This is a genomic window from Streptomyces sp. NPDC014889, assembly GCF_043081205.1.
Classification (GTDB): Bacteria; Actinomycetota; Actinomycetes; order Streptomycetales; family Streptomycetaceae; genus Streptomyces.
In genome coordinates this window covers 8,424-64,325 of record NZ_JBIBWH010000009.1, presented here as the reverse complement: position 1 = coordinate 64,325, position 55,902 = coordinate 8,424, and the positions used below count along the sequence as shown (strand labels likewise).

Genomic DNA, 55,902 nt, shown 5'->3' with positions numbered 1-55,902 from the left:
CACGGTGGTGTCCATCGCCTCTCCCACGTCAGTCACGGTTCGCCCTCTGCCTCGTCGGCCTGCGTACTTCTGCTCCGGCGCTCCGGCACCGGGCGGCTGTGCGACCCCCGGGTACCCGGGGCGCCGGGATGTATGCCCGCCGCCGTACCCGGGGGTCGCGGTCCGCTCCCTGCCTGCCGCGCCGTTGGAGCTGCGGATACCCGCAGTGACCGTGGCCATGCCCTTCGTGTGCCGGGGCGGCGTGAATTCGCCGGTACGCGGAGCGAAGAGCCGGCGGCGAGGGAGGGAACCCGGCTGCGACTTCACCCAGGGCGCAACCGCCCTCCCTTCCGCCCGGATCCGTAACTCCTAGGCTGAGGTGATGAGTGAACGAGCGCCGAACCGAGTCCCCGTCATCCCTCTGCGCCCGCCGGCCGCGCGCCCGGCGCCGTCCCGCCCGGCACCCGGACGTCCCGCCCAGGGCCGCACCCCGGCGGCGGCGCCGAAAGAACCCCTTTGGCGCGATCTCGTCGGCGACGTCCTGCGCCGTGAGCGGCTGGCGCAGGAGCGCACGCTCCAGGACGTCGCCGACGCGGCGCGGATCTCGATGCCGTATCTGTCGGAGGTCGAACGCGGCCGCAAGGAGGCCTCCTCGGAGATCCTCGCGGCCACGGCGCAGGCGCTCGGCATCGGCCTCGGCGACCTGCTCTCCCTCGTCCAGGACGAACTGGCGCGCACCGCGGTGCGCGGCGCCGTCCACGGCCGCGGCCGCGGCACGTCCGTCCCCCGTCACAACGGACTGTGCCTGGCCGCCTGACATCCGCACCCGGGCCGGCGCCCCGGAGCCGCGGGCCGGACCGCGCGAGGGTCCGGCCCGGGTGCGTCAGATCCGCGCGAGGCGCCGGCTCAGCACCTCGTCGGCCAGTCCGTACGCCACCGCCTCCTCGGCGGTGAACACCTTGTCGCGGTCCATGTCCGCGCGCAGGGTCGCCGCGTCGTGGCCGGTGTGCCGGGACAGCACCTCCTCGACCTGGGAGCGGATCCGGCTCATCTCCCTGGCCTGGAGCGCCAGATCGGAGACCGTGCCCTGGCGGCCGCCGCTGGCCGGCTGCCCCAGCAGCACGCGGGCGTGCTCCAGCACGAACCGCCGCCCCGGGTCGCCGCCCGCCAGCAGCACCGCCGCCGTCGAGGCCGCCTGCCCCACGCAGAACGTGGAGATCGGCGCCTGCACGAACGTCATCGTGTCGTAGATGGCCATCAGCGAAGTGAACGATCCACCGGGCGAGTTGAGGTAGATCGCGATCTCCTGGTCCGGGGCCGCCGACTCCAGGTGGAGCAACTGGGCGATGACGACGCCCGCGACCCCGTCGTCGATCTCGGTGCCGAGGAAGACGATGCGTTCGTTCAGCAGCCTGCTGAACACGTCGTAGGACCGCTCACCCTGCGCGGTGCGCTCGACCACGTACGGAACCGTGTACGACCCCATGTCAGAGCCCCATCCGACGGCGCGAGTCGGCCGGGCGGACGTCGGCGAGCGACTCCACCACCCGGTCCACCATTCCGTACTCCCTTGCCTGTTCGGCGGTGAACCAGCGGTCCCGGTCGCCGTCCCGCCGGATCGTCTCCTCGCTCTGCCCGGTGTGCTCGGCGGTGAGCCGCTCGATGGTCCGCTTGGTGTGCTCCAGGTTCTCCGCCTGGATCTCGATGTCCGCGGTGGTGCCGCCGATGCCCGCCGACGGCTGGTGCATCATGATCCTCGCGTTCGGCAGCGCGAACCGCTTGCCGCTCGTGCCCACCGCGAGCAGGAACTGGCCCATGCTGGCGGCGAATCCCATCGCCAGCGTCGACACGTCGTTCGGGACGAGCCGCATCGTGTCGTAGATGGCGAGCCCCGCGGTGACGGATCCGCCGGGGCTGTTGATGTACAGGGCGATGTCGGTGCGCGGGTCCTCGGCCGACAGCAGCAGCAGTTGGGCGCACACCCGGTTGGCCGACACCTCGTCGACCTGGGTGCCCAGGAACACGATCCGCTGGGCGAGCAGCCCGGCCGCGAGATGGTCGTCGAACCGGCTGGGCGGGGTGTCGTGCTCCTCCGCGCGCGGCGCGAGCGCGCCGGCTGGGAGCAGTGCGGTCGGTGGCGTCATCGGGTCTCCTTGTCGTGGCTCTGATGCCGTCGACCCCACTGTCGGCCCGGTGCCGCCGCCGCGTACGGCTTCTCTGCCCGTGGCAGATTCGCCACGGGCGGAGCGGTCCGGTCATCCCTTCTCGCGGAGCTGCCGGAAGAACGCCCGCACGTCCGCGACCAGCAGGTCCGGCTCCTCCATCGCCGCGAAGTGGCCGCCCCGCTCGAACTGGGTCCAGCGCACGATGTTGTCGGTGCGCTCCGCCCTGTGCCGCAGCGGGAGTTGCAGCTCGGCGGGGAAGACGGCGAGCGCGGTCGGGGCGGTCGACGGTTCGGCGGGCGCGGCGGTCCGGCCAAAGGCGTGCGCCCGCTCGTAGTAGATGCGCGCGGACGAACCGGCCGTCCCGGTCAGCCAGTAGAGCATCACGTCGGTGAGCATCCGGTCCCGGTCGACGGCCTCCTCGGGCAGCTCCTCGCAGTCCGTCCACTCGTGGAACTTCTCCACGATCCAGGCGAGTTGACCGACCGGCGAGTCGGTGAGCGCGTACGCCAGCGTCTGCGGGCGGCTGGCGTTCAGCGTCGCGTAGCCCGTGCCCTCCCGCTGCCAGGCGTCCCAGCGCCGCCACGACATGAGCGTCCGCTCCCGCTCCTCGGCGCCGAGCCCGGCCAGCTCCTCCCCGGTCGGCTCGGTGGTCTGCTGCGCGCCCGGCAGCAGATTCAGGTGGACGCCGATCACCCGGCCGGGGTTGGCGCGGCCCAGCTCGCGGGAGATCGCCGCGCCCCAGTCGCCGCCCTGCGCGCCGAACCGCTCGTAGCCGATCCGCCGCATCAGCTCGGCCCACGCGTCGGCGACCCGTCCCGCCTCCCAGCCGCGTTCGGTGGTGGGCCCGGACAGCCCGAAGCCCGGGATGGTCGGCAGGACGAGGTGGAAGGCGTCGGCCGGGTCGCCGCCGTGGGCGGCCGGGTCGGTGAGCGGACCCACGATGTCCAGGAACTCGACGATCGAGCCCGGCCAGCCGTGCGTGACGACCAGCGCGGTGGCGTCCGGCTCGGGGGAGCGGACGTGGGCGAAGTGCACGTTCGCCCCGTCGATCGTGGTCGTGAACTGCGGCCACTGGTTCAGCCGCGCCTCGGCCGCCCGCCAGTCGTAGTCGTGCCGCCAGTACCCCACGAGCTCCCGCAGGTAGTCGACGGGGACGCCGTGGTCCCAGCCCGCGCCGGGCAGCTCGTCCGGCCAGCGGGTTCGGTCGAGGCGGTCGTTCAGGTCGTCGAGATCGCTCTGCGGGACGCTGAGCCGGAAGGGCCGGATGCCGTCGGCGGGCGGTGACGTCGTCATGTCCGCGATGGTAGTTCCGGGCCGCGAGGGTCCCCGGAATTTTCTGGCGGAGGCCCGATGAGTTTCGTGGCCCGGGCCGGTCGATACATATGAGCGCGTCCCACACCCCAGGAGGAACCCGTGGTCACCGAAGGATTCACCACCTGTCTCTGGTTCGACGGCCAGGCCGAGGAGGCCGCCCACTTCTACGTCTCGGTCTTCAAGAACTCCAGCATCGGGCGGATCGGCCGCTCCACCGAGGCCGGGCCCGGCCCGGCCGGATCCGTGCTCACGGTCGACTTCGTGGCGAACGGCCAGAAGTTCGTCGCGCTCAACGGCGGTCCGCAGTTCACGTTCGACGAGGCGGTCTCCTTCCAGATCCACTGCGCGGACCAGGAGGAGGTCGACCACTACTGGACCAAGCTCACCGAGAACGGCGGTGAGCCCGGCCCGTGCGGCTGGCTCAAGGACAGGTACGGCGTCTCCTGGCAGGTGGTCCCGGAGAGGCTCATCGAGATGATCGGCGACCCCGACGCCGAGAAGGCGGCCCGCACCACGCGGGCGATGCTCGCCATGGGCAAGCTCGACATCGACGCCCTGGAAAGGGCGTACGCGGGCGAGTGACGGCGGGCGACGGGGCCGGTCCACCCATCCGGGGGAGTGGACCGGCCCCACCGGGCCGGCGCCGGGGCGAAGGAGCGCGCTCCGGTCAGGGCAGGTCGTTCACCAGCACCGCGGCCCCGTCGAAGCGGCCGGCCTTGAGGTCCTCCAGCGCCTGCGGCGCCCGGGACAGCGGATAGGTGTGCGTGGTGGCGCGCACCCCGTGCCGGGCGGCCAGGGCGAGGAAGTCCCGGCCGTCCTCGCGCGTGTTCGAGGTGACGCTGCGCAGTTCCTTCTCGTAGAACAGCTCGCTCTCGTAGCGCAGCGGCGGTGTGTCGCTGAGATGGATGCCGGCCACGGACAGCACCCCGCCCCGGTCCAGGGCCCGCAGCGCCACGGGGACCAGGTCGCCCACGGGGGCGAACAGGATCGCGCTGTCCAGCGGCTCGGGCGGCGCCGCGTAGGCGTCCTGGGCCGAGGCCGCGCCCAGTTCCAGCGCGAGCGCCCGCGCGGCCTCCCCGCGGGTCATGACGTGCACCCTGGCGCCCTCCGCGAGGGCCACCTGCGCGCACAGGTGGGCGCTGCCGCCGAACCCGTACAGGCCGAGGCGTCCGCCGGGCGGCAGCGCGGCCCGGCGCAGCGCCCGGTGGCCGATGATGCCCGCGCACAGCAGCGGCGCCAGCGCCACGTCGTCGACCTCGCCGGGCAGCCGGTACGCGAAGGCGGCGGGGACGGTCGTGTACTCGGCGTAGCCGCCGTCGGCGTCCCAGCCGGTGTACCGGGAGGCCGGGCACAGGTTCTCCGCGCCGCGCAGGCAGTACGCGCAGGTGCCGTCGGTGCGGCGCAGCCAGGCCACGCCCACCCGGTCGCCGGGCGCGAAGCCGTTCACCGCCCGCCCCCGGCCCGCCACCACGCCCACGACCTCATGGCCGGGCGTGACCCCGGTCCGGTGCACCGGCAGATCGCCCTCGGTGACGTGCAGATCGGTGCGGCACACCCCGCACGCGCGTACGTGCACCAGCAGCTCGTCGTCCGCCGGCACGGGGACCGGCTTCTCCGTCAGCCGCAGCGGCCCCTCCTCCACGGGCCGGGGGCCGGGCCGGGGGCCGGTCACCGTCCACGCCCGCATCGTGCCATCCGTCATCTCGCGTCCCGTCCGCCGTGACCGCCGGGTCCTTCGCCGTCCGTCCCAGTGTGGGACAGGCGGGCCCGCTCGGCGCGCGACCGCACAGGGGAGTCACTAGCGTGAGGACGGAACGAGTCACCGAACCGGAGAGGGCGGCGGCCATGGCGGTACGACCCGAGGGAACCCCCTGCTGGGCGGATGCGATGTTCAGCGACGTCGAGGGGGCCAAGAGCTTCTACGCCGACGTCCTCGGCTGGACCTTCGGCGAGTCCTCGTCGCAGTACGGCAACTACACCCAGGCCTACGCGGACGGAAAGGCGGTGGCCGCCGTCGTGCCGCCCATGCCCGGGCAGGAGGGGCAGTCGCAGTGGTGCCTGTATCTCGCCTCGCCGGACGCCGCCGCCACCGCCGGCAGGATCCGCGAGCACGGCGGTGAGGTGCTGATGGAGCCCATGCAGGTCGGAGACTTCGGCACCATGTGCCTGGCCAGGGAGCCCAGCGGCGCCGTGTTCGGTGTGTGGCAGGGCGGCACCCACGAGGGCTTCGAGGCGATCGCCGTGCCGGGCGCCTACTGCTGGGCGGAGGTCTTCACCCGCGAGCCCGCGAAGGCGGACACCTTCCTGTCCACCGTCTTCGGCTACACCGCCAAGCAGCTCCAGGACGAGGCGATCGACTTCCGCGTGTTCGAGGTGGGCGGCGAGCCGGTCCTCGGCCGGATGAGGATGTCGGAGGACTTCCCGCCCGAGGTGCCGTCGTACATCAATGTCTACTTCACCGTCGCGAACTGCGACGACGCCGTCGCCGCCGCCACCGGGCGGGGCGGTGTGCTGCGGTTCGGCCCGCACGACAGCCCCTTCGGCCGGCTCGCGGCGCTCACCGACCCGCAGGGTGCGAACTTCTCGGTGATCGACGTCACCACCACGCAGGGGGAGAAGCCACAGGCCGCGGACGTGTCCTAGTGCCGTCCGAAGGACCCGTCCGGCCGTGGCATGATCGAGCCCATGCGTGAACGTGTGGTGGCCGCCTGCGACGGGGCGTCGAAGGGAAATCCGGGTCCGGCGGGCTGGGCGTGGGTCGTCTCGGACGACGCCGGCAGCCCGGTCCGCTGGGAGGCGGGAGCGCTCGGCACCGCCACCAACAACGTCGCCGAACTCACCGCGCTGGAGCGGCTGCTGACGGCGACCGAGCCGGATGTGCCGCTCGAGGTGCGGATGGACTCGCAGTACGCGATGAAGGCCGTGACCACCTGGCTGCCCGGCTGGAAGCGCAACGGCTGGAAGACGGCAGCGGGCAAGCCGGTCGCCAACCGGGAACTGGTCGTGCGGATCGACGAGCTGCTCCAGGGCCGCTCGGTCGATTTCCGCTACGTGCCCGCCCACCAGGTCGACGGCGACCCGCTCAACGACTTCGCGGACCGGGCGGCCAGCCAGGCGGCGAGCGCGCAGCTGTCCGCGGGCAGCGCCCTCGGCTCGCCGGAGCCGCCGCCCTCCGCCCCCGTGTCCGCCGCCCCGCGCCGCCGCGCGAACGGGACCAGCACGGCACGGCCGCGCACCGGCGGCTCGTCGACCCGCACGATCAAGGCGAAGTTCCCCGGCCGCTGCGTGTGCGGCCGCCCCTACGCGGCCGGCGAGTCCATCGCCCGCAACGACCAGGGCTGGGGCCACCCGGAGTGCCGCGCGGCGGCCGCCGGATAGCCGCGCCGGCCGCGAACCGGGTGCCGGCCCCGGAGCGGCCCGCCCCGCGCGGGCGGACGGCTGATGACAGACTGTCGCCATGGACGAACGTGAATTCGGCAGGTCGCACCAGCACGCGTCGGTCGTCGGGCTCGGCACCTGGCAACTGGGCGCCGACTGGGGCGACGTGGACGACAAGGAAGCCCTCTCCGTCCTGGAGGCGGCGGCCGAGTCGGGGGTGACCTTCTTCGACACCGCCGACGTCTACGGCGACGGGCGCAGCGAGTGCGCCATCGCCACCTTCCTCGCCGGCCGGCCGGACCACCATGTGCTCATCGCCACCAAGATGGGCCGGCGCGTCGAGCAGATCCCGGAGAACTACGTCCTGGACAACTTCCGCGCCTGGAACGACCGTTCCCGGCGCAACCTGGGCGTCGACCGCATCGACCTGGTGCAGCTGCACTGCCCGCCCACCTCCGTGTACTCCAGCGACGCGGTGTTCGACGCGCTGGACACCCTGGTGGAGGAGGAGCGGATCGCCGCCTACGGCGTCAGCGTGGAGACCTGCGCAGAGGCGCTGACGGCGATCGCCCGGCCGAACGTGGCCAGTGTGCAGATCATCCTCAACCCGTTCCGCATGAAGCCGCTGCGCGAGGTGCTGCCCGCGGCGCGGGAGGCCGGCGTCGGCATCATCGCCCGGGTCCCGCTCGCCTCCGGGCTGCTGTCGGGCAAGTACACCAAGGACACCGTCTTCGCCGCCGACGACCACCGCACCTACAACCGGCACGGCGAGGCCTTCGACCAGGGCGAGACCTTCTCCGGCGTCGACTTCGCCACGGGCGTGGAGGCCGCGGCCGAGTTCGCCGCGCTCGCCCCCGAGGGCTGGACCCCGGCCCAGCTCGCACTGCGCTGGATCATCCAGCAGCCCGGCGTCACCTCGGTCATCCCGGGCGCCCGCTCGCCGGAGCAGGCACGCGCGAACGCGGCCGCCGCGAAGCTGCCCCCGCTGGGCGAGGAGACCCTCGCGGCGATCCGGGACCTCTACGAGCGCCGGATCAAGGACCAGGTGGAGGCCCGCTGGTAGTGGCCGGCCGGGGAATCCGCGGGACCCCGGGGCCGGCCGGCGCGGGCCGGCCCCGTCGCACCGCCCGGTGGGGCGACGGCGGCGGACCCGCTCACCTGCCGGTGAGCACCTCCGCGAGGAAGTCGTCGACCCCGGCGTCCTCCTCGCCCGGCGCCACCATGGCGTAGGTCTCCCGCAGGAAGGCCGCGACGGCGGCCGCCCACACGAACACCCTCGCGTGCTGCCGTCCCCCGTCGGCGTGGACGTCGCCGAAGAACTCCATGCACAGCTCCTCCGACGGGCCGCCGGCGACGGGGCGGAAGCGGACGTCGCCGACGCCGACCGGCTTGCTCAGCCCCTCGCCGAGCATGCCCCGGTCCACCTTCCACCGGGCCAGCACCCGCCCGTCGTGGGAGAAGACGATCGTGACGGCGAACGGGTCGTCGACGTCGTAGTCCAGGTGCGCCAGCACAGGGAAGCGTTCCGTGCCGTGCGCCTGCAACTGCACCACCAGGCTCTTGCGCACCATGGCGTTCACGAATTCGGCCCTCCGAGGACGACTGCGGGACATAGACCCCTCTGGTACCCCTGATCCGCGCGAGATGCCCGGCCGTTCGAAGTAATCTCCCGGTGCCGCGTCGGCCGGACGGTTGGTGCGTGTCAGCGCACTCCGAACCGGTCCGCCCAGGACATGACGTCGGCGACGGCCGCGTTGCCGCCGCACACCACCAGGCCGAGCCGGACGTCCGGGCCCATCCGCTCCCGCACCTGCCGGGCGGCCGGCAGCAGACAGCCCGCGGCGGGCTCGGCCCAGACCTTGGCGTGCTCGGCGAGGTCGAGGCAGCCCCGCACGGCCTCCCGGTCGGGCACCACGAGCACCTCGTGCACGAGCGCACGGACATGGTCGTACGTCAGCTGCGACACCGTCGGGGCGCTCAGCGTCGTCACGATCGAGGAGAGGGCGACCGGGACCGGACCGCCGGACGCCAGCGCCTCGGACATGGCCTGGGCGCCCTCGGTCTCCACGCCCCAGATCCGCACCCCGGGCCGCAGCGCGTGCAGCGCCGCGGCGACGCCCGCGATCAGCCCGCCGCCCCCGATGCTGACGAATACGTCGGTCAGCTCCCCGGCGTCCGCGGCCAGCTCCAGGCCGACGGTGCCCTGCCCGGCGACGACCACCTCGTCGTCGAAGGGGTGGACCAGGGTGAGCCCCTCGTCCCGCAGCCGCGCGGCCGTGGCGAACGCCTCGTCCATGCCGTCGGTCAGGCGCACCGACGCCCCGGCCTCCTCGGCGATCGCCACGGACCGGGCGGGCGCCGAGCGCGGCATGACGACGGTGGCCTTCACATGCAGGGCGGCGGCCATCACCGCGAGCGCGATCCCGTGGTTGCCGCCGCTGACCGCGACCACGCCCGCGGCCCGCTCCGCCTCGTCGAGCGACAGCAGCCTCGCCGTCGCGCCGCGCGCCTTGAAGGAGCCCGTGCGCTGCAGCAGCTCCAGTTTCGCGGTCACCGGGGCGCCGAGCAGCGCGGACAGGCCGGGGCTCGGCACGGTCGGGGTGCGCACGACGTGTCCGGCGATCCGCTCGGCGGCGGTTTCGATCTCCGAGATGCCGATCAAGGCAGTCCACCTTTCCGGCGCGGGTGGTGATCCGCGCCGACCCGACCCTGACCTGCCGGGGGCGCGCAGGTCAACAGGTCCCGCCGGATCCGGCCCGCGAGGAGGGCCGGCTTCCCCTCAGTGCTGCTGGGGCCGGTGCGGTGCCGCCTCGCTCGGCCGGACGACGACGTACCCCTCGCCCTCCAGCATGAGCTGCACCGCCTCGCCGGACCCGCCGCGCAGCATCGAGCCGAACGACTGCGAGCGGTGCAGCGACGTCCTCAGGCGGGCGGTCCAGCCGACGATCGCGTCCGTGTCGACGTACACCGGCTGCTGCGGCGTGACCGGTATGACCAGCGGGCTGCCCTCGCACACCAGCCCCAGGAGGCCCTGCCCGGTGAACACGCTGTTGAACAGTCCGCCGCCCGCGATGCCCGAACCCTTGACCGTCCTGATCTCGTACGACAGGGTCGCGTCGAAGCACAGCACGTTGCGGCCGTTGACGGTGAACTCGTCGCCCGGGTCGACCTCGACGACGAAGCAGTTCAGGGCCTCCTGCGCGAACCAGGCCTCGCCCTGTCCGCGCACGGTCATCAGCGGCAGCCCCTCCCCGGTGACCGCGCGCTTGAGCATGCCGCCGACGCCCTGGCCCCGGCGCTCGAACCGCAGGTCGCCGCGGTAGGCCACCATCGAGCCCTGGCGGGCGAACATCTCGCCGTCCACCGTGTACTTGACGCACTTGGAGTTCTCGACGGACATGCCCGGCGCGATCGCGGGGCCCACCACGTACTCACTGGAAAACAGGTCGCCCTTCATGCGGGCATCCTGGCCCGGACGCACCCCTTCCGCCCAGATCACTGCACGAGGTCGTTCTCCAGCGCCGTGCCGGGCAGGTGGGCGGCGCCGCGCGCCTTCGCCCGCTTGCCGCAGAACGCCGACTCCAGGGTGCGCAGCATCGTCAGCTGCACCGCGCCGTTGTTGGAGGTGTTCGCGAGCGCGGCCAGGCTGCGCCTGCCGTCCTTGCTGGTGAACGCGTAGGTGTAGTAGCCCTGCACGGCGCCGGTGTGCCCGAACACCGACACCCCGCACGACAGGTCGCGCCGGCGCAGCCCGAGCCCGTACGCCTGGCCGGTGCCCGCGGGGATCCACCGCTCCATCTGGTCGAGCTGGGCGGGCGGCAGCAGCCGTCCGCCCAGCAGCGCCGAGAAGAACGTGTTGAGGTCGTGGGTGCTGGAGATGAGCGCGCCCGCGCTCTGCGCCCAGGACATCGTCTGCTCGGTGGCGTCCACCAGCGGCGACGTGGCCTCGTCGGGGGTGAGGTAGCCGCGCGCGTACCGGCCGGGGATCCTCGTGGCGGGGTGGACGTAGAAGGTGTCGCTCAGCTTCAGCGGCTTGATGACGCGGTTCTCGTACGCGGTGCGCACCGGGTGGCCGGTCAGCTTCTCGATGAGCAGCCCGGCGACCACGAAGTTGGTGTTGGAGTAGGCGTAGGCGGCGCCGGGCGCCTGCGTGCGCGGGTGCTTCAGGGACAGCGCGAGCAACTGACGGTAGGTGAAGACCTTGGTGCGCACGGCCTCGAAGCCGGGCACGGTGGCGCCGAACATCTCGTCGGTGTAGTCGTACAGACCGCTGCGGTGGCTGAGCACGTGCCGCACCGTGATCCGGTCGTCGGGCAGCAGCCCCGGCAGGTAGCGGTTCACGGGGTCGTCGAGCTTCACCCTTCCCTCGGCGGCCAGTTGCAGCAGCACGACCGCGGAGAAGGTCTTGGTGACGCTGCCGATGCGGAACCGGTCGGCCGTGCTGATCCAGTCGCTGGTCCCGCGGTCGGCGACGCCCTCCATGGCCTTGTACACCGTGGCGTGGTCGTCGTAGGAGATGCGGTGGTCGTCGATCCGCGCCATCGCGCCCGGCGCGCCCTGCTTCAGCGCCGTGCGCAGGAGGGTGCCGAGTGCCGCCGTGTCCGGGGCGGGCAGCGCGTTGGGCGCCGCCGTGCCGGGCCGGTGGTCCACCGCGTGTGCCGGTCCCGCCAGCAGGGCGAGCAGCAGCGATCCGAGTACCGCGCCGCTGCACACCGTTCGTGAGGCCATCCGATTCCTCTTCCGTCTCCGTCCGCGCGGCGATCCGTGCGAATCCGACCACATCCGGGCAGTGCAACCCTCTCCCATCCGGTCAGATCTCCCAGCCCGACACACAATTGCCCGCACCCCGATCACTGAGTGGGGTGGTTGGGGTCGCTCCTGCCGGGGGCAGCCCGGAAGGCGGGCGGGCACGCCGTGGCAGGCGCCGGCCAGGGGCGCCCCGGAAGTGCCTCCGCCCTCGTCCGCGAGGCGCGGGTCACGGACCCGTGGTCACCGGGAGCGGTGGCGCAGGCCACTGACGGGCCCGTCAGGACACACGGATGCCCCGCCCTTCGGCGGGGCATCCGCACACACGGCGGGCCGCGCGGCTCAGCGCAGAGAATCCGCCCAGTCGGGGGGAACGCGGCCCGCCGGGCCCGGGGTTGGCTGGTCCGCCGGGTGGCTCGTCGGTGGGGCGAGTTCGGGTCCTGAGTCGTAGAGCTCGTTCGTGTCGTAGTTCCAGAACCAGCCCTCGCCCGGCTCGTAACTGCGGATCACCGGGTGCCCGGTGGCCCGGTGGTGGGCGGTGGCGTGCTTGCCGGGGGAGTCGTCGCAGCAGCCGATGTGGCCGCAACGGGCGCAGCGCCGCAGATGGAACCACCAGCCGCCGGCCGCGTCGCACTCGGCGCAGCCGGTGCCGCTGGGCGGCACACGGGGGTCGATACCGGTGTCACGGGTCATGTCGGCTCCTCGGAGGTCGGGCGTTCCCCGGCGGTGGGCGTCGTGCCCGCCGCCGCCTCGTCGCCCTCCGCGGCGTTCAGCGGGAGCAGCACCTGGAACCGGGTGTCGCCGGGCACCGACTCCACGCGGAGGGCGCCGTGGTGCTTGTTGGCGACGATCCGCCAGGAGATGTCCAGGCCGAGGCCGGTGCCCTGGCCGACCGGCTTGGTGGTGAAGAACGGGTCGAAGATGCGGTCCCGGATCTCCGGCGGCACCCCGGGACCGGTGTCCCGGAACTCGACCAGCAGCCAATCGTGGTGGCGCGCGGTCCGCACGGTCAGCGTGCCCTCGCCGCCCGCGCCGTCCATGGCGCACACCGCGTTGTCGATCAGATTGGTCCACACCTGGTTGAGTTCGGCCGGGTAGGCGGGGATCCGCGGCAGCGTGCGGTCGTACTCCTTGACGACCTCGATCCGCGGCCCGATCTTGCCCGACAGCATCAGCAGGGTGCTGTCGAGGAGTTCGTGCACATCGGCGACCTGGTAAGGGGCGCGGTCCAGCTGGGAGTACTGCCTGGCCGCGTCCACGAGCCGGGAGACCCGGGTGGTGGAGTCCGCGATCTCGTCCATCAGCAGCTCCGTCTCCACCGTGTAGTTGAGCCACCCCACGGCGCCCGGCAGGATCTCGTCGTCGACGGCCGCCGCGACCTGCTCCAGCCAGTCGACGTCGAGGCCCGCCTGCACGAAGGTGGGGGCCAACTGCGGGCCCTGGTCGATGCCGTGGTCCTCCAGCCAGTCGGTGAGCGCGTCCTCGCGGTCGGCGGCCTGGAGCGGGCTGAGGTCCGGGGCCTTGGCGACCCGCTCGGCCGTACGCTCCTGGATCTCGACGAGACCGGTCAACTGCTCCCGGGAGAAGGGCCCTTCGGCGATCACGGCGAGCTTGCGCCGCATCTTCGCCACCCGTTCCCGCAGTGTCGCGGTGGCCCGGACGGCCGCCGCCGCGGGGTTGTTGAGCTCATGGGTCAGCCCGGCGGACAGCGAGCCGAGCGCCAGCAGCCGCTCCCGCTGCCCGACGGCCGCCTGCGTGCTCTTCGACCCGAGGAACAGCCCCTCCAGCAGGTGCACCGCCATCGGGAACCATTCCCGCATGATGTCCGCGAACGCGTCGGCGGGCAGCACGAAGAACCGCGTCGGCTCCGTGACCCGCATCGAGTTGATGTAGACCTGCCGCAGCCGGTCCCCGAGGTACGCCTGCATGGCGCCCGAGTACACCCCGCGCTGCGAGCTCCGGCTGACCTCCACGTCGTCGCCGCCGACCCGGCGGGAGAGCACCACCGTGCCCTCGATCATCACGTAGAAGCAGGTGGCCGGCTCACCCTCGGTGTACACCGGCCCGGCCTCGTACCGCTCCACCCGTCCCTCGGCGCACAGCCGGCCCAACTGCTCGGGACGCAGCTTCTCGAACAGGAACAGCGAGCCGATCTCACGGGTGCTGCACGGCATCGGCCGGCCGCTCACGACTGCTCCAGGTAACGGTGGACGAGCAACACGGCCATGGCTCCCTCTCCGACGGCGGACGCGACCCGCTTGGCGGACTCCGCCCGCGCGTCACCGGCCACGAACACGCCGGGCACGTTGGTCTCCAGGTGGTACGGCGGCCGGTCCAGCTCCCACCCCGCGGGCGGCCGCCCGTCGGCGGTGAGGTCGGGCCCGGACAGGATGAACCCGCGCCCGTCCCGCAGCACCGTGCCGTCCAGCCAGTCGGTCCGCGGCGCCGCGCCGATGAACACGAACATCCACTGCGCGTCGACGAGTTCGCTGTCCCCGGTGGCCGTGTCGCGCAGCGCCAGCTTCTCCAGGTGGCCCGAGCCGTGCGCGGCGTCCACGACGGTGCCCGTGCGCACCGTGATGTTGGGGGCCTCGCCGATCTGCTGGATCAGGTAGTACGACATCGACGCCGCCAGCGACGCCCCGCGCACCAGCAGGGTCACCGACTTCGCGCCCCGGGCCAGGTACATCGCCGCCTGCCCCGCGGAGTTGGCGCCGCCGACGATGTAGACGTCCTGCCCCTGGCAGGAGGGCGCCTCGGTCAGTGCCGCACCGTAGAACACCCCGCACCCGGTCAGCTCCTCCACGCCGGCCGCCGGAAGCTGCCGGTAGGACACGCCGGTCGCCAGGATCACGCTGTGCGCGGAGACCGCCGAACCGTCGGAGAACCGCACGCTCCGCCCCGCGCCGCAGACCTCCAGCCCGGTCACCTCGCGCGCGGTCAGGATCTCCGCGCCGAACCGCGTCGCCTGCCGGCGGGCCCGGTCGGTGAGCTGGGCGCCGGAGACGCCGTCCGGGAACCCGAGGTAGTTCTCGATCCGGGAGCTCTGCCCCGCCTGTCCGCCGGTCGCCGAGCGCTCCACGAGCACCGTCCGCAGCCCCTCGGAGGCCCCGTAGACGGCGGCGCCGAGCCCGGCGGGGCCGCCGCCGACCACCACCAGGTCGTAGAACTCGGCCGCCGGTGTCGTCGCGAGCCCCACATGGGCGGCGAGTTCGGCCGGCTCCGGTTCCAGCAGCGGGGTGCCGTCCGGGGTGACCACCAGCGGCAGCCGCCGGCCGTCCTGCCCGGCCGCGGCCAGCAGACGCCCGCCCTCCGGTTCGTCCGACGAGTACCAGCGGTACGGCACCTGGTTGCGGGCCAGGAACTCCCGCACCTGGGAGGACCGCGCCGACCAGCGGTGCCCCACGACCTTCGTGCTCGGCACCGGCCGGTGGTCACCGGCCCGCCAGACCTGGAGCAGATCGTCCACGACCGGGTACAGCTTCTCCTCGGGCGGGTCCCAGGGCTTGAGGAGGTAGTGGTCGAGGTCGACGACGTTGATCGCGTCGATCGCCGCGTCGGTGTCCGCGTACGCGGTCAGCAGCACCCGCCGGGCGCCCGGGTGGATGTCCAGAGCCCGTTCGAGGAACTCGATGCCGTTCATCCTCGGCATGCGGAAGTCGGCCAGGATCACGGCGACGGGATCGCCGCGCAGCTTCAGCTCGCGCAGCGCGTCCAGCGCGGACTCGCCGGACTCCGCGCGCACGATCCGGTAGGCGCCGCCGTAGCGCCGCCTGAGGTCCCGGGCGACGGCGCGGGACACCCCCGGATCGTCGTCCACGGTCATGATGACGGTCCGCGCCTGCTCCACGGCCTGTGCCATGCCGCTGTCACCCCGCGTGCTCGGATCGGCGGCCCGGTGCGCCCCCGTCGCCACCGCGCCGGCTCCTGCCCATCGTATGTGCGCCCGTCCCGTTTCGCCCAGGTACGCGGACCGCCCCTGCCGCCCGCTCCTGTGATCGGCCGGTGGGGGAGACTGGACCGGGAACCGGCTCACCACACAGGGAGGCACACGGCATGACGCGCCCGGTCACGGCAGGGGTGGACGGATCGGAGGAGAGCCTCGCCGCACTGGCGTGGGCGGCACGGGAGGCCGAGCGCCGCGGGCTGCCGCTGCGCGTGGTGCGGGCCTGGCGCCACGAGGTGCACGACGCCTTCGACGCGGGCGACCGGGACACCCAGCACGCGTGGGTGCGCGAGTCGGTCGCCGAGGCCGCCCGCACCGTCACCGGGCGCCACCCGGGCCTGGAAGTGACCGCGGAGGCCGTGGAGGACGACGCCGCGCCGGCTCTGCTCGCCGCCGCGGCCGGGTCGGAGACGCTGGTGCTCGGCTCGCGCGGGCGGGGCGCCCTCGCCGGATTCCTGGTCGGCTCCGTCGGACAGCAGGTGATCGCCGGTGCCGGACGGCCCGTCGTCCTGGTGCGCGCCGGTGACCGGCCGACCGCCGAGGCAGCGGGCCGGGAGGTCGTCGTGGGCCAGCAGGGCGCCCCCGAGGACAGCGCGGCGGCCCTGGAGTTCGCGTTCACGACCGCCGCCGCGCGCGGCGCCGGGGTGCGGGCTGTGCGCGCCTGGACGCTGCCGCCGGTGTTCGCCTACAGCCCCGGCTCGCTCAGGCTGCTCGACGAGGCCGGCGGCCTGGAGCCGTACGAGCGCAAGGCGCTGGCCGCGGCGCTCCAGCCGTGGCGGGAGCGCTTCCCCGCGGTCCCCGTCGTCGAGCACGTGGAGATGGGCAGCGCGGGCCAGGTGCTGCTGGCCGCGGCCGACAACGCCCAGCTCCTGGTCGTGGGACGCCGGGCACGCCGTACGGCGGTGGGCGCGCGGATCGGCTCCGTCGCGAGCGGGATGCTGCACCACGCCGGCTGCCCGGTGGCCGTCGTCCCGCACCCGTGACGCATCAGGACGTCGTGTCCGGGGCCTTGCGCGCCCCGGGCAGGATGTTCCTGACGTAGTCCCGCACGGCGGTGTCGAGGCCGATGTCGTGCTGCGCCCGCTCGGACAGGTACCAGCGGTGCTCCAGCAGTTCGTGGTAGAGCTGGGCCGGGTCCACGGTGCCGCGCAGCTCGGGCGGCACCGCCCGCACGGTGGGGCGGAACACCTCCCGCACCCAGCGGTGCGCCAGCACTTCCGGGCGGGCGGCGTGCGGGCGCCCGGCGCCCGGCGCGTAGTCGTCCTGGGTGGCCATCCAGCTCTCCAGGTCGTTCAGCAGCCGCCGCGCCTGGTTCTCCTCGGTGTCCAGGCCGGTCAGGCGCAGCAACTGCCGCTGGTGGTGGCCGGCGTCGACGACCTTGGGCACGAAGGTGACCGTGTCGCCGTTGGCGGAACTCTCGATCTGCATCTCGGCCACGTCGAAGCCGAGGTCGTTCAGCCGTCTGATCCTGCGCTCGATGTAGTGGTACTTGCCGGCCGGGTAGACCGACGTACGGGTCAGCTCCTGCCACAGGCCGCGGTAGCGGGCGCAGATCTCGGTGCCGAACTCGATCGGGTCCACCGAGGGGTGCAGCGCCCCGGACGCCTCCAGGTCGAGCAGCTCGCCGCTGATGTTGACGCGGGCGAGGTCGAGGTCGTACTCCCGCTGTCCGGGGCTCAGCCGCCGGTGCAGCTCGCCGGTCTCGGCGTCCACCAGATAGGCGGCGTACGCGCCGGCGTCGCGCCGGAACAGCGTGTTGGACAGCGAGCAGTCGCCCCAGGCGAACCCGGCCAGGTGCAGCCGCACCAGCAGGACGGCCAGGGCGTCCATCAGACGGTGCATGGTGGCCGGGCGCAGGGTGGTCTCGAACATCGAGCGGTACGGCATCGAACCGCCCAGGTGCCGGGTGATCAGCACCGGCTCCAGCGGCTCGCCCGCGCCGTCGGTGCGGCCGGTGACCACGCCCAGCGCGTCCACCGCGGGGATGCCGAGCCGGTCCAGGTCGCGCAGCAGTTCGTACTCGCGCAGCGCCGGGCGTTCGGCGAGTTCCTTGACGGCGATCACCTCCTCGCCGGCGCGGGCGTAGCGCACCACGTGCCGGGAGATGCCGCGCGGCAGCGGCACGAGGTACTCCTCCGGCCAGTCCTCCAGCGGTGTACGCCACGGCAGTTCGAGCAGGAGCGCGGGGTGCTCCGGGTTGGTGGCGCTGATCTGCAAGCCCATGGCAGGAACCCTAAAGGGCTTGTTCCCGGGCCCGCAGCGCCGCCTGCCGGACCGGGCCGCGGTGCACGGGGCCGTGCCCGGGCAGCAGCAGGTCCCCGTCCAGGTGTTCGAGCGTGTCCAACGAGTCCAGGGCCTGGGCGCGTTGGTGGTGGAACATGTCGGGCAGCAGTTGCGGGCCGGTCAGACGCGAGGTGGGGTGGCCGCTGACCAGGGCGTCGCCGGAGACCACCACGCCGGTGTCCGGCAGATGGAAGACGGTGTGGCCCCGGGTGTGGCCGGGCGTGTGCACGGGCACCGGCCGCCCCGGCAGGTCCAGCGGTCCCGCGGCCGGGAACGGCTCGGGCGCGGCGACCGGGACGTGCGCGGTGCCGCCGAGGCGCAGCGCGTGCACCGCCCACGGCAGCACGCCGGGCCGCCAGCCGTTGCGCAGCACCTGTCCGACGGTCACCTGGTGCAGGAACTCCCGCCGGGCATGTGGCAGTTCGGCCTCGTGCAGATGGATCGGGGTGCCGTGGGCGAGGCGCAGGTACTCGGCGGAGCCCAGGTGGTCGTTGTGCGCGTGGGTGAGCAGTACGGCCGCCACCGCCTGGGGTGAACTACCCACCGCCGTCAGTGAGTCGAGCAGCTGCTGCCGGTCGGCGGGGTAGCCGGTGTCGATCAGTGTGGCGGCGTCGCCCTCGGTCAGGATCACCCAGTTCGTGCTGCTGCCGTGCACCACATAGGTGCCGTCGGCGACCTGCTGGACGTCCGCGCGCATCGCTCTCCTCGCTCCCGGGCGGCTGTCCGGCGGGGACGGCCCACCGGACGCGTCCCAGGGTAGAGCGAAGGGCGGCGCCCGACCGCGCGGCCCCCGCCGGATCCGCCCGACCGGGCGGGCGTCGGCGCGAACGGGGTGGTGACCTTCCCCCGTACCGGCAGGGCACAGGTCCTGCGGCACGCCGCGATGACTCTTCCTGCGGCTACGACGTGCGCCGTGCCCCGTTCCGGGTACTCGGCAACACCGTCGCAGAGCCGCAGGCACGATCGGTCAGGAGCAGTGATGGCTGACTTCGGATACTTTCTGTCGTCCGAGGAGCACAACCCCGCAGAACTCGTCGAACAGGCCAGGATGGCCGAGCAGGCCGGTTTCACCTCCTTGTGGATCTCGGACCACTACCACCCGTGGAACGACCGCCAGGGACAGAGCCCGTTCGTGTGGTCGGTGGTGGGCGCCCTCTCCCAGGCGGTCTCACTGCCGGTGGAGACCGCGGTGACCTGCCCGCTGGTGCGCACGCATCCCGCCGTGATCGCGCAGGCCGCCGCCACCAGCGCCGTACAGCTCGGCGGCCGGTTCCGGCTGGGGGTCGGCACCGGCGAGGCGCTCAACGAGCACATCCTGGGCGGCCCGTGGCCCGAGACCTCGGTGCGCCTGGAGATGCTGGAGGAGGCGCTCCAGATCATCCGGAAGCTGTTCACCGGGGAGCAGACCAGCCATCGTGGCAAGCACTACACCGTGGAGAACGCCCGCCTGTACACCCTGCCCGAGCAGCCGGTGCCCATCGACGTCTCCGCCTTCGGCCCGCAGGCGGCCGAGGCCGCGGCGCGGATCGGGGACGGGCTGATCACGACGAAGCCCGACACCGCCCTCGTCGAGCGCTTCCGGCGCGGTGGCGGCGGCACCAACCCGGTGTGCGGCGGACTCAAGGTGTGCTGGGGCACCGACCGGCAGGAGGCCGTCCGCACCGCGCACGGCCTGTGGGCCAACGAACAGCTCCCCGGCGAGCTCGCGCAGGTCCTGCCCACCCCGCGTCACTTCGAGCAGGCGTCCGAGCTGGTCACCGAGGACCAGGTGGCGTCGGCCGTCCCGTGCGGCGACGACCCGCAGGCCCATATCGAGGCGCTGAGCGCGTACGTCGAGGCCGGGTTCGACACGGTCTACGTCAGTCAGATCGGCAAGGACCAGCAGGGGTTCTTCGACTTCTACCGCACCAAGGTCCTCCCGCAGGTGCGCGACTGACCGACGGCAGGAGGTGGTGGACGCGGTGCCCGGACCCACGGATCGGGGGAGGCGGCAGGGGGGACGCGCGCTCGTCGTGATCGACATGATCAACACGTACGAGCACGAGGACGCCGAACTGCTCGTCCCCTCCGCCCGCCGGGTGGTCCCCGTCGTGGCGCGCCTGATCGCGCGGGCACGTACCGCGCACGCGCCGGTGATCTACGCCAACGACAACTTCGGGGTGTGGCGCTCCCACCACGGAGAGCTGGTGGAGACCGCCCTCGCCCGGTCGCACGCCGAACTGGTGGAGCCGGTACGGCCCGACGACGACTCGCTGTTCGTGGTCAAGGCCCGCCATTCCGTCTTCTACGAGACGCCGATGTCCTATCTGCTGTGGCAGTTGGAGATCGGGAACGTGGTGCTGTGCGGTCAGGTCACCGAGCAGTGCGTGCTCTACTCCGCCCTGGACGCGCACATCCGCCATCTGTCGGTCACGGTGCCGAGGGACGCCGTCGCGTCCATCCACCCCCATCTGGCGGAGGCCGCCCTGGAGATGATGGAGCGCAACATGGGCGCCAGGATCGTCACGGCCGGCGAAGTGGACTTCACGGCGTCGTGACGCCGCCGCGTCCGGCGTGCGCCAGGGGCTGCACTCAGGACTGGGCGGCGAGCGCGGCGCACAGCACCGCGATACCGAGGGCGAGCCAGGCCAGGTAGTCGCCGAGGCGGCCGGAGTGCAGGTGGCGCAGAGCCCGTACGGCGCGGGTGGCGGGGTGCCGCTCGGACAGGCGCGGCGTGCGCCGGTGGACGGCGGCGACGGCGAGCGTGACCGCGATGCCCGTGGACAGCAGGCCCAGGCCCACCCCGGTGGCGGTCCACCCGGTCTCCGGCAGGGGCCCGGCGGGCGCCGAGCCCCGGTGCGTGAGGACGGCGGCGGCATAGCGCGCCCGGTCGGTGAAGACGGCGGCCCCGGGCGCGAGGGCGGCGGCGAGCGCGGGCACACAGCCCAGCGTCGCGGCGAGCGCGAGGAGGGCGGCCGGCACAAGGGTCATGGGCGGCGGCAGGGTGCGCCGCGGTGACCGGATCTCCGGTTCCTCGCCCTCGCCGGTGGTCTCCTCCTCACCGGGCCGGCTGAGCGGTTCCGGGCCGGCGCCCCAGAAGACCCGCAGGCCCGCGCGGAGCACGGCGGCGCCGGTGACGGCCGAGGCGGCCACGAACACGGCGGGCAGCCACGGCTGCCAGTGGCCCGCGGCGTTCTCGGCGAGCGCCTTGCCCAGGCCGGTGCCGAACGGCGGCAGCCCGGCCAGGGCCAGGGCGCCGGCCGCGAACAGCAAACCCACCGGGCGCAGCGCGCGGGCCTTGCCGTGCAGGCCGTGCTCGTCGACCGAGCCGTAGCGGTCCAGGAGGACCCCGGTCAGCCCGAACAGCGCCGCCTTGACGCAGCCGTGGGCGGCGACGTAGAGCGCGGTCCCGGCCACCCCGTCCGGGGTGAGCAGGGCGACGCCGACGGTGAACAGGCCGACGTGGCTGACGGTGGAGAACGCCAGGAGGCGTTTGAGGTGCCGCTGCTGCCAGCACATCACGGCGCCGACCAGCGCGGTGAGCACGCCCAGGGCCGCGAAGACCGACCGGAACGCCTCGTGCGGGAGGCCGCCGGGGCCGGCGAAGACGGTCCAGTACACCCGGGCGACGCCGTAGACGCCGAGTTCGACCATGACGCCGGACATCAGCATGCACACCGGGGTGGGGGCGACCGCGTGGGCGTCCGGCAGCCAGAAGTGGAACGGCACGGCCGAGGCCTTCACCAGCAGGGCGGTGGCGATGAGGACGAAGGCGACGACGGTGAGCAGGTCGGTGGGGTGGCCGGCGAGCCCCTCGCCGAGACGGGCGAGGTTCAGCTCGCCGGTACGGGCGTAGAGGAGCCCGATGCCGAGCAGGGAGCAGTAGGCGGCGAAGGACGTGACGATGCCGAAGGTGAGGGCGCCCTGGAGGGGGCGGGGATCCTCGATGTGGTAGCCGGTCAGCGCGTACGCGGCCGCTCCCATGAGCTCGAAGAAGACGAAGGCGTTGAACAGGTCCCCGGTCAGCGCGAACCCGGCCATGCCGGCCTCGAACAGCAGGATCAGGGCGGGGAAGACACCGGCGTGCTGGCCCTTGGGCTCGTCGAAGTACCGCCACGAGTAGACCAGGACGGCCAGGACGAGCACGGCGACCAGCAGGGCGAGGCCCAGGCCGATCCGGTCGGCGGCGAGCACGATGCCGAGCCGCGCCGGCCAGCCGCCCAGGTCCGAGGTGGCGAACGGGCCGCCGTGCCCCCACAGCAGGACCAGGAGGACCACTTCGACGGCCGCGGCCGTCGTCGCCAGGACGTCGCAGCCGAGGCGGGGCAGGGCGCGGCCGGCGACGGCGAGGAGGGTGGAGCCGAGCAGGGGGACGGCCACGGCCAGCGGCAGGAGGTCGGCTGCGCTCATGATCACCCTTTGAGGCCGGTGAGGGCCTGAGGGTCGACGGTGTGGTGGCGCTTGCGGAGCTGGATGGTCAGCGCGAGCAGCAGCGCGGTGACGGTCGCGCCGACGACGACGTCCGTCAGCGCCAGCGCCTGTACGACCGGGTCGACGACGGGGCGGGAGCCGGGGGTGACGTCGGAGTAGACGGGGGCGGTCGCGCCGCGCCGGTAGCCGACGGCCAGGAGCAGCAGATACGTGGAGGACTGGGCGACGGCGAGGCAGCCGACGGCGTGGATGAGGTCGCGGCTGGTGACCAGCCCGTACAGGGCGATGAGCAGAACCCATCCGGCGGCGAGGTAGGGCCAGATCCCCACTAGCGGTCTCCCTTGTCGTCGGTGTGCTCGTCAGAGCTGCCGTCGTCGCCGTCCTGGTCGGGGTCGGTGAGCTCGACGGCCTGGTCGAGGAAGTGGGCGAGCAGCGCGATCAGCCCGGACGCGACCTCGACGCCGACGGCGGCGTTGAGCACCGGGACGGTGCCGCCGGAGGTGATCTGGTTGAACGTGCCCAGCGGCAGCACGTTCTTCAGGAACGCGCCGCTTGCCACCAGGCCGGCCAGGCCGACGAGGCTGAAGGACGCGGCGGCCATCGAGTCCGTGACGTCCAGGACGGCCAGCGGCCGCAGCCTCTTCAGGGCGCGGTAGTCGGCGGCGACGTAGGCCAGGTGCAGGGCGGTGGCCAGGACGACGCCGCCCTGGAAGCCGCCGCCGGGGCTGAGCTGGCCGTGCGCGACGATGTACACGCCGACGACCAGCGTCACGGGCAGCAGCAGTGTGCCGAACAGGCGGGTGCTGGGCATGACGTACCGGGCTCCGGCGCGCCGGTGGCGTTCGTCGCGGGCCCGCCGCAGCAGCAGGGTGGCCCCGAGGACGGTGCCGAAGAGGATGGACTCCTCGCCGAGGGTGTCGAAGGCGCGGATGTCGAAGTTCACGGACGAGACGACGTTGGCCGTGTGGTGGGCGATCGCCGCCGCCACCGCCCGTTCGCCGTAGGGGTGCCGGGCCGACCCGAACGGCGGGAGCCGGACGCAGGCGCCGGTGAAGAAGGCGGCGATCACCGCGGCGGAGACCAGGAACAGGGCCAGCCGGGTGCGCGCCGTCACTCCTGGTCCTCGCCGTCGCCCGTGCCGGAGCGGTCGCCGGCGCCGCTGGACCTGCGGGTGACCTTGCGGACGGTGAGGAGGATCAGCAGGGGGGTCAGCGCTGTGCCGACCGCCAGTTGGGACAGCGCGACGTCGGGGGCCTGGAGCACCGCGAACAGCACCGCGAGGCCCAGGCCGAGCGCGGACAGGACGACGGCCTGGCGGGACGGGTCGCGGGTGAGGACCGCCGCGGTCGCGGCGAGGACGACGAACGCGAGGGCGGCTCCGATCAGCCAGTCGTTCACGCGGCCTCCCCCTCCTCGGCCTGCCGGGAGGCGCGGCCGACGGAGATGGCGGTGACCGTCCCGCCGACGGCGAAGAGCAGACCGATGACCAGCGTCTTGACCGCGGCCCGGCCGGCCCCCTGGTCGACGGCGACGGCCAGGGCGATCAGCGGCACCCCCGCGCAGGAGGGCGGGGCCAGGGCGTGCAGCCGCATCAGCGTTCCGCGCAGCCGCAGCACCGCGACGGCGGAGAGCAGCATGCAGCCCACCCCGGCCCACAGCAGCACGAGCACGGTCACATGGCGCGGCGTCATCGCGAACTCCCCTGCGCGCCCCCGTCCGTGCACCGGCCGGCCGGGCGCGGTGTCGTCATGTCCCGGTGCGGGAATCGTGGGCCGGACGTGTCTCGTGGCGGCGGCCCGCCACGAAGCGGGTGAAGACGAGGGTGCCGGCCGGGGCCAGGACGGCCAGCATCAGCGCGAGGTCCTGGTAGGCGGGCCGGTCGTAGGCCTGGGGGAGGAGCAGGAACACGGCGCCCACCGTGGTGGGCAGCAGCGCGGCCCCGGCGAGGCGGCGGATCGCGGTGCCGCGGGACACCACCCACAGGTACGCGGGCACCGGGACGGCCAGCAGGACCAGCGCGGCCGCCGTCCAGGCGTTCACCGACTCCCGCCCGTCCGGGCCACGGCCGCCTCGACCGGACCCGTGTCCGGACGCAGGGCGTGCACCAGCACCACGTCGTCGCGCGGGATGCCGATCACGCAGGTGTCCGGGGACGCGGCGATCAGCGTGCCGGCCCACGCCGCGTCCGCTCCGGGCCGCAGCCTCACCCGCCGTACGGTCGCCTCCGCGGGGCGCGCGGCCACGGAGGACACCAGGACGGCCAGGCCGCGCGCGAGCCCGTACGGCAGCGACAGTGCGGCCCGGGCCGCACGGCGGACGCCCGTGACATGCACCCCGGCGGCCAGCCGCATCCGCCGTGCCGCGAACGCCCCGGCCAGCGAGGCCAGGCCGGCCACCGTCAGTTCGACGGGCGAGACGGAACTGATCGACACCACCGTCAGAACGGTCAGCACCCCGCACCACACCACGATCTCCACCGTCGCAGCCCTCATCGGACCTCCTGTTCGCCCAGGCCATTGTTCGACTGCGGGCGGCCCCCGGACGCCGCTGCGGACGGCGGCGTGTCCCGGCGTCACCCGTACGGCTCAGCGTGTCGAGACGCCCTGAGTCAGTCGGGCGGCTCGGGCGGGCGGGGCCGGCCCGGCTCGGGAGGCGGTACGGGCTCCGGGCCGGGCTCGGCCGGGCGGGGCGGGCGGGACGGCTCGGGCGGCGGGCCGGGGGAGCCGGGCGGGGCCGGCGGGTCGTGGGGCACGGGCGGCTCGGTCGCGGAGACCATGATCACATTCCCTGGCGGCCGAGGGCGTCTTCGAGTTGCGCCTTGTTCATCTTCGAGCGGCCGTGGATGCCGCGCTGCCTGGCCTCGTTGTAGAGCTGGTCGTAGGTGGGGCCCTGGGCGCCGCTGTGGGAGTGCTGTCCGCCGCGGCGGGAGGAGGACATGTCCTTGACCGAGGTGCGGCTGGCGGTCTTCGACTCCCCGTGCCGGGCGCGTTCCTTGTTCACGGTCCGCGCGGCGATCTCCTCGGCCCGCCCCTCCTTCTCACCGCGCTCCAGCGCGCTGTCCTTGATGTGCTCGTACTGTCGTTCCCGCTTGGGACTCGATCCGCGGGGCATGGTCACACACTCCTGTTCTGTGCTCGGAGGGCTCGGGTGCCCCGCATCCGGGCCGCGAACCCGGCGGCGAGCCGGGGCGCGGCCGCTGCCGCGCGTCGCGCACCCGCCGCGAGGGCGCCGAGGGCGTGCGAGGTCTGCTGCTGGACGCTGCGGGCCCGTGCCTGTCCGTCGAACCGGCCGTGCGCTCCGAAGTCCCGTCGCGCGTCCGCCGGTTGGAAAAGGTTGTCCGGTTCCCCGGCCTGCCTCGGGTGGCCGTCCTGCTGGGAGGAGAAGCCGGTGCGGGCCAGATAGCGGTCCAGCAGGCCCGGTACGACGGCGTTCGCCAACAGGGTGGCGACGGTGCTGCCGCCCACCCAGTACTCGCGCCTGTCCGGATGGTCGGCGGCGTACAGCACGGCGCGGGCGGCGACCTCGGGCTGGTAGATCGGCGGCACCGGCTGCGCCCGTTCGGGCAGGCGCGAGCGGACCCAGTCGAACTGCGGGGTGTTCACCGCCGGCATCTGCACCATGGTCGTGCGCACCCGCGTGCCGGAGGCGAGCAGCTCGCAGCGCAGCGCCTCGTGCCAGCCCTGGATGGCGTGCTTGGCGCCGCTGTAGGCGCTCTGCAGCGGGATGCCGCGGTAGGCGATCGCCGAGCCGACCTGGACGACGACACCCCGGTCACGGGGCAGCATCCGGCGCAGCGCGGCGCCGGTGGCGTAGACGTAGCCGAGGTAGGCGACCTCGGTGACGCGCCGGAACTCCACCGGGGCGATCTCGGTGAAGGGCGCGAAGACCGAGGTGAAGGCGTCGTTGACCCACACGTCGACGGGGCCGAGTTCCTCCTCGGCCCGCCGGGCCGCGGCCTCCACCGCCTCCGGGTCGGCCGTGTCCGCCTCGATGGCGATCGCCTTGGCGGCGCCCGCGTCCTCGGCCTCGCGGACCGCGCCGTCGAGTCCGGCCCGGCCACGGGCGATCAGCGCCAGCCGATCCCCACGGGCTGCGAACGCGACCGCGACCGCGCGGCCGATCCCGCCGCTGGCTCCGGTCACCACCACGGTGCGGCACTCGGGTTCGTCAGGTGTCATACGGTCCGGTTCTCCTTGATGCGCGGGGACAAACGGAGGGGTGGGAAGGCGGCCGCCGGCGCGGTCGCGGCCGGATCAGCCCGCGCCGGCCAGTCCGGTGGCGGCCTCCAGGAGCAGGGCGTGGACGAACGCCTGCGGCAGATTGCCGCGCAGTTGGCGCTGGGCGACGTCGAACTCCTCCGCGTACAGGCCTGCGGGGCCGCAGGCGGCACGGTTGCGTTCGAACCAGCGCACCGCCTCCACGGCGTCGCCCTGCTGGTGCTCGGCCAGGGCCATGACGAATCCGCAGAGCAGGAAGGCGCCCTCGGCGTCCTGCAGCGGTCGCGCGCCGTGGCGGAACCGGTAGACGAAGTGGTCCTGGACGAGGTCGTCGCGGACCGCGCGCAGGGTGGCGACGGTACGGGGATCGCCGGCGGGCACGGCGCCGCGCAGGGCGGGCAGCAGGAGCGCCGTGTCGACCCGGGGGTCCGTCGGGGAGCGTTGCCAGCGGCCGGACGGATGCAGGCTGTCGGCGGAGGTCTCGGCGACGATCCGGTCCGCGAGCGACGCCCACCGCGCCGCGGCCCCGGCACTTCCCGCGGGTGCCGCCGCCGCGGCGGCGCGCAGCCCGGCCGCGCAGATCAGCCGGCTGTGCGCCCAGCGGTCGGTGTGCAGCTCCCAGATTCCGGCGTCCCCGTCCCGGTGGTGGGCCTCGATGGCCTCGGCGGCGATAAGGGCGGCACGCCAGTCCTCGGCGCCGACGCGGTCGTGGCGGGCGCCGGCCGCGATCAGCAGCAGGCTCTCGCCGAACACGTCGAGCTGGAACTGGCGGTTGACGCGGTTGCCGACGACGTCGAAGCCGCCCGGGTAGCCGGGCAGGTCGAGGGTGCGCTGGTCGGGCACCGGCCCACCCGTCGCGGTGTAGGCGGGCGCGAGGCCGGGCCCGTGTTCGATCAGGCGCTCGGTGACGAACCGCAGCGAGCCGTCGAGGAGTTCGTACGGGCCGGTCGCCGCGACGGACTGGCCGATGTAGGCCTGGTCGCGGATCCACACGTACCGGTAGTCGTAGTTGCGGCCCTGCTCGGCCCGCTCCGGCAGGCTGGTCGTCGCGGCGGCCACGGTGCCGCCGCCCGGGCCGGTCATGCCGGTCAGCACCGCGTACGCGTGCCGGGCGTCGCGCAGGCCCAGCGCGCCGCGCAGATCGGGCACGCGCGCCGCCCATCCGGACTCGGTGGCCCGCCACAACCGCTCGGCCGGCTCCGGACCGGGAAGCGGCCGGTCCGAGATCTCCAGGACCAGGTCGTGATGGGTGCCGGCGGCCAGGCGCAGCTCCGCGCGCAGCCCCGGCTGGTCCGCGCCCGCCGGTTCGGCGCCGGGCGTTCCCGTGAACCGGACGTACAGCCCGCCGGCCCGGCCCGTCCACCGGCCCTCCTCGTCGCGGCGCAGCTCGCTCAGCGGATGCCGGCCGAACCCTGCCGCCGGGTGCAGCCGTACGCCGGTCCGTGCGTCCCCGTCGACGGCCATGACCCGGCGCAGCACCGTGACGCGGTGCGGATCGCCGGGGAGGGCGAGGGCCTCGCGGCACTCGACGATGCCGCCGGTCGTGATCCAGCGGCTGCGCCAGATCAGCCCGCCCTGCTCGTAGTAGCCCCCCTGCACGAACGGCCCGGCGGGGGTGACGGTGTACCAGCCGGGGCCGCCGATCAGGGCGGCGAAGACGGCCTCGCTGTCCCAGGCGGGGGCGCACATCCACACGATGTCGCCGCGCGGCCCCACCAGGGCGCCGCGCTCGCCGTCCGCGAGCAGGGCGTAGTCGCGCAGCGTGTGCGGTGCGGGGACGGCGCCGGACGAGTTCACGGTTCCCACTCCTTCCCGGTCCCGACGCGCCCGCGGCACCCGTCGGCCGCCGTGACGTGAACACGGCTCATCGGCCGAATGACCACGGGCGCCTCGACGAAACCTCGCCCGCTTCCGGGGTCTCTTCCCGCGGGCCCTTTCGATACAACGGTGTATCGGATACATTCACGTATCGAACAGAGGTGGTGGCATGGCGGTCGAGGGCACGGAAAAGCGCGTCACCCGGCGCCGGCAGCGGACGCGGGCCAACCTGCTCGACGCCGCCTTCACGGTGTTCGCCGCCAAGGGCTTCGGCCGGGTGTCGATCGAGGAGGTCTGTGAGGCCGCCGGCTACAGCAGGGGCGCCTTCTACTCCAACTTCGCCACCCTCGACGAGCTGTTCTTCGCCCTGTACCGGGAACGGGCCGGGCTGATCGCCGACCAGGTGGCCGGGGCGCTCGCCCTCGACGGCCCGGACCTCGACGTGGCCGCCGCGGTCGACCGGGTCACCGACGTGCTGCTCCTCGACCGGGACTGGCTCCTGGTCAAGACCGACTTCCTGGTGCACGCCGCCCGCGACGCGGCCGTGGCCCGGACGCTGCTGGAACACCGCGCGCGACTGCGCCGGGCCGTCGCCGACCGGCTCTCCCGGGCCCGCACCCCGCTGCCCGCCGTCCTCGGCGACGCGGACGGCGCCGCCCACGCGGTCGTCGCCGCGTACGACGGGGTCACCACCCGACTGCTCCTCGACAAGGACGTCGACGGCGCGCGCGCCTGGCTCGGACAACTGCTCACCGCGCTGCTCACCGACGGCGGCGCCGCCGCACGCGGATCACGAGACATCTGAGAGACACCCGGGAAACCGAGGAAGGGGACGGTCGCCATGGACGCCGACGTCATCGTCGTCGGAGCGGGCCTCGCGGGCCTGGTCGCGGCGCACGAACTGACCAGCCGGGGCCGCAGGGTCGCCCTCGTCGACCAGGAGAACGCCGCCAACCTCGGTGGGCAGGCGTACTGGTCCTTCGGCGGGCTGTTCCTCGTCGACACCCCGCAGCAGCGCAGGCTCGGCGTCAAGGACTCCCTCGAGCTGGCCTGGAACGACTGGCAGGGCAGCGCGCGGTTCGACCGGCTGGACGACGAGGACTCCTGGGCGGTGCGCTGGGCGCGCGCCTACGTCGAGTTCGCGGCGGGCGAGAAGCGGTCCTGGCTGGAAGGGCACGGCATCACGCTGCTGCCGACGGTCGGCTGGGCCGAGCGCGGCGATCTGCGCGCCGACGGCCACGGCAACTCCGTACCCCGCTTCCACATCGCCTGGGGCACCGGCACGGGCGTCGTGGAACCCTTCGCCGAGTACGCCCTCCAGGCCGCGCGCGACGGGCTGCTCACCTTCCACCACCGCCACCGGGTCGACGAACTCGTCGTCCAGGACGGCGCCGTCCAGGGTGTGCGGGGCACGGTGCTCGCCGAGGACGACGCGCCCCGCGGTGTCGCCTCCAACCGCGAGGAGACCGGCGCGTTCGAGCTCACCGCGCAGGCCGTCGTCGTCACCTCCGGCGGCATCGGCGCCGACCACGGCCTCGTCCGCCGCCACTGGCCCGAGCGGCTCGGCACCCCGCCGTCGCGGATGGTCACCGGCGTCCCGGCGTACGTCGACGGCCGGATGCTCGACATCAGCGAGGAGGCCGGCGTACGGCTGGTCAACCGCGACCGCATGTGGCACTACACCGAGGGCCTGCGGAACTGGAACCCCATCTGGCCGGGCCACGGCATCCGCATCCTGCCCGGCCCCTCGTCGGTCTGGCTGGACGCCCTCGGCCGCCGGCTGCCCGACCCCTGCCTGCCCGGCTACGACACGCTCAGCACCCTCCGACACCTGCGCACCACCGAGGACATCGCCGGGTACGACCACTCCTGGTTCGTGCTGACCCGCAGGATCGTCGAGAAGGAGTTCGCCCTGTCGGGCTCCGAGCAGAACCCCGACATCACGGCCAGGGACCGCAAGGCCGTGCTGCGCGACCGCCTGCTCGGCAAGGGCGCGCCCGGACCGGTGCGGGACTTCCTGCGGCACGGCGAGGACTTCCTGATCGCCCGCACCCTGGAAGAGCTGGTCGAGAAGATGAACCAGTCGACCGGCAAGCCCCTCCTGGACGCGGCCGGGGTGCGGCGCCTGATCGAGGCCCGCGATCTCCAGATCGCCAACCCCTACAGCAAGGACACCCAGGTCCAGGGCATCCACAACGCCCGCCGCTACATCGGCGACCGCCTCGGCCGGGTGGCCGCCCCGCACCGTGTCCTCGACCCGGCGGCCGGACCGCTGATCGCCGTCAAGCTGCACATCCTGACCCGCAAGACGCTCGGCGGCATCCAGACCGACCTGGACTCGCGCGCCCTCGGCCGTGACGGGCGGGTCATCGACGGTCTCTACGCGGCCGGCGAGGTCGCGGGCTTCGGCGGCGGCGGCCTCCACGGCTACAACGCCCTGGAGGGCACCTTCCTCGGCGGGTGCCTGTTCTCCGGGCGCGCCGCGGGGCGGGCCGCCGCACGGCAGACCGCCTGAGCGGGCTTCACAGCACGGGGGTCGACGGGCTCACTTCTTCTTCAGCAGCCCCGCCACCACCGAGGCCTGGCTCTGCTCCGGCTCCTTGGACGCGGTCAGCAGCGTCACCTGGCCACGGCGGGTCAACTTCCTGATGTGGTCGAGGAGTTCGGCCGCCTCCGGCTCGGCGAGCTCGGCCTCGTAACGGCGCCGGAACTCCTCGTACGATCCCCCGCCGCCGTGGTACCAGCGGCGCAGCTCGGTGGACGGCGTCATGGCCTTCGGCCACTCGTCGATGTGCGCGTCCTCCTTGGAGACCCCGCGCGGCCAGAGCCGGTCGACCAGGACCCGCACACCGTCGTCGGCCTCGGGCGGATCGTAGATGCGGCGCACACGGACGCTCACGGTCGGGCCTCTCTCGGTGCGGGGGAAACGTGTCCGGAGCGTACCGCGGTACGCCCCGGACACGGCCGCACCCCGCGGGCGGGAGAGGCCCGGCATGACCCGAACGGCGCCGGATCCGGTCACTGCTCGCGCATCCCCCACGGGGAGCCGTACTCCGTCAGCAGGTCCAGGAACGGACGGGCCGGGAACGCCTCGGGGCCCAGCACACCGGCTCCGGACCAGGCGCCCGTGGCCAGCAGTTCCAGGGCGACCACGGGATTGACCGCCGTCTGCCACACCACCGCCTGGCACCCGTACTCGGCCATGGACCACTCGTTGTCGACCACGTGGTACAGGTAGACCTCGCGCGGCGCGCCGTCCCGGGTGCCGCGCACCCAGGTGCCCGCGCAGGTCTTGCCGCGCATCCGCTCGCCCAAGGTCGCCGGGTCGGGCAGACAGGCAGCGACGACGTCCCGGGGCGAGACGGCGACCGGCCCGTCCGGGCCCGGCACGGTGACCGGCTCGGTGCGGTCGAGACCCAGCAGGTGCAGCGTCTTGAGGGTGTCGATGAACTCGCGGCCCAGACCGTACTTGAAGGTCACCCGCCGCGCGTCGACCCAGCGCGGGACCAGCAGCACCTCCTCGTGCTCCACGTTCACGCACTCGACCTCGCCGATGCCCTCGGGGAAGTCGAACACCTCCGGCTCGCTGAACGGCTCGGTGGTGAACCAGCCGCGCCCGGCCTCGTACACCACCGGCGGGTTCAGGCACTCCTCGATGGTGGTCCAGATGCTGAAGGACGGCGCGAAGTCGTAGCCGTCGACGGTCAGGTTCGCGCCGTCGCGGACGCCGATCTCCTCGATCTCGTCGAAGAGTTCGTCGGCGGCGTAGCGCGCGAACACGTCGGACAGGCCCGGCTCCACCCCCATGCCGACCAGCGCCAGCGCGCCGGCCTTCTCCCAGTCCGGCGCCAGCGCGAACTGCTCGTCGCCCAGCCTGACCCCGCACTCCTCGTACGGCCGCTCGGGGTGCGGCCGGGACAGGGACATCGCCATGTCGAGATAGCCGGCGCCGGCCGAGCGGGCGGCGCGGAACAGGGGCATCACGAAGCGCGGGTCGGTCGCGTTCAGCAGGACGTCGCAGCGGTGCCGGGCGAGCAGGTCCGCCACCGCCGCCTCGTCGCTCGCGTCGACGCGCTCGGCGGTGAACCGGCCGTCGGCGACGGCCGCCACGGCCGACTCGGCCCGCCCGCGGTCGTAGTCGGCGACGACCATCGACTTCAGGAACGGACGACGGGCCGCGATCCGGGTGATCGCCGTACCCACACCCCCGGCACCCACGAGCAGTACACGCATGGCCAGAACTTCCTCTCGGTCTCTGTGCTGACCGCCGATACAACGCCGTGCGGTCGCGTAAGGTCAATGGTGTTGGCATAAGCGGCGGAGGTGCGGCGATGGCGAAACCGGTGGTCCCCGAGGAGAAGCGACGGCGGCGCCGCCCCACCCGGAGCGGCACCGTGCTGTCCGAGACGCTGATCGTCGACACCGCCCTCCGGCTGCTGCGGGAGCACGGCAGCGCGGGACTGACCGCCCGCCGCCTCGGCCTGGCGCTCGACTGCGACCCGAGCACCCTCTACCGCTACTTCCGCGGCATGGACGACCTCACCCTGGCGATCGGCGACGCGCTCATCGGCCGGGCGCTGGCCGGCTGGGAGCCCAGCGGGCGGTGGCGGGCCGACCTGCGCGAGGTGGGCCTGCGCATCCACTCCGCCTACACCGCGCATCCGCAGGCCGCGGTGGTCACCGCCAACCGCGTCTCCGGCCGGGCCCACGAACTGGCCGCCGACGAGGCCGTGCTGGGCGTGCTGCGCGGGGCCGGTTTCCCGCTGCCCGACACGGTGCGGATCTACCACGCCTTCGTCGACCAGACCCTCGCCTTCGCCGCGCTCGACGCCGCCTCCCTGGCCCTGCCGGGCGCCGCCCTGCGCGCCGACGAGGAGATGTGGCACTCGACCTACGCTCGGCTGCCCGCCACCACGCATCCGCGCATCGCCGAGGCGGCGCCCCTGCTCGCCACCCGCATGGTCACCAGCGCCTACCCCACCGCCCTCGACATGCTGCTCGACAGCGCGGCGGCCCAGCTCGAGCGCGTGCGCGGCGGCGATCCGCGACCGGGCGGTCCCAAGGCCCGGCCGGTGCTGCGACACTGAACCCCGCGCCGATAGATGTAACGAGCAACCAGGAAGCCCGTGGACACCAGCGAGAGCACCGACAGCAGCGCCGCCCCGGAGAGCGACGCCCCCGACCCGTCCAGAGGCGGCCGGCGCGGCTGGCGCCGCTGGGCCATGGACACCCGGCCGCTGCGCCGCCCCGCCTTCCGCCGGCTGTGGTCCTCGACCATCGTGACCGCGGTCGGCAGCCAGCTCACCGCCGTCGCCGTGCCCAAGCAGATCTACGACATCACCGGCTCCTCGGCCTGGGTCGGCTACGCAAGCCTCGCCGGCCTGGTCCCGATGGTCGTCTTCGCGCTGTGGGGCGGCGCGGTCGCCGACACGGTGGACCGCCGCAAGCTGCTGCTGATCACCAACAGCGGCATCGCCGTCACCTCGCTGCTGTTCTGGCTCCAGGCCGCGGCCCGGTTCGACTCGGTCGTGGTGCTGATGGTGCTGCTCGCCGTGCAGCAGGCCTTCTTCGGCCTGAACTCCCCGGCCCGCAACGCCTCCATCGCCCGGCTGGTCCCGGCCGGGGAACTGCCCGCCGCCAACGCCCTCGGCTCGACCGTCATGCAGACCGGTCTGGTGGCCGGGCCGCTGCTGGCCGGCGCGCTCATCCCCGTCATCGGGCTGCCCGAGCTGTACCTCATCGACGCCGTGGCCCTGTGCGCCACCGTGTGGGCGGTGTGGCGCCTGCCCGCGCTGCCGCCCCTGGCCGGATCCGCCGTGCGCCGCGCGGGGATGCGGGAGATAGCCGACGGCTTCCGCTACATCTCCGGGCACAAGGTGCTGCTGCTGTCGTTCCTCGCCGACATCGTCGCCATGGTCTTCGGCATGCCCCGCGCCCTGTTCCCGCAGCTCGCCGCCCAGACGTACGCCTCCTACGGGCAAGGGCACGCGCTCGGCCTGCTGTTCGCGGCCATCCCGGTGGGCGCCGTGGTCGGCGGGCTGTTCTCCGGCGCCTTCTCCCGGGCGCGCCGGCACGGCTGGATGGTGATCGGCGCGGTCACCGCCTGGGGAGCGGCCGTCACCGCGTTCGGGCTGAGCCGCAGCCTGTGGTTCGCGGTGCTGTTCCTGGCGGCCGCCGGAGTCGCCGACATGGTCTCCATGGTGTTCCGCGGCGCCATCCTGCTGTCCGCCGCCACCGACGAGATGCGCGGCCGTATGCAGGGCGTCTTCACGGTCGTCGTCGCGGGCGGACCGCGCCTCGCGGACGTCCTGCACGGCACGGCCGGCTCGGCCTTCGGCCCGCGCGCCGCGGTGGCCGGCGGCGGCCTGCTGGTGGTCGCCCTGATGCTCGGCCTCGCGGCGGCCGTCCCCGCGCTGCGCCGCTACCGGATCTGACCCGCCGGACGGGACCGGTCAGTGGGTGCGCCGGGGGAGGGTGTACTGCTCCAGGAGCTTGCCCCGGGTCAGCTCCAGCCGGTGGGCCAGGACCTCGGCGACGGTCCGCACCAGCGACAGCCCGAGCAGCGGATCCTCCACGGACAGCGCGAGCACCGCCGAGGCGTCGAACTCGTAGGCGCGGACCTGGCTGAACGCCGACGCGCCGAAGTCCCACTGGTACGGCGGGAACAGCCAGGACCAGCCGAGCAGGTCGCCCGCGCCGAGGGACGCCACCGTCACCCGGCGGGTCGGCGTCACCTGCTGGTCCAGGTGCACGGCGCCGGAGCGGATGACCCAGAAGCGGTCGGCCGTTCCCCCCGCCTCGAAGATCCTCGTGTCCTCGGGGAAGGAGACCTCACGCGCGACCTCCATCAGGCGCTCGCGTTGTTTCTGGGGGAGGGCGGTCAGCAGTTTTATCGCTTTGGTCATGACCCGAAGCTCCTCGCCGGCGATGGGTTCCCCGCATGTGCCTCCTCCCCATTTCAGCGGCTGCGGATCCCTCGGGCACCTCGGCGGAGGCGACTCCTCGCCTTCCTCACGGACCGGGGCGGCTCGTCACCCTCCGCTCACACTTCGCTCACCGCGACGAGGACTGTCCGGCCGACGCGCGCTGGAAGGTGGCGTACAGCAGCCACAGCGAGGGGACCAGGAGCACCGCGCCGACGCCCAGCGACACCAGGACCGCCGTCAGCACGGAGGGGTGCGCCGCGGCCTGCCGGACGGTGGTGCCGCCGACCAGCATGGCCGGGTACTGGGCCGCGCCCCACGCCCACAGGATCGCCGCGACCGCCAGGGCGGCGGCCCCGCGGGCGGCCACGTACCGCCGCCGGGCCGGCAGGCCGAGTCCGGCGAGCCCGGCGACCGCGCTGAGGACCACCAGCGGCAGCGCCCGGTGGGTGAGCCCGTGGAACAGCGCCGGGGCGTCCGCGTGCAGGACGGCGATCCCCGCGAGCGCCACGACTCCGGCCGCCAGCCCGCTGAGCACCGCGTCGCGGGCGAAGGCCGCCGCCAGCTCGGGCCGTCCCTCGCGGTCCGCGTCGGCGCACAGGTACACCGCCGCCAGGTGAGCGCAGGTCACCACGGCCAGCACTCCGCCCAGCAGCGACGTCGGATTGAGCCAGCCCGTGATCACATCGCCCGCCGCGAGCCCCGGCGGCACGCGCCCGGAGGCCACCCCGCCGGCGACCGTGCCGAGGAAGAACGGCGTGAGCAGCGAGGACAGCGCGAAGCACGCCCCGAACAGCCGCTGCTGCCACAGCTCGGTACTGGCCTTGCGGAAGGCGAAGGCGGCGCCCCGCGCGATGATGCCGAGCGCCGCCAGGGTCAGCGGGATGTACAGCGTGGACATCACGGCGGCGAACACCGGGGAGAACGCCGACCACAGCATCACCACCACGAAGATCAGCCACACATGGTTGGCCTCCCAGACCGGCCCGATGCTGTGCTCGATCAGCGCGCGCCGGGCCCGCCCGCGCTCGGCCCCGCCGGCCAGCAGGTCCCACACCCCGGCGCCGAAGTCCGCCCCGCCGAACAGGGCGTAGCAGGTCAGGCCCAGCCACATCACGGCGAGCGCCGCGTCCGCGAGCACGGTCACCTCCAAGGGGTCGTACGGCGGGGTCCGGCGGGCCTCACACGACGGGATAGCCGGTGACGTCCGCCTCCTGCGGGGCCTGCGGCACCGGGGTGCCCCGGGCCAGGCGGCGCAGGACGTACACGGTGGCCGCGGTCATGGCGGCGTACACCACCAGCACCAGCCACAGGCCGGTCATCAGCCCGGGGGCGGGGTTGACGGCGTCCCGCACGCTCATCACGCCCCACACGATCCACGGCTGGCGGCCCAGTTCGGTCACGGTCCAGCCGCACTCCAGGGCCACCACCGCGGCCGGGCCCGCGACGGCGGCGAGCGCCAGGAACGCGCGGGGCGTGCCCAACTCCCCGCCGGTGCGGCGCCGCCACCACTGCCACAGCAGCCATACGCCCATGAGCAGCAGGAAGAAGCCGATGGCGACCATCAGGTCGAAGGCCCAGTGCACACCGGTGACCGGCGGACGCAGGGCGACCGGCACGCGGTCCAGGCCCCGGACGACGGTGCCGGGCCGGTAGCCCACGAGCAGGGACAGCCCGTCGGGAACCTCCAGGCCGTACTTCAGCCTGTTGTCGCCCGCGATGCCGCCGATGGTCAGCGGGACGTGGGAGCCGGTGCGGTACACGCCCTCGATCGCGGCGAGCTTGGCCGGCTGGTAGTGGGACAGGAAGCGGGCCGCCCAGTCGCCCACGACGATCTGGAACGGGGCCACGATCACGCCCAGCGTGAACGGGATGAAGAAGCCGGCCCGGTGATAGGCGTCCCGGCGCCCGCGCAGCAGGGCCACCGCGTACACGGCGGCGGCCAGGAACGAGGCCACCATGAAGGCGGCCAGGATCATGTGCACGGTCTGCGGGGGACTGGCCGGGTTGAGCATCGCCGCCCACGGGTCGACGTGCACCACCTTGCCGTCGCGCAGGGTGAAGCCGCGCGGCTGGTTCATCCACGCGTTGGCGCACACCACGAAGAACGCCGACGCGGTGCCCGCGACGACGATGGGGATGCCGGTCAGCAGATGGCGGCGGGGCGTCAGCCGGTCCCAGGCGTACAGATAGATCCCGAGGAAGATCGCCTCCAGGAAGAAGGCGATGCCCTCCAGGGCGAACGGCAGCCCGATCACCTGTCCGAACCTGCCCATCAGACCGGGCCACAGCAGCCCCATCTCGAAGCTGAGGATGGTCCCGGAGACGGCGCCCACCGCGAACAGCACGCCCATGGCGCGCGCCCACCGGCGGGCCAGCAGCCGGTGCGCCGGATTCCCGGTGCGGATGCCGTACCACTCCGCGAGCAGGGTCAGTACCGGCAGCCCGACCCCGAGGCAGGCCACGATGATGTGCCAGGCGAGGGAGAACCCCATCTGCGCCCGCGCCGCCGCGAGGTCGCCCTCGGTCGCCCGGCGCACCGCGTCGACGGCGAGTACCGCCGGACCGGGGAGCAGAGCGCGTATCACGAGGACTGCCAGTACCCGGCTGAAGCGGACCGAACCGGGATTTTCCAACCGGGCGAGCGCAGGAAAAAGCCCTGGCTGGACGGGGGAGGCCAGCCAGGGCCGTACAGGGCGGCGTACGGGGGACACGCCGGGTCGACCCCGTCGCCGCGTATGGATGAACCGTAAACCACTCCGGCCCGTTCTCGCAGCCGGAGCGGGGTCACGTGAGCGGACTCACTCCGTCCGTCAGCTCCGTTCGGGGGGCCGGCCCGGGACCAGGATCTCGTCCAGCACCCGCAGGACGGCCTCGTAGGTCAGGACGCGTACGGCCGCCTCGCGCGCGGCGTCCGGATCGGTCGCACCGAGGGTGTCGCGGCGGTCCCGCCATCGGCGCTCCTCCTGTACCGCGCACGCCCTGGCGCGCTGGATCCGCCGCAGCAGTTCGTCCGAGTGCACCACATCCGTCATGTACTGCTCCTACCCGCAACCGCACCCCCCGATGGCGGCCAAGGGCGCCCGGCCCAGGGTCGTATCGGGAGAAGAACTACCAGAAGCGGAGTTTGCCACTCCCACCGCCGGGCAGACGGAATCTCGTGCTTCGGACCGGAGGCGCGTCAGCGGAAGCTGTACCTGCTGCTCCGGGAGGTCTCCGGACGGACCGGACGGCACCACCTCTTCCGCGGTCAGTCCCTGAAACACCGTTCAGGAGCCATACCGCATGCTCATCGACATATCGACAAGCCGCCCCGACGATTCTGCGGACCAGGCGGCGCCCGCCCGCCGGCCGCACGACGACGCCCCCGACACCGCCGCCCTCTTCCACCGCCTCGCCGCCGCCGGGGACGGCCCCGAACGGGAAGCCGTCCGCGACGAACTCGTCAGCGCGTGGCTGCCCATGGCCCACCGCATCGCCGGCCGCTTCCGCGACCGCGGCGAGTCCCTGGAGGACCTGCGGCAGGTGGCGGCGCTCGGTCTCGTCAAGGCGATCGACCGGTTCGACCCGGACCGCGGCGCCTTCGAGAGCTACGCCGTGCCCACCATCACCGGCGAGGTCAAGCGGCACTTCCGGGACCGGATGTGGGCACTCCGGGTGCCCCGCCGCGTCCAGGAACTGCGCAACAAGGTCCGGGTGGCGCGCCGCGAACTCACCCAGAACCCCGGCAGCCCCGAACCCTCCGTCGCCGCGATCGCCGCTCACGCCGGACTGACCGAGGAGGAGGTCAACGCGGGGATGGAGGCGATCGACAGCTTCAGCACCCTGTCCCTCGACGCCGAACTCTCGTCCGGCGGCGACGGCTACAGCCTCGCCGACAGCCTCGGCGCCTCCGACTCCTCCTACGACACCGTCGTCGACCGCGAGTCGGCCAAGGAGGGCCTGCGCCGGCTTCCCGAACGGGAGCGCGCCATTCTGTACATGCGCTTCTTTGAGGACATGACACAAAGCCGGATCGCCGACCGGCTCGGCATCTCCCAGATGCACGTCTCCCGGCTCATCAGCCGCAGCTGCGCGCGCGTGCGCGACGAGGTGATGGCGGAACGGGCGAACCGCCCCGGCGACGGACCGCGACCGACGGCCGACCCCGCCCCGTGAAGGACGGTGCTCCCCGGCTCGTGCCGTCGCCCCGCCCCGCCGGACGCGCCTTCCGCGTCTGAGCGCGCGTTCGCGGGGAACACGGAGCCAATGAACGAAGACGAGCTTCCGCCCGACGGCCGGGCCGTGGAGGTGTATCTCGATCTGCTCCGCGTCCGGATGCCCGAAGAGGACTACGAACTGCTGCTCGACGTCGTCGACCCGGTTCTGCGGGCCATCGACGAACGAGGCGTGCCCTCCGCGGACTTTCCGCTGGAGGGCGCCCAGGCGCAAGGGCTGCCCCAGGAGATAAGGGACGAGGCCGCCCTGGTCATCGCGACCGCCGTCACCGGAAGGCTGGACAACGAGCTGGTCGTCCTCGACATCGAGGAGACCGGCCCGGTCCGGGTGGTCACCGACGCGGCGACCGCCGCCGACCCGGCGCGCCTGACCGAGATCGCCGACTACATCCGCGACCGGCACCGGGAGACCGAGGAGCTGCGGGGCATCGCCGAAGCCAGCGACCTGCCCACCGACTTCTGACCGCGCTCACGGGCCGGGGGCACGCCCCCGGCCCGTCACGGTGCCGGTTTCGACACCGGGACGTCCAGCGGGCGGGCCAGGCCCACCACCGCCTCGTCCAGGCGCTGGAGGTGCCGCAGCACCCGGTCGGTGATGCGCCCGAACCGCGGACCGCCGGGCGCCCCGTCCGGCTCCAGCAGCGCGGCGATGCTCGGACCCCGCTCGACCTCCGCGGTGGCGGACTCCTCGGTCACGTGCGCGCGGATAGTCTCGATGTTGCGGGTGATCCGCGCACAGGCCTGCCGCAGCCGGGGATCCGCGGCTATCGACGGATGCGTGGGCAGCAGCTCGGCGGTCGCCGCCAGCGACCGCGCGTGGTAGGCGCAGGTCTCCAGCAGCGCCACGACGTACTGGGCGGTGTTCCGCCGGGCCCGCAGCGGGGTGATCGGATGCGTCAGCGGCTGCGTCGCCGCCCGCAGATCGCCCAGCGCCACGTCCAGTTCACGCGCCCGGTCCAGCAGATCGACCGCCGGGCCGCCGCTGAGCTGCTCGACGGCGACGGTCGTGACGTCCGTCAGCCGCTCCAGCACCCGGCCCAGCAGCTCGTTCGTACGGCCGTGGGTGTGCACCGGCAGCACCAGCGCGGCCGCGATGATCCCGCAGGCCGCCCCGAGCGCCGTCTCCTCGATCCGCAGCACGAGCACCGCCGCGCTGTACTTGTGCAGCAGCGTGTACAGCAGTCCCAGCGCCGCGGTGACGAAGAAGGACATCAGCGTGTACGACAGCGGCGCCGTGTAGAACATCGCGAAGACGAACAGCAGCACCAGGGCCAGCGCCGTCCACGTGTGCGGCCCGACCAGCCCCGCCAGCACGATCCCGGCCACCACGCCGAGCACGGTGCCCACCAGCCGCCGGTAGCCCTTGACCAGGATCTCGCCCGTGGACGAGGTGTTGATGAAGACGATCCAGCAGGTCAGCACCGCCCAGTACCAGCGCTGGCTGGAGAGGAACTCGCCGCCGACGATGGCCAGCGACGAGCCCACCGCGACCTGCACGGCCGCCCGCGTGGTGGGCCGCCGCCACCCGGTCGGTACCTGCTCCTCCCGCTCGGCCTCCTCGGCGCCCTCGATGGCGGCGTTCTCCGCGTCCAGCTCCTCCCGGGAGCGGACCGTCGCCGGCGCGTCGTCGGACTCGTCCTGCGGGCCGTCCAGCGCGATCCGCAGTCCCATCACGGCCCGCGCGCTCTCGCCGATACCGCGGAAGACGTCCTGCACGGCGGGCGAGGCGGGTGGCAGGTTCTCCTCGTCGCGGTAGCCGAGGAGCCGGTTGCGCACATGCGCCAGCGCGGTCCCGCCGCCCTCCCCGACGGGCCGCAGCACGAGCATCGCCAGCGCCCCCAGGTCGCGGCGCAGCGTCTCGGCCGCCTCGTCCCGCACCGGCAGCCGCCCGCTGGTGGGCACGGACGCGCCCGGCAGATGGAGGGTGAGCGTGTCCGTCCGCTCGGCGCTGCGGGCGTTCAGCAGAAGCAGCCCCAGCCGCTCGGCGGCGATCTCGGCGTCCGCGATCCGCCGCTGCACCAGCCGCGCCACCGCCTCGTCGGAGGTGCCGTCCGCCAGCCGTGACTGGATCATCATGGCCGTGTCGTGCAGCCGGGCCGTGCCCTCGCGCACCGCCTCCAGGACCTTCTCCACCTCGTCCGGACCGGCGTCCAGCAGCTCCAGCTGGGCGGTCACCAGCTGCGCGAGCCGCACCCGGAACGCCTCGCGCAGGCGTTGCAGGACGCCCGCCGGCGTCTCGTACACGATCACGAACCGGACCAGGGCGCTGGAGCCGAACGCGACCGCGATGACCCCGTAGAGCCCGGGCAGCGCCGACGCGGTGGCGCCGACGAACAGGGACATGAAGTAGAGCTGGAAACCGATCAGGCCGAGCGCGTTGCCCCGGTCGCCGAACCGGCGGCTGTAGACCGCGCAGAAGATCAGGACGACGAAGAAGACGTCCCCGGCCACCACGAGCGGGTTGAGCAGCGCACCGAGCGAGACGGACGTCAGCGCCACCGGAAGACCGAGGGCGAGCGTGACCGCCTGCTGCGAGCGCTGCTTCTCCCGGATGGCGAAGGTGGCCGCCATCGACGCGATCGCACCGGCCACCAGATGCGTCAAGGGCACGCGCAGCGCGCCGAGGACGGCCAGTGTCAGCGCGATCGAGCCCGCCGTCCGCGACCCGGCCGCCAGCCGCAGCAGTCCCGGGTCGGACGCCGTGAAGCGATCACGCAGCCGCGACCGGACCGGCCTCTGTGCTGCTCCCACGCCGCCGTACCCTCCCGTTTTCGGCCCTGTTTCCCGTCATGATCCGCCCGACCAGCATGGCATGTCACGGCCGGGCCGCCCGTCGCGGCCCGGCCGTACCCGGCGGGAGAGGCCCGGCCCGGTCTTCAGCCCCCCGGTGTCACGCCTGCCGGAGGCGGGCCCCCTCGACGTGCTCCCGCACCTGCTCGGGCGTCATGTACGAGTCGGTGTACTCGAAGTCCTTCAGCTTGGCGGCCTTGCGGGCCTGGAAGCCGGTGCGGACGAAGTCGTCCCCGGCGACCGCGTTGAGCAGCCAGTTGGTCGCGACCCTGGTCTTGGCGACGTTCGTGCGCAGCGCCCCGAGGTGGTAGCCGCGGGCCACGGCCTGGGCCGGGACACCGCGCAGTTCCACGCCGAGCGGTTTGGAGACGGCGTCCGCGCCGCCGAGGTCGACGACGAGGCCCAGGTCCTTGTGCTCGTACGGCCGCAGGGGCTGCCCGCGCAGCGTCGCGATGAGGTTCTCCGCGACCCGCCGGCCCTGTCGCGTGGCGTGCTGCGCGGTCGGCGGGCACACCGCGCCGTCGCCCTTGAGCAGGTCGGGCACGGCGGCGGAGTCCCCGAGCGCGAACACCCCGTCGTGGCCGGGCAGGCACATCTCGGCGGTCACGGCGAGCCGGCCCCTGACCGTCTCCGCGCCGAGGGTCGCGATGAGTGGGCTGGCCACCACGCCCGCGGTCCAGATCAGGGTGTGGGTCGGCACCACCCGGCCGTCGGTGAAGGTGACCTCCTCCGGCCCGGCCTTCGCGATGGACACCCCGAGCGAGACCTCGATGCCCCGGCGGCGCAGCACCTCCTGGGCGCTGCGGCCCAGCTTGTCGCCCAGTTCCGGCATCAGCTTCGGCGCGATGTCGATCAGGTGCCACCTGATCAGGGCCGGGTTCAGCCGCGGGTAGCGCTTGACGGCGGCGTGCGTGAGGCGTTGCAGGCACGCCGCGGTCTCGGTGCCGGCGTACCCCCCGCCGACCACCACGAACTGCAGCCGCGAGGCCCGTTCGGCCGGGTCCTCGCTGGCGTCGGCGAGGTCGAGCTGGGTGATGACGTGGTCGCGGATGTAGGCGGCCTCGGCCAGCGTCTTCATGCCGAAGGCGTGGTCGAGGAGCCCCGGGATGTCGAAGGTGCGGGTGACGCTGCCGGGGGCCAGCACGAGGTAGTCGTAGGGCTCGTCGACGATGTGGTCGGTGAGCGTGCGGACGACGCACACCTTGGCCTTCAGGTCCACGCCGACGGCACCGCCCGGAATGATCCGGGTGCGGTACTTCTTGCTGCGGCGCAGGGAGACGGCGACCGACTGGGGTGTCAGCACCCCGGAGGCGACCTGGGGCAGCAGCGGCAGATACAGCTGGTAGGACTGCGGCGTCACGAGGGTGATGTCCGCCTCGCTGGGCGAGAGCCTGCGCTCCAGACGGCGGACGCACGCCACGCCGGCGAAGCCTGCGCCGACCACCAGGATCCTGGGTCGTGTCACGATGTTTCATCCCTTCTGCGGGGCTCCGGCGGCTGCATCGACGTCCTTGCGTCTGCCCGGGGACGGCTGCTTCGCACCTCACTGGTCGACCGGGTCCGTCTCGTCCGTCGAGCACCACGACCCGGCGGGTTCCCAGGATCCGCTGCCGTATCGGCGTTCAGGCGTGCCGGGCGTCCAGGCGTCCGTGCGTGCGTGCGACGTTCGAGCGGTTCGGGCGGGCGTGTGCCCGCGCGGTACTAGCGCAGGCGGTCCGCGCCCGCCGGGATCCGGTCCGGTTCCCCTCCGGCCGCGCTGTCGATGTGGCACAGCAGGAGGCAGACGTCGTCGTCGCGTTCGGAGTCGCTCAGCAGCGGGACCAGCAGGCGGTCCGCCGAGCCGTCCAGGTCGGCGTTCAGCTCGGCCGGCTCGAACGCGCCCAGCGCCGCGGCGAGGCGGTCGATGCCGGGGTCGATGCCCAGCGCCCGGCGCTCCACGAGGCCGTCCGTGTACAGCGCGAGGGTCGAGCCGGGGGAGAGGCGCACCGTGTGGTCCTCTATCTCCTGCCGCAGCGGGATGCCGAGCATGGCGCCCGGCTTGGCGTCGAGGACGTGCACCCGGCCGTCCGGCAGGCGCAGCACGGGCGGCGGATGGCCCGCGGCGGCCCAGGTGACGGTGGGATCGTCCGGGCTGAAGCGGGCGATGACCGCGGTCGCGAACAGGTCGGGCTGCAGATGGTGCAGGAAGACGTGCAGCCGGCTCAGCAGCCGGCCGGGGCTGCCGCCGTCGACGGCGTAGGCGCGCAGCGCGGTGCGCAACTGGCTCATCATCACGGCGGCGTGCAGGCCGTGGCCGGTGACGTCGCCGATGACGGTGATCAGGCTCCCGTCGGGCTGCCGGAAGGCGTCGTACCAGTCCCCGCCGATGTTCAGCCCGTGCGTGGCCGGCAGATAGCGGGCGGCCAGGCGCAGGCCCGGTGTGCTGGGCAGGTCGGTGAGCAGGGCGCGCTGCAGCGTCTCGGCGATGTCGCGGTTGTGTTCGAAGCGGCGCGCGTTGTCGAGGGCGACGCTGGCCCGCCGGGCCAGCTCGATCAGCATGACGGCGTCGTCGGGGTCCCAGCGGTCGCCGGGCGGCGACAGGGTCAGCACGCCGAGCGGTGTGCGCCGCGCGAGCAGCGGGACGCACAGCAGGGGCCGGGCGGGGTTCAGCGCGGACGGCGGCTGGTCGTCCACGCCCGGCAGGTCGCCGGGGTGGTCGGCCGCGTACTGCGGGCGGCCGGTACGGGCCGCGAGCACGGCCGCCGCCGGGTGCGGGGTGGGCCGGTGCCGGTCGTCCTCGTGGTCGAACAGCCATACGTCCACGCGCTCGGCGTAGCGGGGTACGAGCAGGCCCGGCAGGCGCCGCAGGATCTCCTCGTGGTTGAGCGAGGTCGTGAGCAGCGCGCTCGCGTCGGCCAGGAACCGCAGTCTGCTACGGGCCTCCTCCGCCTCGGTGCGGGCCGCGCGCTCGGCCGCGAACGCCTCCCGCTGGGCCCGCCAGGCGGCGTCCAGATCGGCGTGCAGGGCGAGGACCCCCTGGTTGGTCTGGTGCAGCTCCTCCCGGTGGAAGGCGACCAGCTTCTCCTGCTCCGCGAGCCTGTCCAGAACCGCCGCCGTGTCCTCGTCGGCCCCGAGCAGCGCCTCGGCCAGCACAGCCGCGTCGTCGCCCGCCTCCGGCTCCGGTGGCACCCCGCCCCCGGGGCAGACGACGGACATCCGCCACGAGGACTGCCCGCCGCCCCGCGGGTCGTGGGCCGGCCCGACCGTGAGGTGCAGGGTGCCCGCGGCCACGTCCGTGTCCGGGACCCGGAGGGTGACCGTCCAGGTGCCGCCCTTGGTCAGGCAGTGGCGCAGGTGGGTGCTGAGGGCGGTGACCAGGTGGGCGCGTTCGCGCGGGGGGACGCCGTACGCGGCGGCGGTGCGGGCCGCGGCGACGCGGGCCCTGGCCGCGTCGGTGGGGGTGCTGATCTGCCAGGTCCGTGTCATGGGCGGTCCGGCGGGGCGGGGGCCAGGACGGCCACGGCGGTGTCGTCCCGGACCGGGCGCGCGGAGCTTCCGGCGTCGCGCACGGTCACGGCGGCCGTCACCGCGGGGTCGGCCGCCGCGGGCAAAGCGGCCGCGCCGGGCGGCGCCCACCGGCTGGGCAGGCCGTCGCTGTGCAGGACGAGCAGGCGGTCGGGAGCCCAGGCCACCTCCGTCTCGGGCATCGTCGTGGGACGGTGCACCCCGACGATGCCCGGCCGGGACAGCAGGTGGCGCCAGGCGTCCCCCTCGCGCAGCCGGGCCCCGATGTTGCCGACCCCGCAGAAGCGCAGCCGCCCGGCCCGCAGATCCAGCTGGGCCACGGCGACGGCCGCGCCCCGGGTGCCGCGCAGCGCCGTGTCGAGCCGCCGGAGCAGCTCGGCCGGCGTCAGACGGGCCGAGCGGTGCAGGGTCTCGACCGCCGCCGACGAGGCTCGGGCCGCCTCGCGGCCGTGGCCGAGGCCGTCCGCCAGCATGAGGGTCACCAGGTCGCCGGCGCCGGCCCATGACCAGGCGTCACCCGAGTACTCCGCCCCCGCGTACGGGACGGTGACACCGCCCGCCCGAACCGCCTCCGCGCAAGGGACGGTGACATCGCCGGCCCGTGGCACGGCGGAGCCCACCCGGGCGAGCGCCACCGTGCCCCGCCGGGGGGCGCTGTGCAGGTGGAACTCGTCGGCCGCGCGGCGGCACGTGCCGAGCCCGGCGCCGAGCGAGCCACTGGTGGAGAACCCGTCGCGTTGGGCGGCGGCGACGTCGGCGATGCCGGGGCCGTGGTCGACGGCCGCCATCTGCACCACCGGCGCCGGATCACCGTGCCCGCACGGGGCGCTCGGCGGGGGTACGACCTCGACCCACAGCCGCCCGCCCTCGCCGTACTTGAGCAGGTTGGTGACCAGTTCGGTCGCCACCAGAGCCGCGGCGGCGGTGCGGGACTCGCCGAGGCCGGCCAGCGCAGCCGCCTCCTCGGCGGCGACCCGCGCGTCGCGCACCCGGGTCGGGTCGTACACCGGAACCTCCCAGACGCGCGGCATCAGACTCCCCCGTACGACCGCGGCGGCCGGGCCGCCCAGGAGGTGACCGTGATGGTGGTGCCGGCGCCCGGGGTGCTGTCGATCGCGAACTCGTGCACCAGGCGCCGGGCGCCGCCGAGGCCCATGCCGAGGCCGTCGCCGGAGGTGTAGCCGTCGCTGAGCGCCCGGTCCAGGTCCGTGATGCCCGGCCCCTCGTCGCTGAACGACAGCCGGAGCCCGTGCACCTGCCCGTCGACCACGTGGGCCGCCTGCATCTGCCCGCCCCCGCCGTGCACCAGCGTGTTGCGCGCCAGCTCACTGGCCGCGGTGACCAGCTTCGTCTGGTCGACCAGGCCGAAGCCGAGCCGGGCGGCCGCCTGGCGCACATGCTGCCGTACCCACACGAGGTCCATGTCGGACCGGATCGGCAGGCAGGCCTCGACGCCCGCTGCTGTCTCCATCACCGGCTCCCCGCCTGCGCGCCGCCGGGGCGCGGCAGCGCGGGCCGCGCGGTGACGAGGCCCAGGGCGTCCTCGGTGGTGAGCGCGGTCCGCAGCCCGGGCAGGGTCAGACCCAGTTCGACCATGGTGATCGCCACCGCGGGACGCATCCCGGCCACCACGGTCTGTGCGGCCAGCAGCCCGGCCTTGGCCGCGATCTCGGCCAGCACCCGGCCGAGGAAGGAGTCGACGATCTCGATGCCGGAGACGTCGATGACCACCCCCGTGGCAGCGTGCCGGGCGATGGCCTCGCCGATGTCCTGCTGGAGCTGTTCGGCCGTGCTGTGGCACAGATCCCCCTGGAGCGTGACCAGGAGGACGTCGCCGAGTCTGAGTACCGGCACCTGCCCCGTGCCGGGCGTGGGGAGACGGTCGGTCACCGTTCACCCGCACCGTGGGGTGCCCGGCTCACGATGTCGGCGCCCAGCCGGTTCAGGGCGTGGGCCAGAGCGTCGGCGAGCGTCGCGCGGGTGACGACCGAGCCCAGGTCGAGACCGAGGTGGACCATGGTCTGCGCGATGGCCGGGCGGATCCCGGAGACCACGCACTCGGCGCCCATCAGCCGGGCGGCCGCCACGGTCTTCATCAGGTGCTGGGCGACCAGCGAGTCGACGGTGGGCACCCCGGTGATGTCGAGGATCGCGAAGCGGGCCTGCTGGTCGACGACCGCCTCCAGCAGCGTCTCCATCACCACCTGGCTGCGGGCGCTGTCGAGCGTTCCGATCAGCGGTACCGCGACGATGCCGTCCCACAGCTTGATGACCGGGGTGGCCACCTCGAGCAGCTGGAGCCGCTGGCGGTCTATGAGGGCCTGGCCCTCGCTGAGCGCCGTCTGCATCACCACGAGGCGCAGGGTGCCCGTCAGCACCGTCAGGACGTTGGCGCACTCCCGCAGGTACTCCTCCGGGGCGTCGGCGAGCTCGGCGCTCAGCAGCTCCAGCGCGGGCGGCCGCAGGGCGTCCACGTCCCGCGAGACCTCCGAGGCGGTCAGACCGGTCCTGCCGCGCACGGCGCCCATCCGCGCGAGCTGCTCGCGCACCAGCAGGAAACCGTCGGCGTCCGGGTCGGACACCCGCTCGGAGGCCGCCACCGCCCCGAGGGCGTCGACGACGGCACGGCCCGCCTCCACCGCCTCGTCGCGGGAGACGGTGAACACGGTCCGGAACAGCGGCTCCTCGGCCCACCGCTGGGCGACCTGCTCCCGGCGGCGGCGCAGGAAGTCCCCGATCTCGCGCGCCGGCGATCCGTGCTGTGCTACCGCTGCGTGCTCCGGCACCTGTTCCAACTCCTCATCCGTGTTGCGCCGTTCCGAATCCGCCCCCGGGCGCACCGCCGGGCGACTCTTGCCGGGCGACAACTGTAACCACAGGCCGACCGGCCAGGACACCTCCTCCAGGGGCCCGGGGGCGGGCTGACAGCCTCCGTCAACCCTGCGAGAGTGTCACCGTGACGTCCTCCCACCCGCGCCCGCGGTCGCCCGGCGAGGTGGCGCGCGCGACCTCCACGGCGGCGGAGCTGCTGGAGGTCCTGTGGGGCCGCGCGTCCACGGCGCCCGTCTCCGCCTCCCAGCTCAGGGTGCTGTTCGTCCTCGAACACAACGAGGGCATCAACCTGCGCACCCTCGCCGCCGCCCTGGGCTCCACTCCGCCGTCCACGAGCAGGCTGTGCGACCGGCTGCAAGCGGTGGGCTTCGTACGGCGGCAGGTGGCCGCCACCAGCCGCCGGGAGGTGGAGCTGCGCCTCAGCCGCCGCGGCCGGGCGTTCCTGGCCGATGTGCGGGCGCGCCGCGAGACGGAACTGCGGTCCGTGCTGGAGCGGATGCCGACGGGCCGGCAGGCGGCGCTGCTGAGCGGGCTCGAGGGGTTCTGCGCGGCCGCGTCGGCACTGATCCACGCCGCCGGCGCGACCGGCGAAGACGCCCCGGCCCGGCGCTCTCCCCCTCCGCGCACCGGGGCCTGTGCGCCCGCCGACGTTCTCACTCCGCCTCCGGCTCCTCCGGCTGCCGGTCCACCAGGGCCAGCGCCTCCTCGGCGCTCTGCGAGACGGGCACCGTGATGCTGACGCCCGTGAGGTCCAGGATCCGCTGCACCGCGGAGGTGGGGGCGATGATGTGCACACTGCCCGCGCGCTCCCGGGTCTCCTGGTACACCCGCAGGATGATGTTCATGCCCGAGGAGTCCATGAAGGGGACGGCGGACAGTTCCAGCAGGAAGTGGCGCCTGCCGTGGTGGAGTTGGTTGGCCAGATGGGCCTGCAGCTCGGTGGCCGTGTCGACGTCCAGGTAGCCCTCGACCGTGAGCAGGGCGACATCCTCCCGCGGCAGGGTGACCTCCACGGACAGCGGGTTGTGGGCAAGGGGCACGAATACCTCCAACGAATGCTGACGCCGGCCAGTGCCGGTTACCCCCGGCGACGACTTCGACGCACACCGGACGCGCACCGGTGACGTGATCCGTTTCTCATCACCGGCGACGGGAGCAACCCGCACCGCGCCCCCGCGCCTACCCCTGAACCGGACCCTCATGCCTCGGGACCGGCCCGCCGCGTCCGCTCGCCGTCAGGCGACTCGTATGCCGACGATGCAGGTGTCGTCGTCGGTGTCCGACTTGCTGTACGTCAGCAGCCGGTCAAGTTGCTGGTCCAGGGTCCTCGGCGCCGAACGGGCCGTGGTCAGCAGGTGGCTCAGCGACTCCTCCACGGAGCGGTCCCGGCGCTCGATCAGACCGTCGGTGTACATCAGCAGCGTGTCCTGCGGGGCGAACTGCAGCTCCGCCTCCTCGTACGCGGCCTCCGGCACCGCGCCCAGCAGCATGCCCCGGACCAGCGGCAGCGGCGCCGCCTCCGCGCCGCGGACCAGTACCGGCGGCAGATGCCCGGCCCGGGCCCAGCGCAGGGTGCGCCGCCGGGGGTCGTACAGGGCGCAGACCGCCGTGGCGGTGACGGCGCCGGTCAGATGGTGCGCCACGATGTTGAGCCACGACAGGAGCTGGCCGGGACCCGCCCCGGTCACGGCCAGGCCCCGCAGCGCGTTGCGCAGCACCACCATGCTGGTGGCCGCCTCGATGCCGTGGCCGGCGACGTCGCCGACGCACAGCAGCACGAGCCCGGAGGGCAGCACCACCGCGTCGTACCAGTCGCCGCCCACCAGCTGCTCGGTCTCCGCGGGCCGGTAGCGCACCGCGACGTCCAGGCCGCTGACCCGCAGCGGCGCCTGTGTCGGCGGCATGATGGCGTGCTGGAGCTGGAGCGTCAGCCGGTTGCGCTCGGTCGCCTGCTGCTCGGTGTGGGCGAGCTGGTCACGGGTCGCGGCGAGCGCGACCTCCGTCCAGTGCTGCGCGGAGATGTCCTGGTAGGCCCCGCGCACCACGAACAGGCGCCCGTCGGTGTCCAGGACCGGCTCGGCCACCACCCGGATGTGCCGGGTCACCCCGTCCGGCCGCTGGAGCCGGAAGGCCGCGGAGACCGGACGGCGGTGGTGCAGCAGCGTGCGCAGGAACCGCCGGATGGTCACCGTGTCGTCCGGATGGGCGTGCGCGGGCAGCTCCTCCAGCGGCACCGGCGTGCTCGACGGGGCACGTCCGTAGAGGCCGAACAACTGGTCGTTCCAGGTGATCTCGCCCGTCAGCAGGTTCTCCTCGAAGCCGCCGATGCGGCCGAGGCGCTGCGCGTGCTGCAGCAGGCTCGCCAGCCGGGCCGTCTCGTCCTCGATGCGCCAGATCAGCAGCACGCAGCCGCCGTGCCGGCTGATGCTGATGTCCGCGACCGCCGACAGCGGCACCTGGTCGACGAGCGCCGTCAGGTGCATCCGCTGCGCCCGGTACGCCTCACCCGTGGCGTACACCCGCTCCACCCGCTGGAACAGCTCGCTCTTGCCCGCGGCCATGGGAAAGGCCTCCAGGAGCAGCGCGCCGTTGACCACGGCCCGCGGCCGGCCGGCCGGATCCAGGAAACGGCTGTTGACGTGCTGGATACGGAAGTCCACCAGCTGCCCGTCGCCGTCGACGTGCGGGACGAGCACCAGGGCCGGGTCGTGCAGTCCGTCGGCCAGGTCCATCAGCTCGGCGGCGTCCGGCAGCACCCGCGGTTCCTGTCCCACGTCCTGGCTCGGCGTGTACGTCTCCAGGGTGTGCGCGCACAGTTCCGCGAGGGCCTCCACCTGGCGTACGACCTGGGGTGGCTGGGGCTCCAGCGGTCCGGGCCAGGCGATCTCCAGCACCCCGTGGATACGGCCGCCGGTGCCGGCGGGCACCGCCACCCGGCCACCGTCCGGGTGCGGATGCCGCCCGATGGTGGGCAGCCCGGTCGTGGCGAGCGAGGTGAACCACTGGCCGGTGCGCTCGGTGAGCCCCAGGCGGGCCACCGTGGACACCTCCGGCGGCACATAGCGCCACCGGGTGGCCTCCGCCGGGGAGAAACCGGCGCTGCCCGACAGGGTCAGCGAGCCGTCGGCGCCCGCCGCCCAGACCGCCACGGCCACCGCGCCGAGCGGGCGCAGCGCGTGCTCCAGCAGCGAGTCGGCGACGGCCTGGGTGTCGTCCGCGGCCAGCGCCCCGCTCTCCGCGGCGCGCAGCCGCACGGCCGAGGCGCGCTCCGTCGCTCCCTCGGCGGCGGCCAGGAAGGCGTCGGTGACCTCGGAGACCCGGTCGCGGGCGGCCTGGTTGATGACCTCCACCGCGAACTCCAGCGGCGTCACCCTGGCCTGCTCGGCCAGTTCGGCGAGCTGCCGGGCGGCCTGCGCCGGACCGCAGCCCAGCCGCTCCACCAGGATGCCCTTGGCGAGTTCGATCAGGGCCCGGCCCTCGGCCTCCGCCTGCGCGGCCCGCACCTCGCGGCGCAGCCGCTCCACGGTGGCGGCCAGCCGCCCCACGGGGGACGTGGAGGAGCCCGCCGCGGAATCGGACGGTGCCGGGCCGCCGGCGGGCGACCGCTCCCCGGACGCGGACGGCTCCGGATCCGGCCCTGCGACGGCCGGATCGCGCTGCTGCTCGGACGTGCTCACGATCGACAAGCTCCTCGGCTCGACGGCGCGGGGGTGCGGGAGGCGCCGCGGCGGACCGGGGCCGCCCCTCCGGTGCGCGGGGCGGGCGCCGACGCGCTCACGCGGACAGCCAGTGCCGGACGCAGGCGATGAGGTCGTCCGTGTCCACCGGCTTGGTGACGTAGTCGCTCGCCCCGGACGCCAGCGACTTCTCCCGGTCCCCGGGCATCGCCTTCGCGGTGACGGCGATGATCGGCAGCTCGGCGTACTGCGGCAGTCTGCGGATCTCGGCCGTCGCCGTGTACCCGTCCATCTCCGGCATCATCACGTCCATCAGGACGAGCGCGACGTCCGCGTTGCCGACCAGCGTCTCGATGCCCTTGCGCCCGTTCTCCGCGTGCAGCACCCGGAAACCGTGCAGCTCCAGGATCCCGCTGAGCGCGAACAGGTTGCGCGCGTCGTCGTCGACGACGAGGACGGTACGGCCCGCGAAGGCGCCGGCGACGGGCGGCGCGACATCCTGCGGTTCCTCGGCCCGCACCAGCGACAGCACGTCCCCGGGCTCCTCGGCCGACAGGTGCAGGGCGATGCGCTCGCGCAGCTCGTCGAGGCTGGAGAGGAACTCCAGCGAGCCGTCGTCCCCTCGTGAGCGCAGCGCCTCCGCGCGTGCCACCTCCGGACGCTGTCCGCTGTGCACGAGCACGGGTACGCCCGCCAGCGCCGAATCGCCCTGGAGCGCCCGGAGGAACCGGGACGCCTCCCCCTCGGGCATGTCCAGGTCGAGGACCACGCAGTGGCACGGCTCGGCGGCCAGCGCGCCCGCGGCCTCCTGCGCCCCCATGGCGGTGATGACGTCGACGGCGGGCAGGGCGCCCGGGTCGTCGGCACTGTGCCGTGCCACGTCCGCGACCACGCTCTCGGCGACCAGGGTGAGCAGCCCGCGGGAGCGCTCCTCGACGACCAGCAGACGCCGCCTGCGCGGCCCGTCGCCGGCCGGGAGCGCCCGCCCGGCCTCCCGGTCCGCCGCGGCGGCCGGCACCAGCTCGGCCGGCGCCTTCTGCGGGGTGCGGGCGCCGCCGAGCACCTGCTCGAAGTCCGGGCGGGCCACCGGCAGGAAGAGCGTGAACGTGCTGCCCCGGCCGGGCGCGCTGTCCACGGCGACGGCGCCGCCGAGCAGATGCGCGATCTCCCGGGTGATGGACAGCCCGAGGCCGGTCCCGCCGTACTTGCGGCTGGTGGTGCCGTCCGCCTGCTGGAACGCGCCGAAGATCGTCTCCAGGTGCTGTTCCGGGATGCCGATGCCGGTGTCCCTGACCCGGAAGGCCACGACCGCGCCGCCCCGCACGACACCGCCGGGCACCTCGCCGTCCGTGGCCGGCTCGATGCACAGCTCGACGCCGCCCTGCTCGGTGAACTTCACCGCGTTGGACAGCAGGTTGCGCAGGATCTGGCGCAGCCGGGAGTCGTCGGTGAGCAGGTCCGCGGGCGCGCCCGGCGCGGTGGTGACCGCGAACTGGAGGCCCTTCTGTGTCGTCATCGGCTGGAAGGTGGCCTCGACGTAGTCGATGAGCTGGCGCAGCGACACCCGCTCCGGGGTGACGTCCATCTTGCCCGCCTCGACCTTCGACAGGTCCAGGATGTCGTTGATCAGCTGGAGCAGGTCGCTGCCCGCGGAGTGGATGATCCCCGCGTACTCGACCTGCTTGGGGGTGAGGTTGCGCGAGGGGTTCTGGGCGAGCAACTGGGCCAGGATGAGCAGGCTGTTGAGCGGGGTGCGCAGCTCGTGGCTCATGTTCGCCAGGAACTCCGACTTGTACTTCGAGGCCAGCGACAACTGCTGGGCGCGGGCCTCCAGTTCCTGCCGGGCCTGCTCGATCTGGAGGTTCTTCGCCTCGATGTCGCGGTTCTGCTCCGCCAGCAGCGAGGCCTTGTCCTCCAGTTCGGCGTTGGAGCGCTGGAGCTCGTCCTGCTGGGACTGCAACTCGGCTGACCGGGCCTGGAGTTCGGCCGTCAGCCGCTGGGACTCGTCGAGGAGTTCGTCGGTGCGGGCGTTGGCCACGATGGTGTTGACGTTGACGCCGAGGGCTTCGCGCAGCTGCTCCAGGAAGTCCCGGTGGACCGGTGTGAACGCGGCCACCGACGCCAGCTCGATGACACCGAGGACCTGGTCCTCGAACAGGATCGGCAGCAGGATCAGCGCGCTCGGCACCGCCCGGCCGAGTCCGGAGGAGATGGTGACGTACCCGGCCGGCAGCTCGTCGACCGTGATGGTACGGCGGCTGCGCGCGGCCTGGCCGACCAGTGAGCGGCCGAAGGAGAAGCGGGTGGGCCGCTCGTCGTCGGGGCTGCCGTAGGAGCCGACGAGTCGCAGCTCGGGGCCGCGCTCGCCGTCCTCGGCCAGGTAGAAGGCGCCGTACTGGGCCGACACCAGCGGGGTCAGCTCATCCATGATCAGTTCGGCTACGACCGGCAGGTCGCGGTGGCCCTGCATCAGGCCGGTGATCCGCGCCAGGTTGCTCTTGAGCCAGTCCTGCTCCTGGTTGGCCCGGGTGGTCTCGCGGAGGGACTCCACCATGGAGTTGATGTTGTCCTTGAGCTCGGCGACCTCGCCGGAGGCCTCCACGGTGATCGAGCGGGTCAGATCGCCCTCGGCCACGGCGCTGGCCACCGCGCCGATCGCCCGCACTTGCCGGGTCAGGTTGCCGGCCAGCTCGTTGACGTTCTCCGTGAGCCGCTTCCAGGTGCCCGAGACGCCCTCCACCTCGGCCTGCCCGCCGAGGCGTCCTTCGGTGCCGACCTCGCGGGCGACGCGGGTGACCTCGTCGGCGAACGCGGACAGGGTGTCGACCATCGTGTTGATGGTCGTCTTCAGCTCCAGGATCTCGCCGCGCGCGTCGACGTCGATCTTCTTCGACAGATCGCCCCTGGCCACCGCCGTCGTCACCAGTGCGATGTTGCGCACCTGACCGGTCAGGTTGTTCGCCATGGAGTTGACGTTGTCGGTCAGGTCCTTCCAGGTGCCCGCGACGTTGGGCACGTGGGCCTGCCCGCCGAGGCGTCCCTCGGTGCCGACCTCGCGGGCGACGCGGGTGACCTCGTCGGCGAACGCGGACAGGGTGTCGACCATCGTGTTGATCACGTCGGCCAGGGCCGCGACCTCGCCCTCGGCCTCGACCGTGATCTTGCGGGACAGATCGCCGCGGGCCACGGCGGTGGCGACCTGGGCGATCGAGCGGACCTGCCCGGTCAGGTTGGACGCCATCACGTTGACGTTGTCGGTGAGGTCCTTCCACGTCCCGGACACGCCCTGGACGTCGGCCTGTCCGCCGAGGCGTCCCTCGGTGCCGACCTCGCGGGCGACGCGGGTGACCTCGTCGGCGAAGGCGGACAGCTGGTCGACCATCGTGTTGATGGTGTTCTTGAGTTCGAGGATCTCGCCGCGGGCGTCGACGGTGATCTTCTGGGAGAGGTCGCCCTCGGCGACCGCCGTCGCCACCTGGGCGACGTTGCGGACCTGGGCGGTGAGGTTGCCCGCCATGAAGTTGACCGAATCGGTCAGGTCCCGCCAGGTGCCCCTGACGCCCTGGACGTCGGCCTGTCCGCCGAGGCGTCCCTCGGTGCCGACCTCACGGGCGACGCGGGTGACCTCGTCGGCGAAGGCGGACAGCTGGTCGACCATCGTGTTGATGGTGTTCTTGAGTTCGAGGATCTCGCCGCGGGCGTC

The 55,902-nt window shown here is 73.5% G+C and carries 55 protein-coding genes and 1 pseudogene (1 of these 56 cut by a window edge); 15 read left to right on the top strand and 41 right to left on the bottom strand.

Annotated elements, in window-relative coordinates; translation table 11 throughout:
- On the bottom strand, positions 1–15 hold the beginning of the coding sequence (locus ACF09J_RS19190) for an RNA polymerase sigma factor SigF (protein ID WP_392306902.1). The gene continues 870 nt to the left of window position 1, outside the view; only the first 15 of its 885 coding nucleotides appear in the window; the start codon lies at positions 13–15; its stop codon lies off the left edge, out of view.
- 346 nt (positions 16–361) lie between these two features.
- Between ACF09J_RS19190 and ACF09J_RS19185 the strand changes: the two genes are divergently transcribed.
- A complete protein-coding gene (locus ACF09J_RS19185) occupies positions 362–796 on the top strand; it encodes a helix-turn-helix domain-containing protein (protein ID WP_392306618.1) in 435 nt (144 codons plus the stop codon).
- 66 nt (positions 797–862) lie between these two features.
- On the opposite strand, the gene ACF09J_RS19180 is transcribed toward ACF09J_RS19185, so the two are convergent.
- From ACF09J_RS19180 to ACF09J_RS19170, 3 genes are all read right to left on the bottom strand, one after another.
- Complete coding sequence (locus tag ACF09J_RS19180; protein WP_392306617.1) at positions 863–1,465, bottom strand: ClpP family protease; 603 nt, start codon at positions 1,463–1,465, stop codon at positions 863–865.
- A gap of 1 nt (position 1,466) precedes the next feature.
- Positions 1,467–2,123 carry a ClpP family protease gene (locus ACF09J_RS19175; RefSeq protein WP_392306616.1) on the bottom strand — a complete coding sequence of 219 codons (657 nt, stop codon included), beginning with the start codon at positions 2,121–2,123 and terminating at the stop codon, positions 1,467–1,469.
- 111 nt (positions 2,124–2,234) lie between these two features.
- Positions 2,235–3,437 (bottom strand): epoxide hydrolase family protein, encoded by a 1,203-nt coding sequence (locus ACF09J_RS19170; protein WP_392306615.1) that lies wholly within the window; start codon positions 3,435–3,437, stop codon positions 2,235–2,237.
- Positions 3,438–3,557: 120 nt separating this feature from the next.
- On the opposite strand from ACF09J_RS19170, the gene ACF09J_RS19165 reads away from it, so the two are divergent.
- Entirely contained in the window at positions 3,558–4,040 is a 483-nt protein-coding gene (locus ACF09J_RS19165; RefSeq protein WP_392306614.1) for a VOC family protein, read from the top strand.
- A gap of 85 nt (positions 4,041–4,125) precedes the next feature.
- Here ACF09J_RS19165 and ACF09J_RS19160 read toward each other — a convergent pair whose 3' ends face one another.
- A complete protein-coding gene (locus ACF09J_RS19160) occupies positions 4,126–5,145 on the bottom strand; it encodes a zinc-binding alcohol dehydrogenase family protein (protein WP_392306901.1) in 1,020 nt (339 codons plus the stop codon).
- 158 nt (positions 5,146–5,303) lie between these two features.
- Between ACF09J_RS19160 and ACF09J_RS19155 the strand changes: the two genes are divergently transcribed.
- The 3 genes from ACF09J_RS19155 (at position 5,304) to ACF09J_RS19145 (ending at position 7,899) form a co-directional block, all read left to right on the top strand.
- Positions 5,304–6,101, top strand: coding sequence for a VOC family protein (locus tag ACF09J_RS19155; protein WP_392306900.1), 798 nt, complete (start codon positions 5,304–5,306; stop codon positions 6,099–6,101).
- 30 nt (positions 6,102–6,131) lie between these two features.
- Positions 6,132–6,836 carry a ribonuclease H gene (locus tag ACF09J_RS19150; protein WP_392306613.1) on the top strand — a complete coding sequence of 235 codons (705 nt, stop codon included), beginning with the start codon at positions 6,132–6,134 and terminating at the stop codon, positions 6,834–6,836.
- A gap of 79 nt (positions 6,837–6,915) precedes the next feature.
- A complete protein-coding gene (locus tag ACF09J_RS19145; RefSeq protein WP_392306612.1) occupies positions 6,916–7,899 on the top strand; it encodes an aldo/keto reductase in 984 nt (327 codons plus the stop codon).
- A 91-nt stretch (positions 7,900–7,990) separates the two neighbouring features.
- Here ACF09J_RS19145 and ACF09J_RS19140 read toward each other — a convergent pair whose 3' ends face one another.
- The 7 genes from ACF09J_RS19140 to ACF09J_RS19110 form a co-directional block, all read right to left on the bottom strand.
- Positions 7,991–8,416 carry an SsgA family sporulation/cell division regulator gene (locus tag ACF09J_RS19140; protein ID WP_392306611.1) on the bottom strand — a complete coding sequence of 142 codons (426 nt, stop codon included), beginning with the start codon at positions 8,414–8,416 and terminating at the stop codon, positions 7,991–7,993.
- Positions 8,417–8,538: 122 nt separating this feature from the next.
- On the bottom strand, positions 8,539–9,498 hold the full coding sequence (locus ACF09J_RS19135) for a threonine/serine dehydratase (protein ID WP_392306610.1): 960 nt from the start codon (positions 9,496–9,498) through the stop codon (positions 8,539–8,541).
- Between the two features lie 117 nt (positions 9,499–9,615).
- On the bottom strand, positions 9,616–10,293 hold the full coding sequence (locus tag ACF09J_RS19130; RefSeq protein ID WP_392306609.1) for an AIM24 family protein: 678 nt from the start codon (positions 10,291–10,293) through the stop codon (positions 9,616–9,618).
- A 38-nt stretch (positions 10,294–10,331) separates the two neighbouring features.
- Positions 10,332–11,564, bottom strand: coding sequence for a serine hydrolase domain-containing protein (locus ACF09J_RS19125; protein ID WP_392306608.1), 1,233 nt, complete (start codon positions 11,562–11,564; stop codon positions 10,332–10,334).
- A gap of 360 nt (positions 11,565–11,924) precedes the next feature.
- Positions 11,925–12,275, bottom strand: a complete 351-nt coding sequence (locus tag ACF09J_RS19120; protein ID WP_392306607.1) for a UBP-type zinc finger domain-containing protein — start codon at positions 12,273–12,275, stop codon at positions 11,925–11,927.
- Positions 12,272–13,756: an ATP-binding protein gene (locus tag ACF09J_RS19115; protein ID WP_392306899.1), complete on the bottom strand. Its 1,485-nt coding sequence runs from the start codon at positions 13,754–13,756 to the stop codon at positions 12,272–12,274. The genes ACF09J_RS19120 and ACF09J_RS19115 overlap by 4 nt, the downstream gene beginning before the upstream one ends.
- A gap of 11 nt (positions 13,757–13,767) precedes the next feature.
- The gene (locus ACF09J_RS19110; RefSeq protein WP_392306606.1) at positions 13,768–15,444 is read right to left on the bottom strand and encodes an FAD-dependent oxidoreductase; all 1,677 of its coding nucleotides are present in this window, start codon (positions 15,442–15,444) and stop codon (positions 13,768–13,770) included.
- A gap of 194 nt (positions 15,445–15,638) precedes the next feature.
- On the opposite strand from ACF09J_RS19110, the gene ACF09J_RS19105 reads away from it, so the two are divergent.
- On the top strand, positions 15,639–16,511 hold the full coding sequence (locus ACF09J_RS19105; RefSeq protein ID WP_392306605.1) for a universal stress protein: 873 nt from the start codon (positions 15,639–15,641) through the stop codon (positions 16,509–16,511).
- A gap of 4 nt (positions 16,512–16,515) precedes the next feature.
- Here ACF09J_RS19105 and ACF09J_RS19100 read toward each other — a convergent pair whose 3' ends face one another.
- Complete coding sequence (locus ACF09J_RS19100) at positions 16,516–17,751, bottom strand: DUF4032 domain-containing protein (protein ID WP_392306604.1); 1,236 nt, start codon at positions 17,749–17,751, stop codon at positions 16,516–16,518.
- Positions 17,752–17,761: 10 nt separating this feature from the next.
- Entirely contained in the window at positions 17,762–18,508 is a 747-nt protein-coding gene (locus ACF09J_RS19095) for an MBL fold metallo-hydrolase (protein WP_392306603.1), read from the bottom strand.
- A 282-nt stretch (positions 18,509–18,790) separates the two neighbouring features.
- On the opposite strand from ACF09J_RS19095, the gene ACF09J_RS19090 reads away from it, so the two are divergent.
- Entirely contained in the window at positions 18,791–19,747 is a 957-nt protein-coding gene (locus ACF09J_RS19090) for an LLM class F420-dependent oxidoreductase (RefSeq protein WP_392306602.1), read from the top strand.
- Between the two features lie 76 nt (positions 19,748–19,823).
- A complete protein-coding gene (locus ACF09J_RS19085) occupies positions 19,824–20,348 on the top strand; it encodes a cysteine hydrolase family protein (RefSeq protein ID WP_392306601.1) in 525 nt (174 codons plus the stop codon).
- A gap of 34 nt (positions 20,349–20,382) precedes the next feature.
- Here the strand turns inward: ACF09J_RS19085 and ACF09J_RS19080 are convergent, their stop codons facing one another.
- The 11 genes from ACF09J_RS19080 to ACF09J_RS19030 all read right to left on the bottom strand — a co-directional run bounded on the left by ACF09J_RS19080 (position 20,383) and on the right by ACF09J_RS19030 (position 28,235).
- Complete coding sequence (locus tag ACF09J_RS19080; protein ID WP_392306600.1) at positions 20,383–22,200, bottom strand: complex I subunit 5 family protein; 1,818 nt, start codon at positions 22,198–22,200, stop codon at positions 20,383–20,385.
- 2 nt (positions 22,201–22,202) lie between these two features.
- Entirely contained in the window at positions 22,203–22,550 is a 348-nt protein-coding gene (locus tag ACF09J_RS19075) for a sodium:proton antiporter (protein ID WP_392306599.1), read from the bottom strand.
- Positions 22,550–23,335, bottom strand: a complete 786-nt coding sequence (locus ACF09J_RS19070; RefSeq protein ID WP_392306598.1) for an MnhB domain-containing protein — start codon at positions 23,333–23,335, stop codon at positions 22,550–22,552. Before ACF09J_RS19070 ends, ACF09J_RS19075 begins: the two co-directional genes overlap by 1 nt.
- Complete coding sequence (locus ACF09J_RS19065) at positions 23,332–23,619, bottom strand: Na(+)/H(+) antiporter subunit B (protein WP_392306597.1); 288 nt, start codon at positions 23,617–23,619, stop codon at positions 23,332–23,334. The genes ACF09J_RS19070 and ACF09J_RS19065 overlap by 4 nt, the downstream gene beginning before the upstream one ends.
- Entirely contained in the window at positions 23,616–23,912 is a 297-nt protein-coding gene (locus ACF09J_RS19060; protein WP_392306596.1) for a cation:proton antiporter, read from the bottom strand. Before ACF09J_RS19060 ends, ACF09J_RS19065 begins: the two co-directional genes overlap by 4 nt.
- 55 nt (positions 23,913–23,967) lie before the next feature.
- Positions 23,968–24,261: a monovalent cation/H+ antiporter complex subunit F gene (locus ACF09J_RS19055; protein ID WP_392306595.1), complete on the bottom strand. Its 294-nt coding sequence runs from the start codon at positions 24,259–24,261 to the stop codon at positions 23,968–23,970.
- The gene (locus ACF09J_RS19050; protein WP_392306594.1) at positions 24,258–24,713 is read right to left on the bottom strand and encodes a hypothetical protein; all 456 of its coding nucleotides are present in this window, start codon (positions 24,711–24,713) and stop codon (positions 24,258–24,260) included. Before ACF09J_RS19050 ends, ACF09J_RS19055 begins: the two co-directional genes overlap by 4 nt.
- 116 nt (positions 24,714–24,829) lie before the next feature.
- Entirely contained in the window at positions 24,830–24,997 is a 168-nt protein-coding gene (locus ACF09J_RS19045) for a hypothetical protein (RefSeq protein WP_392306593.1), read from the bottom strand.
- Positions 24,998–24,999: 2 nt separating this feature from the next.
- Complete coding sequence (locus ACF09J_RS19040; RefSeq protein ID WP_392306592.1) at positions 25,000–25,332, bottom strand: plasmid stabilization protein; 333 nt, start codon at positions 25,330–25,332, stop codon at positions 25,000–25,002.
- 2 nt (positions 25,333–25,334) lie between these two features.
- Entirely contained in the window at positions 25,335–26,399 is a 1,065-nt protein-coding gene (locus ACF09J_RS19035) for an SDR family oxidoreductase (RefSeq protein WP_392306591.1), read from the bottom strand.
- Between the two features lie 75 nt (positions 26,400–26,474).
- Positions 26,475–28,235 carry a glycoside hydrolase family 15 protein gene (locus ACF09J_RS19030; protein ID WP_392306590.1) on the bottom strand — a complete coding sequence of 587 codons (1,761 nt, stop codon included), beginning with the start codon at positions 28,233–28,235 and terminating at the stop codon, positions 26,475–26,477.
- Positions 28,236–28,425: 190 nt separating this feature from the next.
- Here ACF09J_RS19030 and ACF09J_RS19025 point away from each other — a divergent pair, with 190 nt between their 5' ends.
- Positions 28,426–29,061: a TetR/AcrR family transcriptional regulator gene (locus tag ACF09J_RS19025; protein WP_392306589.1), complete on the top strand. Its 636-nt coding sequence runs from the start codon at positions 28,426–28,428 to the stop codon at positions 29,059–29,061.
- 36 nt (positions 29,062–29,097) lie between these two features.
- Positions 29,098–30,771, top strand: a complete 1,674-nt coding sequence (locus tag ACF09J_RS19020; RefSeq protein WP_392306588.1) for an FAD-binding dehydrogenase — start codon at positions 29,098–29,100, stop codon at positions 30,769–30,771.
- A 30-nt stretch (positions 30,772–30,801) separates the two neighbouring features.
- On the opposite strand, the gene ACF09J_RS19015 is transcribed toward ACF09J_RS19020, so the two are convergent.
- Both ACF09J_RS19015 and ACF09J_RS19010 read right to left on the bottom strand, forming a co-directional pair.
- Positions 30,802–31,155, bottom strand: a complete 354-nt coding sequence (locus ACF09J_RS19015; RefSeq protein ID WP_392306587.1) for a DUF488 domain-containing protein — start codon at positions 31,153–31,155, stop codon at positions 30,802–30,804.
- A 119-nt stretch (positions 31,156–31,274) separates the two neighbouring features.
- Positions 31,275–32,489 (bottom strand): saccharopine dehydrogenase family protein, encoded by a 1,215-nt coding sequence (locus ACF09J_RS19010; protein WP_392306586.1) that lies wholly within the window; start codon positions 32,487–32,489, stop codon positions 31,275–31,277.
- Between the two features lie 98 nt (positions 32,490–32,587).
- Between ACF09J_RS19010 and ACF09J_RS19005 the strand changes: the two genes are divergently transcribed.
- Complete coding sequence (locus ACF09J_RS19005; protein ID WP_392306585.1) at positions 32,588–33,343, top strand: TetR/AcrR family transcriptional regulator; 756 nt, start codon at positions 32,588–32,590, stop codon at positions 33,341–33,343.
- Between the two features lie 39 nt (positions 33,344–33,382).
- Positions 33,383–34,690, top strand: coding sequence for an MFS transporter (locus tag ACF09J_RS19000; protein ID WP_392306584.1), 1,308 nt, complete (start codon positions 33,383–33,385; stop codon positions 34,688–34,690).
- A gap of 18 nt (positions 34,691–34,708) precedes the next feature.
- On the opposite strand, the gene ACF09J_RS18995 is transcribed toward ACF09J_RS19000, so the two are convergent.
- The 4 genes from ACF09J_RS18995 to ACF09J_RS18980 form a co-directional block, all read right to left on the bottom strand.
- Entirely contained in the window at positions 34,709–35,161 is a 453-nt protein-coding gene (locus ACF09J_RS18995) for a cyclic nucleotide-binding domain-containing protein (RefSeq protein WP_392306583.1), read from the bottom strand.
- Positions 35,162–35,309: 148 nt separating this feature from the next.
- A complete protein-coding gene (locus ACF09J_RS18990; protein ID WP_392306582.1) occupies positions 35,310–36,320 on the bottom strand; it encodes a cytochrome d ubiquinol oxidase subunit II in 1,011 nt (336 codons plus the stop codon).
- Positions 36,321–36,360: 40 nt separating this feature from the next.
- Positions 36,361–37,767, bottom strand: coding sequence for a cytochrome ubiquinol oxidase subunit I (locus ACF09J_RS18985; RefSeq protein ID WP_392306581.1), 1,407 nt, complete (start codon positions 37,765–37,767; stop codon positions 36,361–36,363).
- Positions 37,768–37,992: 225 nt separating this feature from the next.
- Positions 37,993–38,214, bottom strand: a complete 222-nt coding sequence (locus ACF09J_RS18980; RefSeq protein ID WP_392306580.1) for a 3-deoxy-D-manno-octulosonic acid transferase — start codon at positions 38,212–38,214, stop codon at positions 37,993–37,995.
- Positions 38,215–38,464: 250 nt separating this feature from the next.
- On the opposite strand from ACF09J_RS18980, the gene ACF09J_RS18975 reads away from it, so the two are divergent.
- Both ACF09J_RS18975 and ACF09J_RS18970 read left to right on the top strand, forming a co-directional pair.
- On the top strand, positions 38,465–39,337 hold the full coding sequence (locus ACF09J_RS18975; protein ID WP_392306579.1) for an RNA polymerase sigma factor SigF: 873 nt from the start codon (positions 38,465–38,467) through the stop codon (positions 39,335–39,337).
- 90 nt (positions 39,338–39,427) lie between these two features.
- Positions 39,428–39,859 carry a hypothetical protein gene (locus ACF09J_RS18970; RefSeq protein ID WP_358737365.1) on the top strand — a complete coding sequence of 144 codons (432 nt, stop codon included), beginning with the start codon at positions 39,428–39,430 and terminating at the stop codon, positions 39,857–39,859.
- A 35-nt stretch (positions 39,860–39,894) separates the two neighbouring features.
- Here ACF09J_RS18970 and ACF09J_RS18965 read toward each other — a convergent pair whose 3' ends face one another.
- The 7 genes from ACF09J_RS18965 to ACF09J_RS18935 all read right to left on the bottom strand — a co-directional run bounded on the left by ACF09J_RS18965 (position 39,895) and on the right by ACF09J_RS18935 (position 48,476).
- Positions 39,895–42,114: an FUSC family protein gene (locus ACF09J_RS18965; RefSeq protein WP_392306898.1), complete on the bottom strand. Its 2,220-nt coding sequence runs from the start codon at positions 42,112–42,114 to the stop codon at positions 39,895–39,897.
- A gap of 172 nt (positions 42,115–42,286) precedes the next feature.
- Positions 42,287–43,651 (bottom strand): NAD(P)/FAD-dependent oxidoreductase, encoded by a 1,365-nt coding sequence (locus ACF09J_RS18960; RefSeq protein WP_392306578.1) that lies wholly within the window; start codon positions 43,649–43,651, stop codon positions 42,287–42,289.
- A 236-nt stretch (positions 43,652–43,887) separates the two neighbouring features.
- Complete coding sequence (locus tag ACF09J_RS18955; RefSeq protein ID WP_392306577.1) at positions 43,888–45,651, bottom strand: PP2C family protein-serine/threonine phosphatase; 1,764 nt, start codon at positions 45,649–45,651, stop codon at positions 43,888–43,890.
- Positions 45,648–46,721: a SpoIIE family protein phosphatase gene (locus tag ACF09J_RS18950; protein ID WP_392306576.1), complete on the bottom strand. Its 1,074-nt coding sequence runs from the start codon at positions 46,719–46,721 to the stop codon at positions 45,648–45,650. The genes ACF09J_RS18955 and ACF09J_RS18950 overlap by 4 nt, the downstream gene beginning before the upstream one ends.
- Entirely contained in the window at positions 46,721–47,161 is a 441-nt protein-coding gene (locus ACF09J_RS18945) for an anti-sigma regulatory factor (protein WP_392306575.1), read from the bottom strand. The genes ACF09J_RS18950 and ACF09J_RS18945 overlap by 1 nt, the downstream gene beginning before the upstream one ends.
- Entirely contained in the window at positions 47,161–47,580 is a 420-nt protein-coding gene (locus tag ACF09J_RS18940) for an STAS domain-containing protein (protein ID WP_392306574.1), read from the bottom strand. The genes ACF09J_RS18945 and ACF09J_RS18940 overlap by 1 nt, the downstream gene beginning before the upstream one ends.
- On the bottom strand, positions 47,577–48,476 hold the full coding sequence (locus ACF09J_RS18935; RefSeq protein WP_392306573.1) for an STAS domain-containing protein: 900 nt from the start codon (positions 48,474–48,476) through the stop codon (positions 47,577–47,579). The genes ACF09J_RS18940 and ACF09J_RS18935 overlap by 4 nt, the downstream gene beginning before the upstream one ends.
- A 170-nt stretch (positions 48,477–48,646) precedes the next feature.
- On the opposite strand from ACF09J_RS18935, the pseudogene ACF09J_RS18930 reads away from it, so the two are divergent.
- Positions 48,647–49,108, top strand: a pseudogene (locus ACF09J_RS18930) (MarR family winged helix-turn-helix transcriptional regulator); the annotation flags it as partial.
- A gap of 67 nt (positions 49,109–49,175) precedes the next feature.
- Here the strand turns inward: ACF09J_RS18930 and ACF09J_RS18925 are convergent.
- From ACF09J_RS18925 to ACF09J_RS18915, 3 genes are all read right to left on the bottom strand, one after another.
- Entirely contained in the window at positions 49,176–49,562 is a 387-nt protein-coding gene (locus ACF09J_RS18925; RefSeq protein WP_392306572.1) for an STAS domain-containing protein, read from the bottom strand.
- Between the two features lie 195 nt (positions 49,563–49,757).
- On the bottom strand, positions 49,758–52,199 hold the full coding sequence (locus ACF09J_RS18920) for a SpoIIE family protein phosphatase (protein WP_392306571.1): 2,442 nt from the start codon (positions 52,197–52,199) through the stop codon (positions 49,758–49,760).
- 97 nt (positions 52,200–52,296) lie between these two features.
- Positions 52,297–55,902: HAMP domain-containing protein (locus ACF09J_RS18915; RefSeq protein WP_392306570.1), on the bottom strand; the 3,606-nt coding region annotated here is incomplete at its 5' end.

Bases quoted from the DNA above. Each gene is read 5' to 3' on its own strand.
- ACF09J_RS19080 (WP_392306600.1), bottom strand. From the start codon at position 22,200: ATGAGCGCAGCCGACCTCCTGCCGCTGGCCGTGGCCGTCCCCCTGCTC.
- ACF09J_RS19180 (WP_392306617.1), bottom strand. From the start codon at position 1,465: ATGGGGTCGTACACGGTTCCGTACGTGGTCGAGCGCACCGCGCAGGGT.
- ACF09J_RS19040 (WP_392306592.1), bottom strand. From the start codon at position 25,332: ATGCCCCGCGGATCGAGTCCCAAGCGGGAACGACAGTACGAGCACATC.
- ACF09J_RS19010 (WP_392306586.1), bottom strand. From the start codon at position 32,489: ATGCGTGTACTGCTCGTGGGTGCCGGGGGTGTGGGTACGGCGATCACC.
- ACF09J_RS18975 (WP_392306579.1), top strand. From the start codon at position 38,465: ATGCTCATCGACATATCGACAAGCCGCCCCGACGATTCTGCGGACCAG.
- ACF09J_RS19170 (WP_392306615.1), bottom strand. From the start codon at position 3,437: ATGACGACGTCACCGCCCGCCGACGGCATCCGGCCCTTCCGGCTCAGC.
- ACF09J_RS19175 (WP_392306616.1), bottom strand. From the start codon at position 2,123: ATGACGCCACCGACCGCACTGCTCCCAGCCGGCGCGCTCGCGCCGCGC.
- ACF09J_RS19090 (WP_392306602.1), top strand. From the start codon at position 18,791: ATGGCTGACTTCGGATACTTTCTGTCGTCCGAGGAGCACAACCCCGCA.
- ACF09J_RS19050 (WP_392306594.1), bottom strand. From the start codon at position 24,713: ATGAGGGCTGCGACGGTGGAGATCGTGGTGTGGTGCGGGGTGCTGACC.
- ACF09J_RS19045 (WP_392306593.1), bottom strand. From the start codon at position 24,997: ATGGTCTCCGCGACCGAGCCGCCCGTGCCCCACGACCCGCCGGCCCCG.
- ACF09J_RS19185 (WP_392306618.1), top strand. From the start codon at position 362: ATGAGTGAACGAGCGCCGAACCGAGTCCCCGTCATCCCTCTGCGCCCG.
- ACF09J_RS19100 (WP_392306604.1), bottom strand. From the start codon at position 17,751: ATGGGCTTGCAGATCAGCGCCACCAACCCGGAGCACCCCGCGCTCCTG.
- ACF09J_RS19005 (WP_392306585.1), top strand. From the start codon at position 32,588: ATGGCGAAACCGGTGGTCCCCGAGGAGAAGCGACGGCGGCGCCGCCCC.
- ACF09J_RS19160 (WP_392306901.1), bottom strand. From the start codon at position 5,145: ATGCGGGCGTGGACGGTGACCGGCCCCCGGCCCGGCCCCCGGCCCGTG.
- ACF09J_RS19035 (WP_392306591.1), bottom strand. From the start codon at position 26,399: ATGACACCTGACGAACCCGAGTGCCGCACCGTGGTGGTGACCGGAGCC.
- ACF09J_RS18945 (WP_392306575.1), bottom strand. From the start codon at position 47,161: ATGGAGACAGCAGCGGGCGTCGAGGCCTGCCTGCCGATCCGGTCCGAC.
- ACF09J_RS19105 (WP_392306605.1), top strand. From the start codon at position 15,639: ATGACGCGCCCGGTCACGGCAGGGGTGGACGGATCGGAGGAGAGCCTC.
- ACF09J_RS19060 (WP_392306596.1), bottom strand. From the start codon at position 23,912: ATGACGCCGCGCCATGTGACCGTGCTCGTGCTGCTGTGGGCCGGGGTG.
- ACF09J_RS19025 (WP_392306589.1), top strand. From the start codon at position 28,426: ATGGCGGTCGAGGGCACGGAAAAGCGCGTCACCCGGCGCCGGCAGCGG.
- ACF09J_RS19155 (WP_392306900.1), top strand. From the start codon at position 5,304: ATGGCGGTACGACCCGAGGGAACCCCCTGCTGGGCGGATGCGATGTTC.
- ACF09J_RS18980 (WP_392306580.1), bottom strand. From the start codon at position 38,214: ATGACGGATGTGGTGCACTCGGACGAACTGCTGCGGCGGATCCAGCGC.
- ACF09J_RS18970 (WP_358737365.1), top strand. From the start codon at position 39,428: ATGAACGAAGACGAGCTTCCGCCCGACGGCCGGGCCGTGGAGGTGTAT.
- ACF09J_RS19110 (WP_392306606.1), bottom strand. From the start codon at position 15,444: ATGGCACAGGCCGTGGAGCAGGCGCGGACCGTCATCATGACCGTGGAC.
- ACF09J_RS19130 (WP_392306609.1), bottom strand. From the start codon at position 10,293: ATGAAGGGCGACCTGTTTTCCAGTGAGTACGTGGTGGGCCCCGCGATC.
- ACF09J_RS19115 (WP_392306899.1), bottom strand. From the start codon at position 13,756: ATGCCGTGCAGCACCCGTGAGATCGGCTCGCTGTTCCTGTTCGAGAAG.
- ACF09J_RS18950 (WP_392306576.1), bottom strand. From the start codon at position 46,721: ATGCCGCGCGTCTGGGAGGTTCCGGTGTACGACCCGACCCGGGTGCGC.
- ACF09J_RS18995 (WP_392306583.1), bottom strand. From the start codon at position 35,161: ATGACCAAAGCGATAAAACTGCTGACCGCCCTCCCCCAGAAACAACGC.
- ACF09J_RS19020 (WP_392306588.1), top strand. From the start codon at position 29,098: ATGGACGCCGACGTCATCGTCGTCGGAGCGGGCCTCGCGGGCCTGGTC.
- ACF09J_RS18955 (WP_392306577.1), bottom strand. From the start codon at position 45,651: ATGACACGGACCTGGCAGATCAGCACCCCCACCGACGCGGCCAGGGCC.
- ACF09J_RS19095 (WP_392306603.1), bottom strand. From the start codon at position 18,508: ATGCGCGCGGACGTCCAGCAGGTCGCCGACGGCACCTATGTGGTGCAC.
- ACF09J_RS19150 (WP_392306613.1), top strand. From the start codon at position 6,132: ATGATCGAGCCCATGCGTGAACGTGTGGTGGCCGCCTGCGACGGGGCG.
- ACF09J_RS19125 (WP_392306608.1), bottom strand. From the start codon at position 11,564: ATGGCCTCACGAACGGTGTGCAGCGGCGCGGTACTCGGATCGCTGCTG.
- ACF09J_RS19145 (WP_392306612.1), top strand. From the start codon at position 6,916: ATGGACGAACGTGAATTCGGCAGGTCGCACCAGCACGCGTCGGTCGTC.
- ACF09J_RS19120 (WP_392306607.1), bottom strand. From the start codon at position 12,275: ATGACCCGTGACACCGGTATCGACCCCCGTGTGCCGCCCAGCGGCACC.